Annotated in this window: 55 protein-coding genes and 1 tRNA gene (2 of these 56 only partly in view); 27 read left to right on the forward strand and 29 right to left on the reverse strand. The window is 69.8% G+C overall.

Translation table 11 applies throughout. The features are described from left to right. On the forward strand, window positions 1-238 hold the end of the coding sequence (locus AB5G72_RS03585; protein WP_440221018.1) for an acetyl-CoA C-acetyltransferase. 932 nt of this gene lie to the left of the window's left edge; 238 of the gene's 1,170 nt are visible here — the last part of the coding sequence; its start codon lies off the left edge, out of view; its stop codon occupies window positions 236-238. Window positions 239-329: 91 nt separating this feature from the next. On the opposite strand, the gene AB5G72_RS03590 is transcribed toward AB5G72_RS03585, so the two are convergent. The 5 genes from AB5G72_RS03590 to AB5G72_RS03610 all read right to left on the reverse strand — a co-directional run bounded on the left by AB5G72_RS03590 (window position 330) and on the right by AB5G72_RS03610 (window position 4,731). After that, entirely contained in the window at window positions 330-992 is a 663-nt protein-coding gene (locus tag AB5G72_RS03590; RefSeq protein WP_440221019.1) for a hypothetical protein, read from the reverse strand. A gap of 154 nt (window positions 993-1,146) precedes the next feature. Further along, a complete protein-coding gene (locus AB5G72_RS03595; protein ID WP_440221020.1) occupies window positions 1,147-2,229 on the reverse strand; it encodes an NAD(P)H-dependent flavin oxidoreductase in 1,083 nt (360 codons plus the stop codon). Next, window positions 2,226-3,011 (reverse strand): CoA-transferase subunit beta, encoded by a 786-nt coding sequence (locus tag AB5G72_RS03600; RefSeq protein WP_440221021.1) that lies wholly within the window; start codon window positions 3,009-3,011, stop codon window positions 2,226-2,228. The genes AB5G72_RS03595 and AB5G72_RS03600 overlap by 4 nt, the downstream gene beginning before the upstream one ends. Next, the gene (locus AB5G72_RS03605) at window positions 3,011-3,940 is read right to left on the reverse strand and encodes a CoA transferase subunit A (RefSeq protein ID WP_120284551.1); all 930 of its coding nucleotides are present in this window, start codon (window positions 3,938-3,940) and stop codon (window positions 3,011-3,013) included. The genes AB5G72_RS03600 and AB5G72_RS03605 overlap by 1 nt, the downstream gene beginning before the upstream one ends. Then, the gene (locus AB5G72_RS03610; protein WP_109148489.1) at window positions 3,937-4,731 is read right to left on the reverse strand and encodes an enoyl-CoA hydratase family protein; all 795 of its coding nucleotides are present in this window, start codon (window positions 4,729-4,731) and stop codon (window positions 3,937-3,939) included. The genes AB5G72_RS03605 and AB5G72_RS03610 overlap by 4 nt, the downstream gene beginning before the upstream one ends. Window positions 4,732-4,807: 76 nt before the next feature. Here AB5G72_RS03610 and AB5G72_RS03615 point away from each other — a divergent pair, with 76 nt between their 5' ends. Continuing rightward, complete coding sequence (locus tag AB5G72_RS03615) at window positions 4,808-5,581, forward strand: SDR family oxidoreductase (RefSeq protein WP_440221022.1); 774 nt, start codon at window positions 4,808-4,810, stop codon at window positions 5,579-5,581. A gap of 25 nt (window positions 5,582-5,606) precedes the next feature. Beyond that, a complete protein-coding gene (locus AB5G72_RS03620) occupies window positions 5,607-6,524 on the forward strand; it encodes an SDR family oxidoreductase (protein WP_120284548.1) in 918 nt (305 codons plus the stop codon). Between the two features lie 79 nt (window positions 6,525-6,603). On the opposite strand, the gene AB5G72_RS03625 is transcribed toward AB5G72_RS03620, so the two are convergent. The 4 genes from AB5G72_RS03625 to AB5G72_RS03640 all read right to left on the reverse strand — a co-directional run bounded on the left by AB5G72_RS03625 (window position 6,604) and on the right by AB5G72_RS03640 (window position 10,516). Continuing rightward, a complete protein-coding gene (locus AB5G72_RS03625) occupies window positions 6,604-7,959 on the reverse strand; it encodes a hypothetical protein (protein ID WP_440221023.1) in 1,356 nt (451 codons plus the stop codon). A 304-nt stretch (window positions 7,960-8,263) separates the two neighbouring features. After that, a complete protein-coding gene (locus tag AB5G72_RS03630; protein WP_440221024.1) occupies window positions 8,264-8,767 on the reverse strand; it encodes a nitroreductase family deazaflavin-dependent oxidoreductase in 504 nt (167 codons plus the stop codon). Beyond that, on the reverse strand, window positions 8,764-9,348 hold the full coding sequence (locus tag AB5G72_RS03635) for a GNAT family N-acetyltransferase (protein WP_440221025.1): 585 nt from the start codon (window positions 9,346-9,348) through the stop codon (window positions 8,764-8,766). The genes AB5G72_RS03630 and AB5G72_RS03635 overlap by 4 nt, the downstream gene beginning before the upstream one ends. 1 nt (window position 9,349) lies before the next feature. Beyond that, window positions 9,350-10,516, reverse strand: coding sequence for a steroid 3-ketoacyl-CoA thiolase (locus tag AB5G72_RS03640; protein WP_440221026.1), 1,167 nt, complete (start codon window positions 10,514-10,516; stop codon window positions 9,350-9,352). A gap of 243 nt (window positions 10,517-10,759) precedes the next feature. On the opposite strand from AB5G72_RS03640, the gene AB5G72_RS03645 reads away from it, so the two are divergent. After that, window positions 10,760-12,004 carry a cytochrome P450 gene (locus AB5G72_RS03645; protein WP_096906029.1) on the forward strand — a complete coding sequence of 415 codons (1,245 nt, stop codon included), beginning with the start codon at window positions 10,760-10,762 and terminating at the stop codon, window positions 12,002-12,004. 196 nt (window positions 12,005-12,200) lie between these two features. Continuing rightward, complete coding sequence (locus tag AB5G72_RS03650; RefSeq protein ID WP_440221027.1) at window positions 12,201-13,217, forward strand: alpha/beta fold hydrolase; 1,017 nt, start codon at window positions 12,201-12,203, stop codon at window positions 13,215-13,217. Between the two features lie 31 nt (window positions 13,218-13,248). On the opposite strand, the gene AB5G72_RS03655 is transcribed toward AB5G72_RS03650, so the two are convergent. From AB5G72_RS03655 to AB5G72_RS03675, 5 genes are read right to left on the reverse strand one after another with little or no spacing between them, the layout of a single operon-like run. After that, the gene (locus AB5G72_RS03655) at window positions 13,249-14,154 is read right to left on the reverse strand and encodes a TIGR03619 family F420-dependent LLM class oxidoreductase (protein ID WP_163375492.1); all 906 of its coding nucleotides are present in this window, start codon (window positions 14,152-14,154) and stop codon (window positions 13,249-13,251) included. 1 nt (window position 14,155) lies between these two features. Further along, entirely contained in the window at window positions 14,156-14,674 is a 519-nt protein-coding gene (locus tag AB5G72_RS03660; protein WP_440221028.1) for a nuclear transport factor 2 family protein, read from the reverse strand. After that, window positions 14,671-15,879, reverse strand: a complete 1,209-nt coding sequence (locus AB5G72_RS03665) for a thiolase domain-containing protein (RefSeq protein ID WP_440221029.1) — start codon at window positions 15,877-15,879, stop codon at window positions 14,671-14,673. The genes AB5G72_RS03660 and AB5G72_RS03665 overlap by 4 nt, the downstream gene beginning before the upstream one ends. Next, window positions 15,876-16,937, reverse strand: coding sequence for a thiolase domain-containing protein (locus AB5G72_RS03670; protein WP_440221030.1), 1,062 nt, complete (start codon window positions 16,935-16,937; stop codon window positions 15,876-15,878). The genes AB5G72_RS03665 and AB5G72_RS03670 overlap by 4 nt, the downstream gene beginning before the upstream one ends. 12 nt (window positions 16,938-16,949) lie before the next feature. After that, window positions 16,950-17,969, reverse strand: a complete 1,020-nt coding sequence (locus tag AB5G72_RS03675) for a Zn-ribbon domain-containing OB-fold protein (protein ID WP_440221031.1) — start codon at window positions 17,967-17,969, stop codon at window positions 16,950-16,952. A gap of 105 nt (window positions 17,970-18,074) precedes the next feature. On the opposite strand from AB5G72_RS03675, the gene AB5G72_RS03680 reads away from it, so the two are divergent. Next, the gene (locus AB5G72_RS03680) at window positions 18,075-19,109 is read left to right on the forward strand and encodes an LLM class F420-dependent oxidoreductase (RefSeq protein ID WP_067712126.1); all 1,035 of its coding nucleotides are present in this window, start codon (window positions 18,075-18,077) and stop codon (window positions 19,107-19,109) included. Window positions 19,110-19,128: 19 nt separating this feature from the next. On the opposite strand, the gene AB5G72_RS03685 is transcribed toward AB5G72_RS03680, so the two are convergent. After that, window positions 19,129-20,064 (reverse strand): DUF1707 SHOCT-like domain-containing protein, encoded by a 936-nt coding sequence (locus AB5G72_RS03685; RefSeq protein ID WP_440221032.1) that lies wholly within the window; start codon window positions 20,062-20,064, stop codon window positions 19,129-19,131. After that, on the reverse strand, window positions 20,061-20,864 hold the full coding sequence (locus AB5G72_RS03690) for a hypothetical protein (RefSeq protein WP_440221033.1): 804 nt from the start codon (window positions 20,862-20,864) through the stop codon (window positions 20,061-20,063). The genes AB5G72_RS03685 and AB5G72_RS03690 overlap by 4 nt, the downstream gene beginning before the upstream one ends. 94 nt (window positions 20,865-20,958) lie before the next feature. Between AB5G72_RS03690 and AB5G72_RS03695 the strand changes: the two genes are divergently transcribed. Both AB5G72_RS03695 and AB5G72_RS03700 read left to right on the forward strand, forming a co-directional pair. After that, the gene (locus tag AB5G72_RS03695) at window positions 20,959-22,563 is read left to right on the forward strand and encodes an acyl-CoA synthetase (protein WP_440221034.1); all 1,605 of its coding nucleotides are present in this window, start codon (window positions 20,959-20,961) and stop codon (window positions 22,561-22,563) included. Between the two features lie 73 nt (window positions 22,564-22,636). After that, window positions 22,637-24,097 (forward strand): aldehyde dehydrogenase family protein, encoded by a 1,461-nt coding sequence (locus tag AB5G72_RS03700; RefSeq protein ID WP_440221035.1) that lies wholly within the window; start codon window positions 22,637-22,639, stop codon window positions 24,095-24,097. Here AB5G72_RS03700 and AB5G72_RS03705 read toward each other — a convergent pair. The 5 genes from AB5G72_RS03705 to AB5G72_RS03725 all read right to left on the reverse strand — a co-directional run bounded on the left by AB5G72_RS03705 (window position 24,087) and on the right by AB5G72_RS03725 (window position 29,622). Then, complete coding sequence (locus AB5G72_RS03705; RefSeq protein WP_440221036.1) at window positions 24,087-25,661, reverse strand: sensor histidine kinase; 1,575 nt, start codon at window positions 25,659-25,661, stop codon at window positions 24,087-24,089. The genes AB5G72_RS03700 and AB5G72_RS03705 overlap by 11 nt on opposite strands. Then, complete coding sequence (locus AB5G72_RS03710; RefSeq protein ID WP_185951231.1) at window positions 25,658-27,100, reverse strand: glycosyltransferase; 1,443 nt, start codon at window positions 27,098-27,100, stop codon at window positions 25,658-25,660. Before AB5G72_RS03710 ends, AB5G72_RS03705 begins: the two co-directional genes overlap by 4 nt. Continuing rightward, window positions 27,097-28,353 carry a HEAT repeat domain-containing protein gene (locus AB5G72_RS03715; RefSeq protein WP_407335678.1) on the reverse strand — a complete coding sequence of 419 codons (1,257 nt, stop codon included), beginning with the start codon at window positions 28,351-28,353 and terminating at the stop codon, window positions 27,097-27,099. The genes AB5G72_RS03710 and AB5G72_RS03715 overlap by 4 nt, the downstream gene beginning before the upstream one ends. 16 nt (window positions 28,354-28,369) lie before the next feature. Next, window positions 28,370-28,723, reverse strand: coding sequence for a response regulator transcription factor (locus tag AB5G72_RS03720; RefSeq protein ID WP_440221037.1), 354 nt, complete (start codon window positions 28,721-28,723; stop codon window positions 28,370-28,372). A 92-nt stretch (window positions 28,724-28,815) separates the two neighbouring features. Further along, a complete protein-coding gene (locus AB5G72_RS03725) occupies window positions 28,816-29,622 on the reverse strand; it encodes a crotonase/enoyl-CoA hydratase family protein (protein WP_185951234.1) in 807 nt (268 codons plus the stop codon). A gap of 82 nt (window positions 29,623-29,704) precedes the next feature. Here AB5G72_RS03725 and AB5G72_RS03730 point away from each other — a divergent pair, with 82 nt between their 5' ends. Next, window positions 29,705-31,342, forward strand: a complete 1,638-nt coding sequence (locus AB5G72_RS03730) for an acyl-CoA synthetase (RefSeq protein ID WP_440221038.1) — start codon at window positions 29,705-29,707, stop codon at window positions 31,340-31,342. A 2-nt stretch (window positions 31,343-31,344) separates the two neighbouring features. After that, window positions 31,345-32,451 carry an NAD(P)H-dependent flavin oxidoreductase gene (locus AB5G72_RS03735; RefSeq protein ID WP_173674834.1) on the forward strand — a complete coding sequence of 369 codons (1,107 nt, stop codon included), beginning with the start codon at window positions 31,345-31,347 and terminating at the stop codon, window positions 32,449-32,451. A gap of 156 nt (window positions 32,452-32,607) precedes the next feature. Here AB5G72_RS03735 and trhA read toward each other — a convergent pair whose 3' ends face one another. From trhA to AB5G72_RS03755, 4 genes are read right to left on the reverse strand one after another with little or no spacing between them, the layout of a single operon-like run. Continuing rightward, complete coding sequence (gene trhA / locus AB5G72_RS03740) at window positions 32,608-33,339, reverse strand: PAQR family membrane homeostasis protein TrhA (RefSeq protein WP_440221039.1); 732 nt, start codon at window positions 33,337-33,339, stop codon at window positions 32,608-32,610. A gap of 21 nt (window positions 33,340-33,360) precedes the next feature. Continuing rightward, window positions 33,361-35,049 (reverse strand): AMP-binding protein, encoded by a 1,689-nt coding sequence (locus tag AB5G72_RS03745; protein WP_440221040.1) that lies wholly within the window; start codon window positions 35,047-35,049, stop codon window positions 33,361-33,363. After that, complete coding sequence (locus AB5G72_RS03750) at window positions 35,046-36,116, reverse strand: acyl-CoA dehydrogenase family protein (RefSeq protein ID WP_440221041.1); 1,071 nt, start codon at window positions 36,114-36,116, stop codon at window positions 35,046-35,048. Before AB5G72_RS03750 ends, AB5G72_RS03745 begins: the two co-directional genes overlap by 4 nt. A 1-nt stretch (window position 36,117) precedes the next feature. Further along, a complete protein-coding gene (locus AB5G72_RS03755; RefSeq protein ID WP_096906017.1) occupies window positions 36,118-37,380 on the reverse strand; it encodes an acyl-CoA dehydrogenase family protein in 1,263 nt (420 codons plus the stop codon). A gap of 107 nt (window positions 37,381-37,487) precedes the next feature. Here AB5G72_RS03755 and AB5G72_RS03760 point away from each other — a divergent pair, with 107 nt between their 5' ends. The 12 genes from AB5G72_RS03760 (at window position 37,488) to AB5G72_RS03815 (ending at window position 49,166) form a co-directional block, all read left to right on the forward strand. Then, window positions 37,488-37,682 carry a ferredoxin gene (locus AB5G72_RS03760; RefSeq protein ID WP_067712138.1) on the forward strand — a complete coding sequence of 65 codons (195 nt, stop codon included), beginning with the start codon at window positions 37,488-37,490 and terminating at the stop codon, window positions 37,680-37,682. An 8-nt stretch (window positions 37,683-37,690) separates the two neighbouring features. After that, a complete protein-coding gene (locus AB5G72_RS03765) occupies window positions 37,691-38,608 on the forward strand; it encodes a 3-oxoacyl-ACP reductase (protein ID WP_419763336.1) in 918 nt (305 codons plus the stop codon). A 260-nt stretch (window positions 38,609-38,868) separates the two neighbouring features. Continuing rightward, window positions 38,869-39,633, forward strand: a complete 765-nt coding sequence (locus tag AB5G72_RS03770) for an MlaE family ABC transporter permease (RefSeq protein WP_096906016.1) — start codon at window positions 38,869-38,871, stop codon at window positions 39,631-39,633. A gap of 10 nt (window positions 39,634-39,643) precedes the next feature. After that, the gene (locus AB5G72_RS03775; protein WP_371607075.1) at window positions 39,644-40,486 is read left to right on the forward strand and encodes an MlaE family ABC transporter permease; all 843 of its coding nucleotides are present in this window, start codon (window positions 39,644-39,646) and stop codon (window positions 40,484-40,486) included. A 9-nt stretch (window positions 40,487-40,495) separates the two neighbouring features. Next, a complete protein-coding gene (locus tag AB5G72_RS03780) occupies window positions 40,496-41,734 on the forward strand; it encodes an MCE family protein (RefSeq protein ID WP_120284520.1) in 1,239 nt (412 codons plus the stop codon). Then, the gene (locus tag AB5G72_RS03785) at window positions 41,731-42,786 is read left to right on the forward strand and encodes an MCE family protein (RefSeq protein WP_185951238.1); all 1,056 of its coding nucleotides are present in this window, start codon (window positions 41,731-41,733) and stop codon (window positions 42,784-42,786) included. The genes AB5G72_RS03780 and AB5G72_RS03785 overlap by 4 nt, the downstream gene beginning before the upstream one ends. Continuing rightward, the gene (locus AB5G72_RS03790) at window positions 42,779-43,927 is read left to right on the forward strand and encodes an MCE family protein (RefSeq protein ID WP_120284516.1); all 1,149 of its coding nucleotides are present in this window, start codon (window positions 42,779-42,781) and stop codon (window positions 43,925-43,927) included. Before AB5G72_RS03785 ends, AB5G72_RS03790 begins: the two co-directional genes overlap by 8 nt. Further along, window positions 43,924-45,189 carry an MCE family protein gene (locus AB5G72_RS03795; RefSeq protein WP_120284514.1) on the forward strand — a complete coding sequence of 422 codons (1,266 nt, stop codon included), beginning with the start codon at window positions 43,924-43,926 and terminating at the stop codon, window positions 45,187-45,189. Before AB5G72_RS03790 ends, AB5G72_RS03795 begins: the two co-directional genes overlap by 4 nt. After that, window positions 45,189-46,439, forward strand: coding sequence for an MCE family protein (locus AB5G72_RS03800; protein WP_120284512.1), 1,251 nt, complete (start codon window positions 45,189-45,191; stop codon window positions 46,437-46,439). Before AB5G72_RS03795 ends, AB5G72_RS03800 begins: the two co-directional genes overlap by 1 nt. Next, complete coding sequence (locus tag AB5G72_RS03805; protein WP_440221042.1) at window positions 46,436-47,854, forward strand: MCE family protein; 1,419 nt, start codon at window positions 46,436-46,438, stop codon at window positions 47,852-47,854. The genes AB5G72_RS03800 and AB5G72_RS03805 overlap by 4 nt, the downstream gene beginning before the upstream one ends. After that, entirely contained in the window at window positions 47,854-48,396 is a 543-nt protein-coding gene (locus AB5G72_RS03810; RefSeq protein ID WP_096906008.1) for a hypothetical protein, read from the forward strand. The genes AB5G72_RS03805 and AB5G72_RS03810 overlap by 1 nt, the downstream gene beginning before the upstream one ends. After that, a complete protein-coding gene (locus tag AB5G72_RS03815) occupies window positions 48,393-49,166 on the forward strand; it encodes a hypothetical protein (RefSeq protein ID WP_440221043.1) in 774 nt (257 codons plus the stop codon). Before AB5G72_RS03810 ends, AB5G72_RS03815 begins: the two co-directional genes overlap by 4 nt. An 81-nt stretch (window positions 49,167-49,247) precedes the next feature. On the opposite strand, the gene AB5G72_RS03820 is transcribed toward AB5G72_RS03815, so the two are convergent. The 3 genes from AB5G72_RS03820 to AB5G72_RS03830 all read right to left on the reverse strand — a co-directional run bounded on the left by AB5G72_RS03820 (window position 49,248) and on the right by AB5G72_RS03830 (window position 52,367). After that, on the reverse strand, window positions 49,248-50,696 hold the full coding sequence (locus tag AB5G72_RS03820; protein ID WP_440221044.1) for an alpha,alpha-trehalose-phosphate synthase (UDP-forming): 1,449 nt from the start codon (window positions 50,694-50,696) through the stop codon (window positions 49,248-49,250). A 34-nt stretch (window positions 50,697-50,730) separates the two neighbouring features. After that, window positions 50,731-50,913, reverse strand: a complete 183-nt coding sequence (locus tag AB5G72_RS03825) for a hypothetical protein (protein ID WP_067711921.1) — start codon at window positions 50,911-50,913, stop codon at window positions 50,731-50,733. Window positions 50,914-50,984: 71 nt separating this feature from the next. Beyond that, complete coding sequence (locus AB5G72_RS03830) at window positions 50,985-52,367, reverse strand: threonine/serine ThrE exporter family protein (RefSeq protein WP_241504344.1); 1,383 nt, start codon at window positions 52,365-52,367, stop codon at window positions 50,985-50,987. 77 nt (window positions 52,368-52,444) lie between these two features. Between AB5G72_RS03830 and AB5G72_RS03835 the strand changes: the two genes are divergently transcribed. From AB5G72_RS03835 to AB5G72_RS03845, 3 genes are all read left to right on the forward strand, one after another. Next, window positions 52,445-52,517 (forward strand) — tRNA-Thr (locus tag AB5G72_RS03835). 178 nt (window positions 52,518-52,695) lie between these two features. Further along, window positions 52,696-53,070, forward strand: a complete 375-nt coding sequence (locus tag AB5G72_RS03840) for a nuclear transport factor 2 family protein (RefSeq protein WP_440221045.1) — start codon at window positions 52,696-52,698, stop codon at window positions 53,068-53,070. A 16-nt stretch (window positions 53,071-53,086) separates the two neighbouring features. Then, complete coding sequence (locus AB5G72_RS03845) at window positions 53,087-53,479, forward strand: nuclear transport factor 2 family protein (RefSeq protein WP_227022412.1); 393 nt, start codon at window positions 53,087-53,089, stop codon at window positions 53,477-53,479. 60 nt (window positions 53,480-53,539) lie between these two features. Here AB5G72_RS03845 and AB5G72_RS03850 read toward each other — a convergent pair whose 3' ends face one another. Next, window positions 53,540-53,968 carry an HIT family protein gene (locus AB5G72_RS03850; RefSeq protein ID WP_067711927.1) on the reverse strand — a complete coding sequence of 143 codons (429 nt, stop codon included), beginning with the start codon at window positions 53,966-53,968 and terminating at the stop codon, window positions 53,540-53,542. Between the two features lie 126 nt (window positions 53,969-54,094). Between AB5G72_RS03850 and AB5G72_RS03855 the strand changes: the two genes are divergently transcribed. Both AB5G72_RS03855 and purD read left to right on the forward strand, forming a co-directional pair. Continuing rightward, the gene (locus tag AB5G72_RS03855; protein ID WP_440221046.1) at window positions 54,095-54,799 is read left to right on the forward strand and encodes a TetR/AcrR family transcriptional regulator; all 705 of its coding nucleotides are present in this window, start codon (window positions 54,095-54,097) and stop codon (window positions 54,797-54,799) included. A 58-nt stretch (window positions 54,800-54,857) separates the two neighbouring features. Then, a protein-coding gene (purD, locus tag AB5G72_RS03860) for a phosphoribosylamine--glycine ligase (RefSeq protein ID WP_069390242.1) crosses the window boundary here: on the forward strand, window positions 54,858-55,481 show its beginning. It continues 633 nt past the right edge of the window; 624 of the gene's 1,257 nt are visible here — the first part of the coding sequence; its start codon is at window positions 54,858-54,860; its stop codon lies beyond the right edge, outside the window.

A 55,481-nucleotide genomic window follows, 5' to 3' on the forward strand; every position in this document is an offset into this window, starting at 1 on the left:
CGAGGCCTTCGCCCCCGTCGTACTGGCGTGGATCAAGGAGACCGGCGCGGACCCGGCGCGCGTCAACCCCAACGGCGGCGGCATCGCGCTGGGCCACCCGCTCGGCGCCACGGGGGCCAAGCTGTTCGCGACCCTGCTGAACGAGCTCGAGCGGACCGGCGGCCGCTACGGCCTGCAGACCATGTGTGAGGGTGGCGGCACCGCCAACGTCACGATCATCGAGCGCCTGGACGCCTGACGGCGACGACCCCCGAACGACAGGACGGGCCCCGCACCAGCCGGTGCGGAGCCCGTCTCTTGGCGCCGGTAGGCCCGGGCGCGGTGAGGGGTCAGTTCTCGGTATCGGTCTCGCCGAGCGCGGAGGACAGGACGGCCAGGTCGAGCTCGCCCTCGGCCTCACCGCCGAGCGCGGACGAGAGGGTGTCGAGGCCGAGGCCGAGGCCGCCGCCGGCCTCGCCGCCGCCGAGGACCGAGGAGAGCACGGCGAGGCCGTCGCCCTCGGTCAGCCCTGCCAGCGAGCCGGTGATGGCATCGACGGGGTTGCCGACGACGAGCGGCGCCTCGATGGAAGGCTCCTCGTCCGTGGCGCAGTAGGTGACGAGCGCGTAGACATCCGGCTCGACGGTGGCCGACGCGGTGTCGGAGCTGACGCCGACCCCGGCGACCTCACCAAGGACGACGGACGGGAGCCCGGTGGTGTCGCTCTTGAGTACGGTGACGCTGGGATCGCCGGTCAGCGTACCCAGGATCGTCTCGAGGTCGCCGTTGGCGAGCTTGCCCGCCAAGGTGGCCGCCGAGGAGGTCGGCGTCAGCACCGCCCCGCACGCGTCGCCGTCAGCGAGCCCACCGTTGTCGAGCGCGAACGTCACGGACACGGTGTTGCCGTCGACGGACGAGTCGGCCGTGGTCGCGGCCGCGACGCCGGCGCCGGCGACGGTCAGTGCGGTGGCCGCGCCGAGGGCGGCGGCGGTACGGAGAGCAGTACGGGACATGAGGGGTTCCTCCGGAGGGGATGGGACGGGCCGAGCCCGCCTGATATGTGAACTGTCTAAGGATAAGCCAAGAGTTCGCCATACGTGGGGATTATCGAAGACGAACGCCCCCACCTGTTGTGAACACAGGTGGGGGCGTCCGTCCGGTGGTGTCTCAGCCGAGTTCGCGGAGCGCGTCCAGCCGTTCGTGAGCTTGGGTCATGATCCGTTGGATCAGTTCGTCACAGCTCGGCAGGTCGTCGATCATGCCCACGACCTGTCCGGAGGCCAGGACGCCGGCCTCGGTGTTGCCCTCGACCAGCCCGGCCTTGAGCAGCATCGGGGTGTTGGCGGCCATGACGATCTGCTGCCACGTCCGGTCGGACGCCTTCCTCATGTTGAGGCCGTCCTTGGCGAGCTGCTGCCACTTCATGCCCGTCATGGACTTGAACTTATTCGCGTTCTGCACGGCGGCGGCCATGCCCTTGAGTGGGCTGCCCGATTCGAGGGCGTTGACCAGGCCCGTGCGCAGGACGCGGTGCGGCATGCCGTCGACGCGGGTGGAGACGACGGTGTCCTGCAGGCCCTTCTCCAGGTACTGCGTCTTCACCGCATCGGGCACCCGGGAGTCGCTGGTGAGCAGGAAGCGGGTGCCCATGGCGACGCCCGCGGCGCCGTAGGACAGCGCCGCGACCAGTCCGCGGCCGTCGAAGAAGCCGCCGCCGGCGACCACGGGGATCGAGGTGTTGCCCGCGCCGCCGAGCGCGTCGATGACGCTGGGGAGGAGCAGGGTGGTGGCGACCTGGCCGGTGTGGCCACCGCCCTCACCGCCCTGGACGATCACCGCGTCGGCGCCCCAGGAGGCGACCTTGACGGCGTGCTTGGCGGCGCCGATGGAGGGGACGACGACGAGGCCGTTCTCCTTCAGCCGGGCGATCAACTCCGGCTTGGGCGCGAGAGCGAACGACGCGACCTTCACCCCGTGGCGGATCATCAGCTCGCACCGCTCGGCGGCGTCCTCGGCGTCGGCCCGGAGGTTGACGCCGAAGGGCTTGGAAGTGAGCGTCTTGGTCCGCACGATGGCGTCCTCGAGCTCGGCGTAGGTCATGGTGGCCGAGGCGATGATCCCCAGTCCGCCGGCGTTGGCCGTGGCCGCGGTCAGCTCGGGTCCGGAGACCCAGCCCATGCCTGTCTGGACGATCGGGTACTCGACACCGACGAGCTCGGTGAAGGCCGTGGACAGTGTCGGCGCGTTCATGCGGCCGGCACCTCGCGGTCGCGGAACCCGCGCGGGTCCAGCACCTCGCGGATGATGCGCAGCTCCTCGTCCGAGGGGGCGCGGGTGACCGCGGCGTCGGCCAGGCCCTCGATCTCGAAGCCCGTGTTCTCCGCGACCTCATCAGCGGTGACGCCGGGGTGCAGGCTGACCGCACGCATGCTGCGGTCGGCGCCGCCGAAGTCGAATACGCCCAGGTTGGAGACCACCCGGTGGATGTGGTGGTACCGGAAGGCGGGGTCACCCTCGGTGTAGCGGTCGTAACCGACGCCGCAGACGACGTCGACCTTCGCCGTGAAGACCCGGGAGGAGTGCTTGCCCACCCAGTAGCTGGTGGCGTGGTTGATCGAGTTGCCGGGCGCCCCGCGCAGGCCGAACATCTGGCGGGTGGGCTTCTGCACGTCGTCACCGAACGCGGAGAGGTTCTGGTTGCCGAAGCGGTCGATCTGGTTGGCGCCCATCACCACGTGGCGGGTGCCGGCCTGCAGGACGTCGAACACGCGGGGGAACGGGATGTACCCCTCGAAGTCGATGGTCTTGCCCAGCGGCGGGGTCTGGCCGAGGAATCGGTACTCGCCGTCGGTGATGAGCAGGTCCGGCTCGGTGGTGAGCCGGGCCAGACGCGCGCCGATGGTGGCCATCGGGGTCATGGGGGACGCGAAGATCTCACCGGCGCCGGCGAAAATATCCGCGCAGGCGACAGCGCAGTACTCGGCCCTGCTGATGGACTGAGTGGTGGCGGACTCGGTGGTGACGTCGGACATCACTTGGCTCCCTTCTGGGCGGCCTTCTCGGCAGCGACCTTCTCCGCGAACGCGGTGACGGCCTTCTGGTAGTCCTCCTCGGACCCGGACAGGAACTCGTCGACGAACGCCTTCCACGACGTCTCATCCTTCGCGGACGTGGCGTAGTGCTTCTGGAACGCCTCGTCGCGGCCGTAGCCACCCGCGAACGTGAAGTGGGCGCCGTTCGGGGCCTCGGAGACGGTGTCGACGAACATGCGGCTGAGCAGCATGCGCTGCGGGCCGACCTCGTTCATCAGGGCGTCCGCGGAATCGACGATCTCGTCGGTCTCGAGCAGGACGGTGTCCGCGGCCATGGCGTAGAGATCGTCGAAGTACCCGTCGGCGCCGGTGAACGCGGCGTTGCCGTGTTTGTCCGCCTTGTCCAGGTGGATCAGCGCGGCATCCATGCGCAGGGCGGGCATCGCGACCAGGGTCTCGGTCTTGCCGTCGACCTGGTACGGCGAGTCGACGGTCTTGAGTTCGTCGCCCCAGAACCGGAAGACGTCCGAACCGAGGCCTGCGCGGGTCGGCAGGAACGGCAGGCGCTGCGCGGCGGCGGTGAGGCCCGCGCGAACCATGCCCTCGTCCATCTCGCGGGAGATGATCGAACCCTCGGTGCGGCGCGCTGCGAACCAGGGGTCGTAGAACGGGGCCGAGTCCAGGGTGACGAAGCCGTAGTAGGCCTTGGAGACCTTGCCGGCCGAGCACAGCAGGCCGAGGTCCGGGCCGCCGTAGGTGATGACGGTGAGGTCGGTGAGGTCCTCGCGGCGCAGGATCGCGCGGACCAGCGCCATCGGCTTGCGTCGGGAACCCCAGCCGCCGATGCCGATCGTCATGCCGCTGGAGAGGCGCGAGACGGCCTCGTCCAGGCTCGTGCGCTTGTCGCGCGGGGTGGGGGTGCTGCTCACTTGTTCTCGCCCGTCCTCTCGGATCGCTTGTCTCGTTTGTCCAAGTTCTGGCCCGTCTTGACGAACTCGTCGCGGTGCTCGTCGGCAACGCCGGCGAGGTTGAGTTCGAACGTGAAACCCTGCTCCATGCGATACGAGGACTTCACGTCGACCGGGTCGATGTGGTTGATGGCTTCCTTGGCCGCCCGGATGACCCGCGTGTCCTTGGCCGCGATGGTCTCCGCGAGGTCGCGTGCCGCGGCGTCCAGCTGGTCGCGGGGGACCACGTTGTAGACGGTGCCCCACGAGTGGAGCTGCTGCGCCGTGACGTTGCGCGACGTGAAATACAGGGTGCGCATCATGTGCGGGGGGACCATCCGGGCCAGATGCGTGGCGGCGCCGAGCGCCCCCCTGTCCACCTCGGGCAGGCCGAACACCGCATCGTCGGAGGCGACGATGCAGTCGGCGTTGCCCACCAGGCCGATCCCGCCGCCCACGCAGAACCCGTTCACCGCGGCGATCACGGGGACCGCGCACTCGTAGACGGCGTTGAACGCGACGTAGCAACCGCGGTTGGCGGCCAGCAGGTGGTCGAACCCCTCGAAGTCCTGCATCTCCTTGATGTCGACGCCCGCGTTGAATCCCCGGCCCTCGGCCCGGAGGATCACGACGTGGACGTCGGGGTCGCGGCCCGCGGCGAGGATCTGCTCGCCGAGTTCGAACCATCCCGCGGACGGGATGGCGTTGACAGGTGGGTAGTCGACCGTGACGGTGGCTATCCCGTCTGCGCCCTTGTCGACGTTGATGCCCATGGAGCTCCTTCCCGCGCCACCGCCGTCCGGGACGGCACAGTGACTAACCAAACGCTTGCTTGGTAGGCTAGCACGCATGACGAACATCGATCTGGGTCTGGCGGGGAAGGTCGTCCTCGTCACGGGGGGCGTACGCGGCGTGGGCGCCGGCATCAGCACGGTCTTCCGGGAGGCCGGCGCGGTGGTCGTCACCTGCGCGCGCCGGCCCGCCGATGAAGGCTCCGACGTGGCCGATCTGGAGTTCCACTCCGTCGATCTCCGCGACGCCGAGGCGGTGCGCGCGATGATCGACGGCATCGTCGCCGACCACGGGCGGCTCGACGTGGTGGTGAACAACGCCGGGGGCGCACCGTTCGCCCTGGCGGCGGAGGCCAGCGCCAACTTCCACGCCAAGATCGTCGCCCTCAACCTGCTGTCGGCGTTGACCGTGGCGCAGGAGGCCAACCGGGTCATGCAGCCGACCGTTGGGGCGATCATCAACATCTCGTCCGTCTCCGGGCACCGGCCCTCGCCCGGCACCGCGTCGTACGGCGCCGCAAAGGCGGGCGTCGACTCGCTCACGCAGTCACTCGCGGTGGAGTGGGCGCCCGCGGTCCGGATCAACTCCGTGGTGGTGGGCCCGGTCAAAACCGAGCTGGCCGAGATGCACTACGGGGACTCCGACGGCGTGGCGGCCGTCGACGCGACGATCCCGATGGGCCGGATGGCGGACCCGCGGGACGTCGGCCAGGCCGCAGCATTCCTGGCCTCGCCCCTGGCCGCGTACATCACCGGGGCCGAGTTGCTGGTCCACGGCGGCGGCGAGAAGCCCGCGTTCCTCTCGGCGTCGACCGCCGACAACAAGCACTGACCACCCACGAACAAGGAGAACAACCATGGGAATCTGCGACGGACGCGTCGTCATCGTCACCGGCGCCGGCCGCGGGATCGGCCGCGAACACGCGCTGGCCTTCGCCGCCGAGGGCGCCAAGGTCGTGGTCAACGACCTCGGGGCGGGCCTGGACGGATCGAACGTCGGGGAGTCCCCGGCCGAGCAGGTCGTCGCGGAGATCAAGGCCGCCGGCGGCGACGCCGTGGTCAACGGGAACGACATCTCCTCGTGGGAGGGGGCCCGCGAGCTCGTCCAGCAGGCCATCGACACCTTCGGTGGACTCGACGTCCTGGTGAACAATGCCGGCTTCCTGCGCGACAAGATGCTCGTCGGTATGGGGGAGCAGGACTGGGACAACGTGATCAACGTCCACCTCAAGGGCCACTTCGCCCCGCTGCGGCACGCCGCCGAGTACTGGCGCGCCGAGTCCAAGGCCGGTCGCCCGCGCCAGGCCCGGGTCATCAACACCTCGTCCGGCGCCGGACTGTTCGGATCGGTAGGACAGGGCAACTACGCCACGGCCAAGGCCGGCATCGCGCTGCTGACCATCCAGACCGCCGCCGAGATGAAGGGCTACGGGGTCACCGCCAACGCAATCGCTCCGGCCGCGCGGACCCGCATGACCACCTCCGCGGGGGAGGGAATGGCCTCGCAGATGGCCGCGCCCGAGGACGGGTCCTTCGATGCCATGGACCCGGCCAACATCTCGCCGCTGGTCGTGTGGCTGGGCTCCGAGGAGTCGGCGCAGGTGACCGGCCGCGTGTTCGAGGTCGAGGGCGGCAAGGTCACCGTCTGCGACGGGTGGCAGCGTGCCGCGTCCGAGGACAAGGGTGCCAAGTGGGATCCCGCCGAGCTGGGGTCGGTCGTGCCCCGTCTGCTCGACGAGTCGCCCACCCCGGTGCCGGTCTACGGCGCTCGCTGACTCCGCCACGACAACGAGGAACCCCGCACCGTGATGGTGCGGGGTTCCTCGTTTCGCGAGCCGGTTGGGGCAGGCGAGGTCAGGCGCCGGGCTCCGGGCACTGCTGCGCGCCGACGGAACCGAGGCCGGCCAACTGGTCGACCTGGGGCTGCGGGAGGTCGCAGACGGTCGGCAGCGGCGGTAGGCCGGGCAGCGGCGGGAGAGCGAAAGTCCCGTTCGCGGCGGCCGTCGCGACCATGGCGCCACCTCCGGCGGACGCGCCCAGGGCGAGGACCGGGAGCAGGCTCCCCGTGCCGCTCTCGCCGAGGCTGGCGAAGCTCTCGAGGGAGGCGAGTGCGCCCATCTCCGAACCCAGGTTGGTCGAGAAGGTGCCCTGCATGGAGCCGTTCTCGAGAGACCCGGTGAGCGCGGTGAGCGAGCCGTTGACCTCGGTGAGTTCACCGAACGAACCGGTGATGACCTCGGCGCTGCCACCGGTCGATCCCGTCATCAGATCGGAGCTCTGACCCGTCGATCCGCCGTTGCCCGAGAGGGATCCGGAGGTCTCCGAGATGGAACCGGACAGCGCCGGGAGGATGCCGCCCTCGGCGATCGAGCCGATGATCGGGTCGGCGGAGTTGCTCTCCACCGACCCGGCGAGCTGGTTGGCGGAACCGTTGGTCAGCGACCCGGCGATGCCCTCACCGACGAGCTCCGCAGAGCCGCCGATGCCCTCGGTCGAACCGTCCGGGAAGTTGGCGGACAGCGGGGGCAGTTCCGCGGAGCCTCCGAGAAGGTTGAGTTCGGTGGACAGCGGCGACATGCCGGTGGAACCCATGCCGTCGGAACCGGTCAGGGGCGCGAGGTCGGACGAACCGAACTCGGCGGAGCCGCCGAGCAGGTTGGTGGACAGCGGGGCCATCTCGGTGGAGCCGGCCTCGGTGGACTGGAAGTCCGCGGAGCCGCCGAGGAGGTTGGTGGACAGCGGCGGGAGTTCGGACGACGCGGGCAGCGCCGCGGAACCGCCGAGGAGCTCGGAGGACAGCGGAACGGTCCCGAGCGACCCGGTCAGGGTCTCGGGGAGGGCCGCGGAGCCGCCGAGGGGATCGGTGCTGAGGGCGGGCAGTTCGGACGAGTCGAAGGTCGCCGAGCCTCCGAGCGGCTCCGAGCTGAGAGCGGGCAGTTCGGACGAGTCGAAGGTCGACGATCCACCGAGTGGCTCGGAGCTGAGAACGGGGAAGTCGCCCGAGCCAGGCAGGGCCGAGGAGCCTTCGAGCGGGTTCAGGCCGGACGAACCGCCGGCGAGGTCACCGGCGGAGCCGGTGAACGGGTCGAGCAGATCGCCGATGATCCCCAGGTCGGGGAAGGCGCTCTGGGCATTGGCGATACCGGTCGCGCCGGAGATGGCGAGCGCCGCGGTGGCAGCGACGGCTGCGGCCCTGGTTGATTTGTTCACGGAAGGTCCTCTCGGGTCATTGCGGTTTCCTGGGAACCGTGTCGACCACGAGGTCGCCGGCCACACCATTTCACTTCGATGAGAATCCTCTAAGAAAGCGCTGGTGTCAACGCCCTTCTCAGAAGATGTTAATGAAGTGACCAGAGTGGCGAAAATGTTATTCTCCCACGTGAGAACGCCGCAGTGTGAAGCCGCAGCAGCGGGTCACCGGCGCCGTGCGAACCAGAGAAGAGACACTCCATCGAAGAATCAGCTGAGGCCGGGACTCCCGGTCGGGAGCCCCGGCCTCGGCCGGTCGCGGTGGTCAGTTCCGCGGTTCGCAGATGATGACCGGGATGACCCTGCTGGTGTTGGCCTGGTAGTCGGCGAAGTCCGCGTAGCGCTCGACGAGCCTGGGCCACAACTCGGCGCGCTCGGACGGGGTCGCCTCCCTCGCCGTCATCGCGCGACGACGGCGACCCACCTGGACGGTGACGTTCGGGTCGGCCAGCACGTTGTAGTACCACTGGGGATGCTTGGGGAGGCCGCCCTGTGAAGCGACGAGCAGGACCCGGTCCCCGTCCGGGAGGTGGAGCAGCGGCACTGTCCGCGGCTCGCCGGACTTGCGGCCGGTCGTCGTCACGAGGCACACGGGGACCGGGGCCCGCAGCGCGGAACCCACCCGCCAGGAGCCGCCGACCCGCCCGCCGGACACCCGGTACGCCCACGTGTTGACCCGCGACATCACCTTGATGACGCCCACGACCCACGGCGCGCCGCGCCGCGGGTCGTCGACGCCGGTCTCGGGGGTGGGACCGGCTCCGCTCACCGTTTACCGGCCATCGGTGCGCGGACGATCAGGTGCTTGCCGGGGAAGAACGCGGCGAGTTCGCGGCGGCTCTCCTTGAGCGACCGGAGCCCGAAGCCCTTCTTGCGCTCCTCGGGGCGGATCCAGATGGCCACATCGACGTCGCCGTTGTCGATCTGCTCACCGAAGACGAGCCCGATGGGCGCGTCACGGTCGGTGTCGACCGCCACGAACCACATCGCCGACTCGGCCTCGATACGGTCCAGACCGTTCCGCAACTCCTGCTCGGTCTTCTCCCGGTCCCAGGTCCCGCCGGTCGCGGACGTCTCATCGGACGAGCGTGCGTGATAGAGGGTCGTGTGCTCCTCGGACTCCGTGAAGGGACGGAGGGTGAAGCCCTGTCCGGCCCCTCCGGCCGGCCCTCCGGAGGGGGAGCCGGCGAACGCCTCGAGTGGGGCCCGCAGGACCTCGCCCGCCTCGTCGGGGGACACCGATAGCAGGCTCGCGATGGCGCGGACCGCGTCCTCGGGGCCGTCGGCCGACGACACGGCGGCGAAGACCTCCCGCCGGCGGTTCGCGGCCGTCTCGATGGCGTTGCTCATGTCAGATCCTCTCGATGATGCTCGCCGAGGCCTGGGCGCCTCCCGCGCACATCGTGATGAGGGCGCGTTGGCCGTCCGTGCGCTCGAGCTCGTGCAGGGCGGTGGTGATGAGCCGCGACCCGGTGCTGCCGACGGGGTGGCCGATCGCGATGGCCCCTCCGTTGACGTTGACCTTGTCCATGTCGGGCCCGTGCACCTGCGCCCAGCTTAGGAGCACGGAGGCGAACGCCTCGTTGCATTCGAAGAGATCGAAGTCCGAGATCGACATGCCGGAGCGGTCGAGTACCCGCTGGGTGGCCTGGACCGGGCCGTCGAGGTGGTACTCGGGCTCGCCGCCCACGAGGGCCTGGTGGAGGATCCGTGCCCGCGGCTTCAGCCCGTGCGCCCTGGCCACGTCCTCGTCCATGAGCAGGACGGCGGCCGAACCGTCGGACATCTGACTGGAGGTCCCGGCGGTGTGCAGTCCGCCCTCCATGACGGGCTTGAGGGACGCCAGTGCCTCGGCGGTGGTGTCGCGCAGCCCCTGGTCGCGGGTGACCGTCACCGTCTCACCGGTGTAGGTGCCGTCCTTGAGGCGCTCGGGGGCGTCGACGGCGAAGGTCTCGCGATCGAAGCGGCCCTCCTCCCACGCGCGCTTCGCGTTGGCCTGGGACCGGACACCCAGTTCCTCGAGGTCGGAGCGGCTCAACCCGCGGCGCTTCGCGATCCGGTCGGCCGCGGTGAACTGGTCGGGCAGGTCGACGTCCCAGTCGTCCGGGCGCGGCATCCCGTTGGAGCCGTCGCCGACGGCGGCGCGCAGCGCGATCCAGCTCATCGACTCGACGCCGCACGCGATCCCGACGTCCATCGCCCCCGCGTGGATGAGGTTGGCGATGAAGTGATTGGCCTGCTGCGCGGACGAGCACTGGCAGTCGATGGTCGTGCACGCCGTCTGCCACGGCAGTCCCGACGCGAGCCAGGCGCCGCGGGTGACGTTGTTCCCCTGGGCGCCGGCCTGGGTGACGCACCCTCCGACGACCTGCTCGACGAGCGCGGCGTCGATCCCGGCGCGCCGGATGACCTCCTTCTGCGAGGCCCCCAGCAGGTGCGCGGGGTGCAGGCCCGACAGCGCGCCGCGAGCCTTTCCGATCGGGGTCCGGACGGCCTCGACGATGACGGGATTTCCCATGGATGCGCTCCTTTGGAAGCAAGGTTAGAACGAGTTCTAGTTTACGTCACCCGGCGGGGGATTCCGAGTTCGCGGTGCGGGGGGCGACCGGGCGCTCCGGGCGATCAGGAACGACGACCCAGAAGTGAACGTGTTCCAGTATGGTGCCTATAACGTGTTCTAGATTACATTGCGGGGTGAGGGCAGAGATGTCCCGGCGCCGTTCGAGCACGAGACGCAATCAGACGTGGTCAAGGAGTGCCAGTGCAGCCAGTCACCATTCCCGAGGGGTTCGATTTCACGGATCCGGAGCTCTACGAGAAGCGCCTACCGCATCCCGAGTGGGCCCACCTCCGCCGGACCGAGCCGATCTGGTGGTGCGCCAAGGACCCCGGGGTCGACGGTTTCGACGACGACGGCTACTGGGTCGTCACCAAGCACGAGGACGTCAAGGAGATCTCGCGCCGGACCAACGAGGTCTTCTCCACCTTCGAGAACACCGCCATCCCGCGCTTCGCCCCCGGCACCGAGCGGGAGATCGTCGAGCTCACCCGCCTGCTGTTCATCAACCAGGACGGCGAGGAGCACAAGAAGTACCGGCGGATCATCTCGAAGGGGTTCACCCCGCGCAACATCGAGAAGATGCGCGAGCACCTCGCCGAGAAGGCCAAGAACATCGTCGAGACCGCGGCGGCGAAGGGCAGCGGCGACTTCATCGTCGACGTCGCCTCCGAGCTCCCGCTCCAGGCGATCGCCGAGCTCATCGGCATCCCGCTGGAGGACCGTCACCAGATCTTCGAGTGGTCCAACCAGATGACCAGCTACGACGTCCCCGGCAAGGTCGAGGAGTCGCAGATGGCCAACGCCATGGTGCTCTCCTACGCCCAGGAGCTGGCCACCAAGCGCGAGACCGACCCCCGTGACGACCTGGTCACCAAGCTCATCCAGGCCGACGTCGACGGCGAGAAGCTCACCTCCGACGAGTTCGGCTGGTTCGTGGTCCTGCTCGCGGTGGCGGGCAACGAGACCACCCGCAACGCCACGACCCACGGGATGATCGCGTTCCTCGAGAACCCCGACCAGTGGGAGCTGTTCAAGCGCGAGCGCCCGGCGACCGCCTACGACGAGATCCTGCGGTGGGCCTCCCCGATCACCTCGTTCCAGCGCACCGCCACCGAGGACGTGGAGATCGGCGGGGTGACCATGAAGAAGGGTGACCGTGCCGCGATCATGTACGGCTCGGCGAACTTCGACGAGGACGTCTTCTCCGATCCGTTCACGTTCGACATCACCCGCGACCCGAACCCGCACCTGACGTTCGGCGGCAACGGCCCGCACTACTGCATCGGCGCCAACCTGGCCAAGCTGCAGATCGAGCTGATCTTCAACGCGATCGCGGACCACATGCCGGACATCACCTCGCTGGGGGACTCGACGCGTCTGCGTTCGGGCTGGCTCAACGCGATCCAGGACTGGAAGGTCGACTTCAAATGCCCGGTCATGCACTGACCTGACACAGCGAGTCTGATACCGCGAGCAGCCACACCCGGCCCCCGGCCGGTCAGCCCCGGTCCCGCCTGTTCCGCAGGCCGGGCCGGGGTTCTCGTCTCCGGGGAGAGGGCGGCCTCGTCGTCGTCATCGTCGTCCGACCCCAGAAGCCCCGAACCGATCCCGTCGGCCCCATCGAACAGGCAAGGTGATCACCATGATCGACCACCGCACCGTCGACCGTGACGGCGTCCGACTGCACTACGTGGTCGCCGACCCCGACCCCCGGTCCGCCACGGCGCCGACCGGCGACGGCCCCGAGACCGTGGTCCTCCTGCACGGTTTCCCCCACTTCTGGTTCACGTGGCACCGCCTGATCCCCGACCTGACCGCGGCCGGATGGCGGGTCATCGCCCCCGACCTGCGCGGGATGGGCGGTTCGGACGCGCCCTCGGACGTCGCGGCGTACGCCCCGCGTGAGGTCGTCGACGACGTGGTGGCCGTCTGCGATGCCGAGGACGCGGGCCGGGTGGTACTGGTGGGCTTCGACTTCGGCGCCGGCGTCGCCTACGACACGTGCCACCTCGAACCCGGGCGGGTCCGCGCGGTGATCGGGATGGAGAACCCGTTCATGAGCACCGCCGGGTCGGTCCCGCCCCTGGAGGGGTCGGCGATGATGGCGCGGAAGCACTTCCTCCACCTGCACTACTTCGCGCAGCCCGGTGTGGCCGAGGCCGACCTGGCGGGGCGCGAGCGTGAGTTCCTCACCCGCGTCTTCTGGGCATTGTCGGCGGATTATCACTACCTCGACGTGTGGCAACATCCGCCCGGCTCCACCTATCTCGACGCGCTGCCCGAGGCGCCACCGCTGCCGTGGCCGTGGCTGTCGGTCGAGGAGATGGACACCTACGAGGAGGAGTACGCGCGCACCGGGTTCGCGGGGCCACTGCAGTGGTACCGGGCGATGGACGTCAGCTGGCACGCGCGACAGGAGTTCGAGCGGCAGACCAACCCCGTGCCCTTCTACTTTCTCTACTCCGAGCACGACCCGGACCTCGAGGGCTTCCACGGCCGTGACCCGTTGACCAAGCTCGACCGCTACCACGACGACGTGCGGATGGTCCGCGCGATCACGGCGCCGGCCGGACACCTCATGCACCTCGAGGCCACGCAGGACACGCACCGGGAGATCCTCGCCTGCCTGGACGACGTCGCTGCGCACCTGCCCGCCTGAGGGGCATCACGCGCCGAAGCGCCCCGTGCAACTAGGGCGTGAGGCCGTACTTCTCGCCGAAGCGGGCGATCGACTCGATCTTCTGCTCGGCCGTGCAGTCGTACCCGTGGCCCTCGATCAGCCAGGGCATCACGATGATGTCGGTGACGCCGGCCTCCGCCAGCTCGGCGAAGCCCTTCGAGCCGTAGCGGTCCAGGCACACCACCTGGATGGCGAATCGCTTGCCGTCGCCGCGGTCGGCCAGCGAGCGCCCCTGCTCCTCGAGCAGTTCGCCCAGGCGGGTGACGGTGGCGCCGATGTCGTCGAACCCCATCATCGCGCTGGTCCAGCCCTGGCCGACGCGGGCGGCGCGCTTGAGCGCGATCTCGGTGTGGCCACCCACGTAGAAGGGGACCTGCTCGGACGGCGCCGGGGTGAAGATGAGCTCGTCGAAGTCGAAGTGGTCGCCGTGGAACTCCATCCACTGGCCGCGCAGACCCTCGCGCAGGATGGCCAGCGACTCGTCGGTGCGTTTGCCGCGGCCCTTGAACGGCGCGCCGCACCATTCGAACTCGTTGGGGTCCCAGCCGATGCCCACGCCGAGGTCCAGCCGGTTTCCGGTGAGCAACGCCACCGACCCCACCTGCCGGGTGAGCAGCAGGGGGTTGCGCGGGCCCACCTTGAGCACCTGAGGGCAGAAGCGGATCCGGGAGGTCGCTCCACCCATGGCGGCGCAGGCGATGAGCGGCTCCACCCACTCGGTGTTCTCGTCCCACATCCGGGAGCCGTCCGGGGTGTACGGGTAGTCCTTGTCCTGACGCCGCGGGTGGAACAGCGAGTCGGGCAGGACGATCCGGTCGATGCCCGCGGCCTCGGCGCCGCGTGCGATGTCGAGGTACTGGTCGACGGGGGAGAAGGAGACGGGGACGGAGAACTCGACGTCCGCTACGCGTGCCATGTCAGGCGTCCTTCGTGACGGCACCGGTGATGGCCGCCCGGTCGTCGTCGGTCAGCGGACGCAGTCCTGAGGCCATGGCCACGTCCTGTTCCCAGAAGGCACGAAGGTTCACGAGCCGGCCTTGGGCGTCGACGCGGTAGTCCACGGCGATGTCGATCTCCATGATGCTGGTGCCCATGTGGGTGCGCATGGTGCCGACGCAGAGGAGTTCGTCGCCCGCGGCGATCCCGCGGTCGAACCGGAACTCGATGTGATCCGGGGTGGCCACGGCCTTCTCCCAGAATTCCAGGAGCCTCTCCGTGCCGGTGTGGCCGATGCCCTCGGTGTCGAACATCGACGGTCCCACGGGATCCTCGATGGTGCCCTCGGGATTCCAGCCGGCGATCCACGCGTCGCGATCGCCGGCGTTGGTCGCGGCCCACGAGCGGCGCGCGGCGGTGTAGGCGGGACTCGCCAGCGCTGCGTCGCTCATCTCGAGCGGGCGGTACTGCCCGTTGGCGTCCAGATAGGGGTTGCTCATGAGTGACGCTCCGGACGGTCGGTCCCCACGACCCACATGGAGAAGTACTGGGACCCGCCGCCGTAGGCGTGGCCGAGGGCCTTGCGCGCGCCGGGGATCTGGTGCTCGTCCGCCCGGTTCATCACCTGGCGGGCGGCCTCGGCGAAGCGGAGCATGCCGGACGCGCCGATGGGATTCGAGCACAGCACGCCGCCGGACGGGTTGACCGGCAGGGAGCCGTCGCGCGCGGTGGCGCCGGACTCGGTCATGCGCCACCCCTCGCCCTCCGCGCAGAAACCGAGGCTCTCCAACCACATGGGCTCGAACCAGGAGAACGGCACGTAGATCTCGGCCGCGTCGATCTCCTCGGCCGGGTTGGTTATCCCGGCCTCGGCCCACAGGGCGGCGGCGGCGTCGCGGCTGGCTTGGGGGTTGGCGTAGTCGCGACCGGCGAAGGTTCCCGGCTCAGTACGCAGCGCGGTGGCGTGGACCCACGCGACCTGTCGGCCGGCGGACTCCACCGCCTCGGCCGCCTCGGCGTCGCCGATGACGATCGCGCACGCGCCGTCGGAGGAGGGGCAGGTCTCGTCGAACCGGATGGGGTCCCAGAGCATCTGTCCCTGGAGCACCTTGTCCACGGAGATGTCGGGCTGCTTGAGGTGGGCGTGCGGGTTGACCGAGCCGTTGAGGCGGTCCTTCACCGCGACCATCGCGCCCACGTGCTCGGGGGCTCCGGTCTTGCGGATGTAGGAGCGCACGTGGGGGGCGAAGTAGCCGCCCGCGCCGGCCCCGACGGGTGCGGTGAACGGGACCGGCAGGCTGAGCGCCCACATGGCGTTGGACTCGGACTGCTTTTCCCACGCCACGGCGAGGACCCGGCGGTAGCGGCCGGACTGGACGTGGGACGCGGCGACGACAGCGGTCGAGCCGCCGACGGACCCGGCCGTGTGGACGCGCAGCAGCGGTTTGCCGACGGCGCCGAGAGCGTCGGCCATCATCAGTTCGGGCATCATGACGCCCTCGAACAGGTCGGGGGCCTTGCCGACGATCACGGCGTCGATGTCGTCCCAGCCGACCCCGGCGTCGATCATGGCGGCATCGATGGCCTCGCGGCAGAGCCCGGCCATGGAGATGTCGGTGCGGCGGGCGACGTGGTGGGTCTGGCCGGTCCCGAGGACGGCGGCGGGCAGACCGGAGCCGTGGGTTCCGGATGAGGGGGCGCTCATGCGGTGCGTCCTTCCAGGAGGCAGATGAGGTTCTGCTGCAGCAGGTGGCCACTGGTGGCGTGGGCGAGGGCGCGCTCGGAGCGGCCCTCCCAGATGCTGTGGGCGGCGTAGCCGATGCGCTCGAGGCCCGCGGAGAACAGCGGGTCGGCGAGCAGCGAGCCGCCGGACGGGGTGACGGCGACGTCGTCGGAGATGCCCAGCGCGCCGCGCAGGAGCAGCTCCTGGTGGGTGTACTGGGTGTGCAGTTCGGCCACCGAGACACCGCCGAGGTCGGGGCGGTTCCCGGACGAACCGGTCGCGCGGACGGCGGCGGCGCGTGCGGACGGGGAGTCTGTCAGGTCGCGGGCGCCGAACTCGGCGGAGTCGGCGATGTGCTCCATCCCGGTGATGTACGCCGGGGTGTCGACCAGCTCACGGGCCCGTTCGGCGGAGGCGAGGATGATGGCGCCGGCGCCGTCGGTGACGGGAGGGCAGTCGTGCTGACGCAGCGGGTCGGCCACGTACGGCTCGGCGAGAAGGTCCGTCTCGTCGCGGCCGGTGGCGCGGGCGGCGACGGCGGCCATCTCGGCCTCGGACCACCGGCCGGCGTCGATGCCGGCGCGGGCCTGCAGTGCGGCGACGTGGTGCCGGCCGGGCCACAGCGGGGCGACGGTGTAGGGGTCGAGTTGCAGCGCCAGGGCGGTGTCGAGGTCGGTGCTGGCCGAGGCCTTGCCGAACCCGTAGACGAGGGCCGTGTCGGCCTGGCCGGAGGCGATCTTGAGGTAGGCCTCGAAGAACGCCCATGCGGCGTCCATCTCGACGTGCGACTCGGAGATCGGGGGGACCGCGCCGATGGAGTCGACGGCGGAGATGAACGAGAAGGCGCGGCCGGCCAGGTAGTCGGACGAGCCGGAGCACCAGAAGTCGATGTCGGTGCGGTCCAGTCCGGTCTGCCGGTAGCACTCGGCGAAGACGGGGGCGAGCATCTCGACACCGTTGGTGGTGCCGAAGGTGGACTCGGTGTGGCGGGCGTGGGCGAATCCGACGACGGCCACGTCCCGGGGAGCGTTGGGGGTCACGGGTGGTGTCCTCTACAGGTGATCGGCATAGGTGTCGGGATCGGCGTCGGGATCGCCGGTGGGCTCGAAGTGGGCGATGGCCTTCATCGAGGCGGGCCGTTCGGACTCGGGCGTCCACACGGCGCGCACGCGCATCCCCATCCGCACCTCGGACGCCTCGCAGCCCAGCACCAGGTGCTGGATGGGGACGTCGGAGCCGTCGAGCAGGATGTAGGCGGTGACGTACGGGGGCTTGATCTCCTGGCCGGCGAACGGCACGTTGACGATGCCGAACGTGGTCACCGTGCCGATGTCGGAGACCTCCACGTACTCGCCCATGGCCACGCCGTCGGACGGGCAGTAGTCACGCGGGGGCACGTAGACCTCGGGGCCGTTGGAGCGGCGCCGCCCCAGCACCTTGCCCTGCACGATCGCGCGCAGGTACTCGCTCTCGGCGGGTCCGGCCGTGTGGGTGACCGACAGTCCGATCGGCGTCACCACGATGGTGACGGGCTCGGACTCGGACCGCGGGACCTCGTCGTCGTCGCCTCCGGTGTCACCCGGCGCGTCGGCGGGGACCACGCACGCGATGTCGTGGATGGTGCCGGTGCGCTCGGCGGCCCACCGCAGGCGCACGCGCATGCCGGTGCTCACCGCCTCGGGGCCGTCGGCGACCAGGGGCAGGAGCATGGCGGTGTCCGCGCCGTCGAACCGCACGAGCGCCCACGCGAACGGGGTGTCGAGCGGGTTGACCTCGGTGGGAGCGGGAACCCAGGTCCATGCGACGACGAGGCCCTCGATCGCGGAACCGGAACCCACCTCCACGGACTCCGTGAGGGCCCGGCGTGTGTGGGGGTCGAACTCGACCGGCGGCAGGTGCACGGTGCCGGCCGAATCGCGGTTACCGACCAGGCGTCGCTCGCGTAGGCCGGTGAAGAACGCTCCCAGCACGGGGCCGGTCGACCGTGTGTAGTCGAACGACGGTGACAGGGACGCCGAGAGCACGGGCTCGTCCGGTGGGGTGATATCGACAACGATCTCTCTGGATGTCACGCGCACAAGTAGAACACGTTCCACCGGCCGGTGTGTGAGTTTCCCCGACACGCTGATCCGGGTCGCCGCCCCCGCCGCGGAGAGGTGTGGGTCACACTGGTGTCCATGAAATTCGCGTTGCAGCTCGGATACTGGGGCGCCCAGCCGCCCACCAACCATGCCGACCTCGTGGTGGCGGCGGACAGGGCGGGCTTCGACACCGTCTTCACCGCCGAGGCCTGGGGTTCGGACGCCTTCACGCCGCTGGCCTGGTACGGCTCGCTCACCGAGCGCATCCGGCTGTCGACGGCCGTCGTGCAGCTCTCCGCGCGGACGCCCACGGCCACCGCCATGAGCACCATGACCCTCGATCACCTGTCGAACGGCCGGTTCTGCCTGGGGCTGGGCGTCTCGGGGCCGCAGGTCGTGGAGGGGTGGTACGGGCAGGCCTTCGCCAAGCCGCTGGCGCGGACGCGGGAGTACATCGACATCATCCGGAAGGTGCTGCGGCGCGAGGAGCCCGTGACCTCCGACGGTCCCGCGTACGCCCTGCCCTACCGGGGCGCGGACGCCTCCGGGCTGGGCAAGCCGCTCAAGCCGATCCTGCATCCGCTGCGCGAGGACGTGCCGATCTGGCTGGGCGCCGAGGGGCCCAAGAACGTGGCCCTGGCCGCAGAGATCGCCGACGGCTGGCTGGGCTTCCTGGCCTCGCCGCGCACCGCCCACGAGTTCAACGCGTGGCTCGACGAGGGGTTCGCCCGACCCGGGGCGCGCCGCACCCGCGAGGACTTCGAGGTGGCTTTCCTGTGCCAGCTCCACGTGACGGACGACCGCCGCGGCGTCCTCGACGCGTACAAGCCGTTCACCGCCCTGTACGCGGGCGGCATGGGCGCCGAGGAGAAGAACTTCCACGCCGAGGCGTTCCGTCGCATGGGCTTCGGCGACGACGTGGACCGCATCACCGAACTGTTCCGCTCCGGCCGCAAGGACGAGGCCACCGCCGCGGTCCCGGACGAGATGGTCGAGGCCACCGCGATCATCGGTGATGCCGACTCGGTGCGGTCGCAGATCGCCGAGTGGGAGGCCGCGGGCATCACCATGCTCGTGGTGACCGCCCGGTCGGTCGAGGAGATCGAGACGATCGCGCAGTTCATCGACTGACGTGGGCCGGTCCCGGGGGTCAACCGCCGTCGCCGACCTCCAGGATCTCGCGACCGGGGCCGACCGTGACCCAGCCGGGTCGGTCCGTGAGTGAGACTCTGACCGCGTAGACGGGCGGGGGCCCGGAGCCGGAGGGGGGTGGACCCGGGGAGATCACCACCCTGTCCGGAACCGCCCCGGGCGCTCCCAACAGGGCGGGCGTCGCCTCGATCGCGAACAGCACGGTCTCCGCGTCCACCGCGGCCACAGGGAAACCGGGCGACGCGGGCAGCCGGCTGGTGATCCCGTCCCGCCATCGACCGTGGAAGGTGTGGTGCAGCGTCGCCTCCGCATCGTCCGGATCGGGGCGGCTCAGGTGCGCGGTGTCGCCTTCGATGACGAGCCGCTCCACGGTGGGGTCGTCGAGCTGGTCGCGTGCGGCATCGATGACGCGGGTCATCCCTTCGGCGGTGAGCAGTGGTCCCGGTGCCGTGCGGATCACCTCGACGGAGGCCGGGCGGTCCACCGTGTCGCCGGCCGGGGAGGGTGTGTTCCCGGCGAGGTGGTCCAGGCCGGCGATGAGGCCGACGGCCAATGCGCTGGCCAGGACCGCGCGCAGCAGTCCGCTCGCCAGGCGCCTGCGCCCCGCCGGCCCCCGCGTCGAAGGCCCGGGCGGTCGCTTCGCGACGATCCGCTCGCGCGCGTTGGTCCGCCGTACCGAGAGCGGGGTGTCGGCTGACAGGCCCCGGCTGCGTACCTCCAGTTCGAACAAGCGCCTGTTGAGGTCGGCCACCAGTGAGTCGAGGTCGTCGCGGGTGGTCGACAGGGCGGCGTCGCGGCTGCGCTCGCCATGTTCGAGGGGGCCGATCCGGCCGTCCGTGTAGGCGTTGTCCAGGATCTGCCACACGGCTCGCCTGCGGTCCTCGGTGGCCGGCTCCGGGGCGGGCCCACCGGGGGGCGGGGGCGATGCGCTCATCGGGGGACGCCGACTTCTCTCACGATCCTGTCGTGCCCCACCACTATGTGCCCGCGGTCACCCTCACGACTCACGGTGATCTCGTATGTGGGCTGGGCGAGCGCGTCCGGGCCCACGTCGATCCCCACGAGATCTGCGTCCGAGAGCCCGTTCTCCGCCGCGGAGGCCCGAGCCGCCTCCAGGGCGGCCGGTACATCGATGGACTCCATTGCAACGGAGAGGTCGTCAACGGGGCGGAAAGCCTCCCCTTCGGCGGCCCACTCGCCCAGGTCGTCGCGTCGCCACGAGTCGACCGCCCCGGGGTCTGTCGGATCCTCGATGAGGAGGAGGGCGTAGTCGCCCCTGATGTCGAGCGAGGCCACACGAGCGTCGCCGAACCTCGCACGCGCAGACGAGATGACCTCATCGACGCTGCTCGAGGTGATCGTGTCCTCGGTGCCGCCGACGAGGCCGGCGAACGCACCGTCTCGCAGCGCGAGGACCCCGCCGGCGACAAGGGCGAGCCCCGCCACGGTCGAGGCGCCGACCAACTTGGCGGTGTCGAGCGGGTCGCGTGGCGCGCGGCGGGACCGGGCGACCGGAGTGGAGCGGGTGCCCGCCACCTCGGAAGGCGACCGGGCCGGGGCCGGCAGGTCCGCGAGGATCGCCCGGAGTTCATCGACGTATCCGCTCGACCGCACCTGCCACCCGAGGTGAAGCTGATCCAGGGGGGCGAGGCGCCCATCTGCAGCGGCGGCGTCGAGCTGCTCCCACGCCGCGACGCGCTGGGGGTCGCTCGCGCGGATCCGATGCTGCGCCATGGGCAGGAGGGTAACCACCGGCGGCTCGCCGTGGTCTGGTCACGGTCGCCGGGAAAGCCCGCCATCGCGATAGAACACGTTCTACTATGGGGTCATGAGTGCACCCACGCCTTCCGTCCCCGCCGACGCCGGAATCCTGGATCCGCGGACCGGCGAGCACGTGACCAGCGTCTACCGGATCGCCGAGGCGAATCCGGACCGCATCGCCGTAATCGAGGCGGGCGGTCGGCAGGTCACCTTCGGCCAGCTCGCCGACGCCGCCCACGGCTACGCCCGGGGTCTGCGCGAGCTCGGACTGGAGACCGGTGACTGCATCGTCCTGCTGGCGCCGAACAGCATTGAATTCCTCGAGGTCTACTACGCGGCCATGGAGATCGGGCTCTACGTGGCCCCGGCGAACTGGCACCTGACCGGCCCCGAGGTGGCGTACATCCTCGAGAATTCGGGATCGACGGTGTTCATCGCGGACACCCGGTTCGCCGACGTCGCGACCGCAGCCGCCGGGGAGGCCGGGCTCGACCCCGCCCGCTGCTACGCCATCGGTGAGGTTCCCGGATTCCGTCCGCTGCCCGAGCTCACGGTCCCAGCCGCGGGGGAGGACCCCTTGCCGTCGTCGCGGACCCTCGGCGGCCCCATGCTGTACACCTCCGGCACCACCGGCCGCCCCAAGGGCGTGCGGCGCCCCCTCACCGGCGCCTCGCCGGATCAAGTGACGGTCCCCAACTACTACTTCTTCGCCGGCTTCGACATCCAGGCGCCGGACAACGTCCACATCTGTGGCTCGCCGCTCTACCACACGGCCGTGCTCAACTTCGTCACCATCTCGCTCAATCTGGGCCAGGCCGTGGTGCTCATGGACAAGTGGACGCCCGAGGAGATGCTGCGACTCATCGACGCCCACGGCGTCACCCAGTCGCACATGGTGCCGACGCAGTTCTCGCGGCTGCTGGAGCTGCCGGAGGATGTGCGCGCGAAGTACGACGTGTCCAGCCTGCGCACGATCGTCCACGGCGCCGCGCCGTGCCCCAAGCACGTCAAGCAGGCCATGCTCGGCTGGTGGGGCCCGGTCCTGACCGAGTACTACGCCGGGACCGAGGGCGGTGGGTGCACCATCACCGGCGAGGAATGGCTGCGCAAGCCCGGCAGCGTGGGGCGGCCGTGGAAGACCACCACCCTGAAGATCCTCGACGACGACGGCAACGAGCTGCCCACCGGCGAGATCGGCAATGTGTACCTGCAGATGCACGGGTCGAAGTTCGAGTACCACCAGGACAAGGAGAAGACCGCGAAGACCTACGTCGGCGAGCTCTTCACCATGGGCGACATCGGCTACGTGGACGAAGACGGCTACCTGTTCCTGTGCGACCGCAAGAACGACATGATCATCTCCGGCGGCGTGAACATCTACCCGGCAGAGATCGAGTCGGAGATGACCCGCCACGAGGCGGTCCGCGACGCCGCCGTGTTCGGTATCCCGCACAAGGACTGGGGTGAGGAGGTCAAGGCCGTCATCGAACTGGCCGAGGGCTACCCCGAGTCCGACGAGCTCAAGGCGCACATCCTCGAGGACCTGTCCGGTCGGCTGGCGAAGTTCAAGATGCCGCGGTCGATCGATGTGGTGGACGAGCTGCCCCGCCAGGCCAACGGGAAACTGATGAAGCGCACGCTGAAGGATCCGTACTGGGCGGACGCGAAGTAGGTCTGGGCAGGGGCGGGCCCTCGTCGTCGTCGGATCCCCGACGCGCGTCGAGAACGCGTTCTACCCTGGACGCATGACCAGAACCCCCACCGCGCGCGATCTCACGCTCGCGCAGATCCTCGAGCGGCAACAACAGGCGTTCCTCGCCGATCCCCAGCCGGGCGTGAAGATCCGCCGGGACCGGATCCTGCGCCTCAAAAGCCTCGTCCTGGACAACGCCGCCGACCTCACCGAGGCGATGCGCGAGGACTACGGCTCCCGGCCGGAGACCTTCTCCACCCTCACCGACATCGCCTCCTCCATCCCCGACCTGGACCACCAGCGCGGCAACATCAAGAAGTGGATGCGCCCCACGCGCGTGTCCCGAGCCCTGGAGGCGGTGGGCTTCACCCAACAGGTCCGACACGACCCCAAGGGGGTCGTCGGCATCATCGGACCGTGGAACTTCCCGCTGTACCTCACGATCGTGCCCGCCGGTTCCGCCCTCGGCGCCGGCAACCGGGTGATGATCCGGCCGTCCTCGGTCACCGCGCACACCACCGAGGCCCTGTGCCGGCTGGCACCGGAGTATTTCGCCGTCGACGAACTCGCGATCGCCGGACCCGAACACGGCCGTGGTTCGGACTTCTCGGTCCTGCCCTTCGACCACCTGTTCTTCACCGGCTCGCCCGGGGTCGGCAAGTCCGTCGCCAAGGACGCCGCGGAGAACCTCACCCCCGTCACCCTCGAACTGGGCGGCAAGAACCCGGTCCTCGTCGACAGCAGTGCCGATATCGACCGGGCTGCGCGCAGCATCGCGTCCTCCCGCCTCGTCAACGGCGGTCAGGTGTGCATGTGCCCCGACTACGTGTTCGTCCCCGAGGACCGACTGGACGCGTTCTGCGACACCGTGCTCGACCAGTGGCGCACCACCCTCCCGGCCATCGTCGGCAACCCCGAGTACACGGCGACCGTCAACACCTCGAACTACGAGCGGATCGTCGGGCTGATCGACGACGCGGTGGGGAAGGGCGCCGGCAAACGCGACGCCGCGCCGGCCGGCGAACGGCTGCCCGACCCGGTCGGCCGCAAGATCGCGCCCACCCTGCTCACCGGCGTGACCCCGGACATGGAGATCGACTCCGACGAGGTCTTCGGGCCCGTCCTCACCGTCTTCGGTTACAGGGGCCTCGACGAGGCGATCCGCTACGTCAACGACCGGCCCAGCCCCCTGGTCCTGTACTGGTACGGCGACAAGAACGAGCGCTTCGAGACCGTCGCCGACCGCACCCGCTCCGGCAACATCTACGGCAACGACTTCGGGATCGGCATGGCCTCGTCCGCCATCCCGTTCGGCGGCGTCGGCAACTCGGGGATGGGCGGGTACCACGGCCACTACGGCTTCCGGACGTTCACCCACGAGCGGGCGGTGGCGCACCACTCGTTCGCCTACAACGTCTCGGAGATGATGGTGCCGCCGTTCACCAAGGACAAGCAGCGGATGGCCTCGGGATACCTGGGGGCGATGCAGGTCCGGACACGGCTCAAGCTGTAGTCGGGCCGCGGCCCCCGGGGTCTCCGGCGTGACACAGCGGCAGGGTGAGCCGGAAGGTGGCGCCCTCGCCCTCCGCCGAGTCGAAGTCCAGGCCGCCGTCGTGACCCTCGGCGATCGCCTGGACGATGCTCAGCCCCAGCCCGGTTCCGGGGATGGACTCACGCTGGGCGGTGCTCGACCGGAAGAACCGCGTACCCAGGTGCTCGTGCTCGGCCTCGGGGATACCGATGCCGGTGTCGGCCACGGTGACGGTCGCTGCGTCGTCGTCCGCGGTGAGGGTCACGGTGACCGATCCGCCCTCCGGGGTGAACTTGATGGCGTTGCTCACCAGGTTGGTCACCGCCCGCTCGAGCTGCAATGAGTCGCCCGTGACCTCGGCCTGCTCGACCCGCTCCGCGAGAGAGAGCCCGGCGCGGGCGGCCACGGGTCCGAGCGACTCGAGGACGTGGCCCACCACGGCGTCGAGGCGGAGCCGGTCGTGGTCGATGTCGAGACCCCTGGCCTCGATCCGGCTGAGCGTGAGCAGGTCCTCGATCAGTCCCTTGAGCCGGTCCGCGTTGCGCTGGACCACCGAGACCAGGCGGTGCTGGGCGGGGGTGAGGTCGCCGCCGTCGCCGTCGCAGAGCATCTCGGTGTAGCCGATGATCGAGGCCAGCGGCGTCCGGAGTTCATGGCTCACCGTCGAGACGAAGTCGTCCTTCTGCCGGTCCAGTTCCTCGAGCCTGCGGACGTGCTCCTCCTGGCCCGCCTCGTAGTCATCTCTGGCGTCCAACAGCACGTTGAACGCCGCGGCGAGCGCGCGGACCTCCGTCGGGCCCTCGTCGGTGCGGGCGCGGGCCCCTCGTCCGCCCTCGGTGTCGTTCCGGGCCACGTCGGCGAGTTTCTCGATGGGGTCGACGATCGTCCGGGCGGTCCGGCGGGTGTCACGGATGATCGCGGTGGAGGCCAGGAAGATGATCACGAAGGTCAGCGCGTACCCGCTCCACAGCGTGACCGTCCGCCAGGTGCGCATCTCCGCCCGCTTGTCCATGGCCGCGGAGAGCAGGGTGTCGGCGGCGGTGACCATCGCCGTGAAGTCCATGACGGCGTCGATGTTCTCCTGCTGGCTGATCGGGGTCGACCCGGGCGGCAGGTCGGGTGTCGTCCCGACGACCGCCTCGGCGTAGCGCCACCACGATTCGGACGCCGCGGTGAGCTTGCCGAGGGCGGGGGAGAAGGCGTCGTCGTCCCCGACCAGACCCTGCAGCTCGGTCAGGGCCTCCCGCGAGTCGGTCTCGCGCACCCGCAACCTGTCCTCCGCGCCGGGCAGGCCGTACGCGCGATCCATCCGCAGATCCGACTGGGCCCAACGCATCGCGATCACCAACCGGCTGGTGGTGTCGACGACGGGGGTGTAGATGGTGCTGGTGCGCTGGGAGAAGTAGAACTGGATCAGTAGCAGCGCGGGGCCTAGCAGGGCGATCACCACCACGAGGATCAGCATGCTGCGGCTCTTGCGGCGGAGGACCTCGGAGACCTTCTGGGCGGGCGGGCCGGAGTCCGCGGGGATCCCGTCCTCCCTCACGACGCCCCCTCCGTGGTGAAGCCGCGGCGCGTCATGACGCCCCACTGCTGTTCGCTCCCGCGCAGTGCCTGCCACCAGCCCCGGAGGCGCCAGATGACGTGGAGCTGGCGGTAGCCGATGTTCTCGAGGACCGACGAGGCGATGAGGGAGAGCATGCTCCCGAACCGGTGGTAACGAGAGAAGTACACCTCGTCTACCGCGGCGGCGGTGAGCGCGACGACGATCGCATAACCGTAGGCCACCGCGAGGAACAGCCAGAAGGTGGTGGGATTGACCAGGCCCAGGACGAACCCCAGGACCATGAGCACCAGGCCGATCGCCTCGATGAGGGGGGCGAACAGTTCGAAAGCCCAGTAGTAGGGGACGGCGAGCGTGCCGGCCCGTCCGTATCGCGGATTGCCGAACATCACGCGGTGTTTGACCAGCGTCTCCCAGAGCCCGCGGTGCCATCGCGCGCGTTGCTTGCCGAGAACCTTGAGGGTCTCCGGCACCTCGGTCCAGCACACCGGTTCGGGGACGAACGTCACCTGGTAGTCCTGGTCGCGCTCGCGGAGTAGACGGTGGAGGCGCATGACGAGTTCGAAGTCCTCGCCGATGGAGTCGGGGTCGAGTCCGCCGACCTCCACGAGCAGGTCGCGTCGGAAGCAGCCGAAGGCGCCGGAGATGAGGATCAGCGCCCGCAGCTTGGACCACCCGGAGCGGCCCAGGAAGAACGACCGTAGATATTCGAGCGCCTGGATCTGGGCGAGGAGGTTGCGTGGCATCCGGACGTCGACGATCTGCCCGGACCGGATGGTGCACCCGTTGGCGACTCGCACGACACCGCCGGTGGCAGCGGTGCGAAGCGGGTCGTCCGCGAACGGCTCGGTGACGATGAGCAGCGCGTCGGGGTCCAACAGTGAATCGCCGTCGACGCAGATGATGAGGTCCTCCACCGCGGTGTTGATGCCGACGTTGACGGAGTCCGAGCGTCCCGAGTTGGCTTTGTCGATGACGGTGAGCCGGGTGTATCCGTCGCGCGGGACGTAGAGACCGCGGGGCACCTGCCGGGTCGGGATGTCGTGGGGCACCTCGCGGTCTGCCCGGACCAGGTCGAACGCCTCGACGAGGACGCGGAGGGTCTCGTCGGAGGACCCGTCGTTGACGACGATCACCTCGTGGCGGTGGTAGCGCAGTCCGAGGAGTGACCGGGCGGCCTCGACGACGCCGGCTGCCTCGTTGTAGGCGGGGACGACCACCGAGACCCCCGGCGCCGTGTGGCTGCCGAGACGTTCGACGCGACCGGAATGACGACGACGACGACGCGTGCTCCGGAAGTCCACGGCCGCGGCGATCACGAGCACCAGGTACGAGGAGTTGATGAGCACGAAGTAGAGCAGGATGGGCCAGGCGATCAGGTCCAGCAGCGTCGCGATCACCACGCGGAGTGTCTCGATCACGGGGCCGGCTCCTCGTCCCGGTGGGCATCCTGATGGGTGGGCTCGCCGGCCCGCCGGGCGCTCGTGGCGAGATCGTACAGGTCGGGCTTGCGTTCGCGGATGCCGATGGCCGTCACGGCGCCCAGCGAGGCGAGGGCCGCCAGGTCGTCGTCCGAGACGGTCGAGGTGTCCCGGACGGAGATCTCCGGCGGGATGGTGCCGCGTTCCAGGGCGTCGACGAGGACGGCCTCACCCCTCCGGCCGAGGGAGGCGAGCGCACCGGCGGCCACCTCGGCCAGTCGCCGGTCGGCGTCGGTCAGGACCGAGCGCAGGGGCGGGATCGCGGCCGGGGCGCCCAGTTCCCCGAGGGCGGTGGCGGCGGCCAGCCGCACGGTCGCCGGTTCGTGTGCCCCGAGGGCTCGCCCGAGGTCGTCGATGACCCGGCCGTCGCCGATCATCCCCAGCGTGCGCGCGGCGGCCGCGCGGACCCGCTCGTCGCGGTCGGTGCGGAACAGTTGCAGGAGCCGGGGCAGCAGGGAGGCCATGCCACCGCGCGCCGCGACCGTGGCGGCGACGTACCGTACGCCGGGATCCGGGTCGTCGAGGCCCCGTCGCACCGCCTCGCGGACGTCGTCGCCCATGGCCAAGAGGGCATCCGCGGCGACGTAGGCGGGCACCCCGGAGATGCCGTCGACCTCGCGGACAGCGCGTAGCACCGAGTCGGAGAACGTGGCGTCGCCGATGACCCCCAGGGCGCGCACGGCGGTCGCGCGGACCGCGCGGTCCCGGTCGGAGAGCAGGCCCGCCAGTGTGGACGCGTGCTCACGGCGCCGTGTCGCCCCGAGTACCTGGGCTGACCGGGCCCGGGTGGTGGACGACCACGAGCTGGTGCCTCGGACCGCGCCGTCGACGGTGCCGTGACGATCGAGGATGTCGACCAGCGCAGTGACGGCTCCGCCGCGGACCTTGCCGAGCAGGTCGAGAACGGCCCTGTCGACCACGCGCGCCCGGTACCCGCCCAGCCTGCCGGTGGGCTCGTCGGTCGGCTCCTCGTCCGCGGCGAGCGCGAGCAGTCGCGGCCGGATCGGCCGCAGGATTCGCTCGACGCGACGACCGCGGCTGATCCGCGCCGCGTGAGCCCACACCATCACGAGGATCAGCACGGCGATGGAGGCGACCAGGATCCACAGCGATGTGGTGAGGACGCCGGACGCGACCTCGGGCGCGACGTCGTCGAGCAGGGAGGGCGAGGGGTCGTCGTACGAGAGGATCACCGGGCGGTCCGCAGTTCTACCGGCCGAGCAACGCGTCGACCCGGCGGAGTAGCTCCCGGGGACTGAAGGGTTTGATGACGTAGTCGTCGGCACCCGCCGCGAACCCCGCGTCGACCTCGGAATCCCGGGCGCGGGCGGTGAGGAGCAGGACGCGGCAGTCCTCCGGCCCCTCACCGTCCCGCAGGCGCCGGAGGACGTCGAGCCCGGACAGACCGGGCATCATGATGTCGAGGATGGCCAGTGACGGGGCGAAGCTCGTGATCGCCTCGAGGGCCTCCACCCCGTCGCGGGCGGTGCGGATCTCGTATCCGGCGTTGTCGAGCTTGAAGGCGACGAGCTCACGGATGTCCTCGTCGTCGTCGGCGATCACGACCCTCGGCCCTGTTCCAGTCATTGGCTCGGCTCACCCTCCGTGTCAACATCTCTCAGCTAAAGCTTATAGTGGCACGGACCGAGGCGAGGTCATTCCCCCCGGAACTCGGGCTTGCGCTTCTCGGCGAACGCCCGCGGGCCCTCCTTCGCGTCGGCGGAGGCGAAGACCCGCCCGCCCACCTCGGCGTCGACGCGGAAGGCCTCCTCCTCGTGCATGCCCTCGGTGCGACGGATGGTCTCGATCATCCCCCGGACCGCCAGCGGACCGTTCGCGGCGATGAGGTCGGCGATCTCCAGGGCCTTGTCGAGGGCCGATCCGTCGTCGACGACGTGGCCGATGAGCCCGAACCGCTCGGCCTCCTCGGCGGTGAGGTGGCGGCCCGTCATGAGGACCTCCATCGCGACGGTGTACGGGATCTGGCGCACGAGCCGGACCGCCGAACCGCCGAGCGGGTACAGGCCCCACCGCGCCTCGGAGACACCGAACTTCGCGGACCGTCCGGCGACGCGGATGTCGGTGCCCTGCAGGATCTCGGTCCCGCCCGCGATGGCCGGCCCCTCGACCGCGGCGATGAGCGGCTTGCTCAGTCGACGGCCCTTGAGCAGGGCCGGGAGCGTCGTGAGATCCCAGCCGCCGCCGGCGAACTTGTCCCCCGGGGCGTCGGAGTTCATGGCCTTGAGGTCGGCGCCCGCGCAGAAGAACCCGCCCGCGCCGGTGAGGATGCACGCCCGGATGTCGGGGTCGGAGTCCACCAGGTCCCAGGCGGCCTCCATGCCCCGCATCATCGGCCCGGACAGGGCGTTCCGGGCTTCGGGGCGGTTCATGGTGACGATCAGGACGTGCCCCCGCCGCTCGGTGAGCAGGTGCTGGTCCTCGGGGGTTGCGGCGCTGGTCATCTTCGGCCTCCTGGAGGATTTCTTTATGCCGGGTTCGATGTAACCCACACCACGGGAAGGTAACACGTTCTAGTTTGGGGGCATGGCGTACACCATCGGAGATCTCGTAGAACACAGCGTGGACCGTGTCCCCGACCGGCTCGTGCTCGTCCAGGGTGATCGCGAGCTCAGCTTCCGGGAGCTCGAGGACCGTGCCAACCGACTCGCCCACCACCTGCAGTCGGTGGGGGTGGGGCCCGACGACAAGGTCGCGGTGTACAGCCGCAACACCATCGAGGCCGTCGAGGCCATGGTGGCGATCTTCAAGATCCGCGCGGTCATGGTCAACGTGAATTTCCGCTACGTCCCGGCCGAGCTCGAGTACCTGCTGGACAACTCCGACGCCGTCGCGGTGATCCACGAGCGGCGGTACTCGCAGACCCTGGCCGAGGCCCTGCCCAGGACCCCGGGGGTCCGGCACTGCCTGGTGTTCGAGGACGGGACCGACGGACCGGACCCGGTGGTCCCCGAGAGCGTCTCCGTGGCGCACTACGAGGACGCCCTGGCGGCGCAGTCCCCGGAGCGGGACTTCGGCGAGCGCTCGAACGACGACATCTACATGCTGTACACGGGTGGCACCACGGGCTCGCCCAAGGGCGTCATGTGGCGCCAAGAGGACGTGTTCATGGTCCTGGGCGGTGGCATCGACTTCCTCACGGGGGAGCGGGTCGCCGACGAGTGGGAGTTGGCGAACAAGGCTGTCGACAGCGGGGTGCTGGTCCGGGCCGCGCTACCGCCGCTCATCCACGGCGGAGCCCAGTGGGCGATCCTCATGGCCCTGTTCGCCGGTCACACGAGTGTGCTCATCCCGGAATTCGACGCGGAGACGGTCTGGCAGACGGTCACCGACCGCAAGATCAACCTGATGTTCATCACCGGTGACGCGATGGCGCGACCGATGATCGAGGCCTGGGACGCGGAGAAGTACGACCCCTCGTCGCTCTTCTACATCGGGTCCTCGGCTGCCCTCTTCTCGCCCTCGGTCAAGGACCAGTTCATCGAGGCCTTCCCCAACGCGATGATCTCGGACTCCATCGGGTCGTCGGAGACGGGCTTCTCGGGCATCGCACTGGCGGAGAAGGGGAAGACCCACACCGGCGGTCCGCGCGTGAAGATCGACGGCGAGACCACGGTCCTCGACGACGACGGCAACGAGATCCAGCCCGGGTCGGATGTCATCGGCAAGGTGGCCCGGACCGGTCACATCCCGCTGGGGTACTACAAGGACGAGGCCAAGACCGCGGCGACGTTCAAGACGTACAACGGCAAGCGCTACTCCATCCCCGGCGACGACGCCCGGGTCGAGTCCGACGGCACCGTCACGATGCTCGGCCGCGGCTCGGTGTCCATCAACACCGGCGGCGAGAAGGTGCACCCGGAGGAGGTCGAGGCGGCCCTCAAGACGCACCCCGACGTGTTCGACGCGCTGGTGATCGGCGTCCCCGACGAGCGGATGGGGCAGAAGGTCGCCGCCGTGCTGCACACCCGGGACGGCAAGTGCCCGCCCATCGAGGAGATCAACGAGCACGCGCGCACGGAGATCGCCCGCTACAAGTGCCCGCGCGCGGTCTGGGTCGAGAACTCGGTCAAGCGCAATCCCGCGGGCAAGCCCGACTACCGGTGGGCCGCGGACATCGCCGCGTCCCGCCCCGCAGACGACAGCCAGGAGATCAGCAAGTGAGCATTCGCACTTCCCTCACGGAGGAGTTCGGGATCGAGTACCCGGTCTTCGCGTTCACCCCGTCCAAGGCCGTCGCGGCCGCCGTGACCCGTGCCGGCGGCATGGGCGTGCTCGGGTGCGTCCGGTACAACGACGCCGCGGAGCTCGACGAGGTGCTCACCTGGATGGACGAGAACACCGACGGCAAGCCGTACGGGGTGGACATCGTCATGCCCAACAAGGTCCCCACCGAGGGGAGCCCGGAGGACATCGCCGCGATGATCCCCGAGGAGCACAAGTCGTTCGTCTCCCGGGTCCTCGACGACCTCGGCGTCCCGCCGCTCGGCGATGACGCCGAGCACAACGCAGGCGTCATCGGGTGGCTGCACTCGGTCGCCCAGTCGCACGTGGAGATGTCTCTCAAGCACCGGCCGGTGCTCATCGCCAACGCGTTGGGCTCACCGCCGAAGCACATCATCGACCTCGCCCACGAGAACGGGATGAAGGTCGCCGCCCTCGCCGGCGCCACCAAGCACGCCCTGGCCCACGTCGACAACGGCGTGGACATCGTGATCGCCCAGGGCGGCGAGGCGGGAGGTCACACCGGCGATGTCGCGACGATGGTGCTGGTCCCCGAGATCGTCAAGGCCCTCGACGGCCGGGCCCCGGTGCTGGCCGCCGGTGGTATCGGCGACGGGACCCAGGTCGCGTCCGTGATCGGGATGGGCGCGCAGGGCGCCTGGATGGGATCGCGCTGGCTCACGGCCGCCGAGTACGCCGAGGACGGCGGGTCGCAGGCCATGCAGAAGGCACTCGTGGCCGCGACCAGCCGCGACACCGTCCGCACGCGCATCTATTCGGGCAAGCCCGCGCGGTTGCTCAAGAGCAAGTGGACCGAGGCGTGGGCCGCCGCCGACGCGCCGGACCCGCTGCCCATGCCGCTGCAGAACATCCTCGTCGCGGAGGCCCACCAGCGGATCTCCGAGGCGCAGGATCCCGAGGTCGTCGCCATGCCCGCCGGCCAGATCATCGGCTCCCTCGAGGGCGTGGTGCCCGTGGCCGAGACGATGGCGCAGATCGTCGCCGAGTACGAGGCCGCCGTCGAGCGGCTGCGCGCGACCCTGGCCTGACCGGACGGGCCCGTCTCGCCGTCATCGGCCAGATCCGCTACTCCGATTCCGGATCCGCCAGCCCAATTCGGGTAGCAGATCCGGAATCGGGATAGCGGATTCTCGTTTCTGTATCGGGCGGCTCGCCGGCCAGCTGGCCATCGGGCCAGCAGGTGATCAGCTGGTCAGGACGAACAGCAGCATCGCGGCCCAGTGGCAGGCGAACGCGATCACGGTGCATGTGTGGAACACCTCGTGGAAACCGAAGACGCCGGGGGCCGGGTCGGGTCGCTTGAGGCCGTAGACGACCGCGCCGCCGGTGTAGGCGACGCCACCGACCATCACCAGGATGACGGCGGCGAGGTTGGCGGTGATGAGGTCGCCTGCGAACCACACCGCGGTCCAGCCGAGGCCGATGTACAGGACGACGTACAGCCAGCGCGGCGCGGACAACCAGAACAGGCGGAACAGGATCCCCAGCAGAGCCCCCGACCACACGAGCGTCAACAGGATCTGGGTGGTCGGGGGCTCCAGTGCCGCCACCGTCATGGGGGTGTACGTCCCGGCGATGAGCAGGAAGATGTTGGAGTGGTCGAGCCGGCGCATCAGGGCTGCGGAGCGTGGCCCCCAGTTCACCCGGTGATACAGGGCCGAGATCCCGAACAGCAGGGTCGAGGTCGCCAGGAACACGGCGCAGGCCCAGGTCAGCGCGGTCCCCTCGGCGAGCACGGTGAGCACGACGCCCAGCGCGATCGCGACGGGTAGAGTGCCGGCGTGAATCCACCCCCGCAGCAGCGGTTTGGGCGGGACGGGCGCGGAGATGCCGAAGTCGTCGTCGGCGGCGACGGCATCGTCATTGATGCCGTCGCCGGCGGAATGCTGCAGGTCGGGGTTCACGGCGTGGTCCACACGCCAAACCTACCGACGACCTCACCCGGGGGTGAAGGCCCCCGCACCGTCGGCGCGGACCCAGACCCTGTCCCCGGCCGATTCGGCGCCCAGCGAGCTGAGGTCGCGGGCCCGGAACTTGAAGCTGGCCGTCCGTGGTAGCGCGGCGGTCATCCGGAGCAGCGACGGCCACTGCTTGGGCCCGAGGTCGGGTTGGGCGGCGAGGAAATCGCCGAATCCGTCGGCCAGGGCCGAGGCGTCTGCACCCTCGCGTGGCACCACGGCCGCGGCGACGGCGTCGCCGATCACGGCCGGGCCGCGCACCGTCTCCGCCGGCACGGCGTACACGCCGACCTCGGCCACATCGGGGTGACGGCGCAGTACGCGTTCGATCGGTGCCGCCGCCAGGTTCTCCCCGTCCACGCGCATCCAGCCACCGGACCGGCCCGCGAAGTAGACCCACCCGTCGTCGTCGACGTACGCGAGGTCACCGGAGTGGAACCGGCCGCCGCGCATCCTCTCGGCGTCGGCGGCGGTGTCGCCGTAGTACCCGGCGAACAGGCCCGGCCCGTCGGCGACCATCTCACCCACGGACTCGTCGGCGTTGAGCAGGACACCGGCGTCGTCGAAGCGGGCGCGGGGGCGCTCGTCCCCGGACTCCGGGTCGACGATCCGCACCCCGTCCGGCAGTGGACCGAGCGCGGCGTCGGGGGTCCCGGGCGTACGGGTGACGGAGATGCCGCCCTCGCTGGAACCGAACCCGTCCACCACGGTGACGCCGAAGCGCCGGGCGAACTCGCGGCGCACGTCGGCCGGGGCCTCGTTTCCGTAGACCACGCGCATCGGGTTGTCGGCGTCGTCGGGGCGCTGGGGGGTGGCCAGGATGTAGGACAGTGGTGCGCCGACGTAGTTGGCGAACGTGCATCCGTGTCGCCGGACGTCGTCGAGCCAGTTGGAGGCGGAGAAGCGACGCCGCAGGGCGATCGAGCATCCGGAGTACAGGGCGATCGGCCACGCCACCATCACGGCGTTGGAGTGGAACAGCGGCATCGCGCTGTACACGCAGTCGTCCGCGCCGATCCCGAACCTCTCGGCGAGCATGCGGCCGGGCACGGAGATCTTGCCCTGCGTGATCCGGACGGCCTTGGGGTCGCCGCTGGTGCCGGAGGTGAACACCAGCGCGACGAGGTCGTCCGGGCCGGCTGGCACGTCCGCCACCTCGGGGAGCGCCGCGTCGGCGTGGCGCTCCAATAGCGCGGTCCACTCGGGGGAGTCGACGGAGACCACGGGCACGCCGGGGTCGAGCCCGTCGAGCAGCGCTGCGTTGTCGGTGTCCGTGAGGATGAGCGCGCAGTCGGCGAGGGCCGCGTCGCGGATCAGAGCCTCGCCGCGCCGGGTGGGGTTGAGCCCGGCCACGACGAGCTCCGAGCATGCCGCCGCGCCGAGCAGGTGGAGGTACTCGGGTGTGCCGGCCAGGAGGAGGCCGATGTGCGGGCGTGACGGTGACGACGACGATGGTGACGACGACGAAGGCGGCGACGACGAGGTCATCAGTTCCCGAAGCGCCGCGATCCGCACGGCCACCGCGCCGACGGCGTCCGACCAGGGCGTGAGCCGGCCGTCAGACCAGATTCCGCGGTCGCCGACGGCGCGCAGGGCGTGCACCGCGTCGGCGACGGAGGTGAACGGCTGGGCGGCGACCTCCGCGATCGTCTTCACCGCGCCGCTCACGCCGAGTACTCCCAGGGGTCGCCCGCGGTGGCCAGCAGGTCGCCCAGGTCGAGCAGTTGCCGGGTGGCGCCGCCGAGGCGGAACTCGCCGGCCTTCGCGGCGAGGAAGTAGCGGTGGACGGGCTCGGAGCGGTCCAGCCCGACACCTCCGTGGACGTGCACGGCGGTGTGGGCGAGGCGGTGGCCGGCGTCGCAGGCCCAGAAGTGGGCGGAGGCCACCGCTGCGTGTGCGGTCGGGCCGGGGTCGCCGCTACAAGCGTCGAGTTCGTAGGCGGCGCGCAGGGTGCTCAACCGGACGGCGTCGACGTCGATGGACCCGTCCGCCAGACGGGCGGCGACGGCCTGGAACGTGCCGATGGGGCGACCGAACTGGTGGCGGGTGCTCGCGTACGCGGCGGTGCGCTCGAGAGCGGCCTCGATCACGCCCCACTGGTGGGCGGCAAGGTGGACGCGGCGGCGCAGGGCATCGAACTCGAGCGCCCCGGCGGCCAGCGCGGTGGCGTCACCTGTGTCACCGGTGACGAGCCCGCTGCACGAGTAGTCGACGGGGACCGTGCGTTCCACGGTGACCGCCGCGCCGTCCGACACGTGTACGCCGTCGGCCGACCTCCGGACGATCACATCGGCGATCGGCGCCCAGTCCACCTCCGGTACGGGGCCGGACCAACCGTCAGCGACGGCGGCGATCTCGCGCCCCTCCGCCACGGCGGTGGCGCGGTCGGTCCGCCCGGCCGCCTCGAGCAGGTGGGCCGCGCGTATCGCGGGGGACAGGGGAACCGGGGCGACGACCCGGCCCAACTCGCGTAGGACCAGGGCCTCGCCGATCACCCCCAGCCCGGCGCCGCCGAGCGACTCCGGGGCGAGGGCGGCCGGGACGCCGGCCCGGACCAGTTCCTCCCAGTATCGGGCGTGGAACCGGGCGGTGTCGCGGTCGGTTCCGCCGGACTCGGTGCCGGGGCCGAACCGGGCGTCGAGTTCTCGCAGGGAGTCGTCGGTGACCAGACGCTCGCCCATGTCACGGACGAGGGCGGTCAGCTCCGCGGTGGTGTCGTCGACGGAGAAATCCATGTCAGCGCTCCTTCCGGGCGGTGCTGGCGGACGGCGCGGGGGCGACACGTGGCGCCGGGGGCAGCCCCAATCCGGCGGTGGCGATGATGTCGCGCTGCACCTCGTTGGTGCCGCCCCCGAAGGTGAGGATGAGCGCCGATCGGTGGAGGCGCTCGATGCGCCCGTGCAGGGCGGCGGTCGGGGAGTGGGAGCGCTGGTAGCCGCTCGATCCGAGGACCTCCATGAGCAACCGGTAGGCCTCGCACGCCGTCTCGGTCCCGTACACCTTGGTCGCCGACGCGGCGATGCGGGTGGGCGCGGCGGTGTCCGCGGAGACGATCTCCCAGTTGCGCAGGGCCAGGTACTCGGCCATCGCGTGGACGCGGGCCAGGTGGGTCCGCACCCACTCGTTGTCCATGACGGTGCCGTCCCCGGGCATGCCGACGTCCGCCGAGCGGGTGGTGCGCGCCCACTGCACGACCTGCCGCAGTGAGGCCTGCAGCGGCCCCGCCGAGGTCAGGGCGACGCGCTCGTGGTTGAGCTGGTTGGTCATGAGCGGCCAGCCGCCGTGCTCGGGGCCCACGAGGTTGCTCGCCGGGACCACCACGTCCTGGTAATAGGTGGCACTGGTGTCCGGGCCGGCCATCGTGTGGACCGGGGTCCACGAGAAGCCCTCGGCGTCGGTGGGCACCATGATCATGGAGATGCCCTTGTGGCGCTTGGCGTCCGGATCGGTGCGCGCGGCCAGCCAGATCCAGTCGGCGTACGCCACCAGCGACGTCCACATCTTCTGACCGTTGATCCGGTAGACCTCGCCGCCCTCGTGCTCACCGGTCCCGGGCTCGCGGACCGCCCGCGTGCGGAGCGACGCGAGGTCGGTGCCGGAGTCCGGCTCGGAGTAGCCGATGCCGAAGTGCAGCTCACCGCGGCTGATCCGGGGCAGGAAGTAGTTCTTCTGCTCGTCGGAGCCGAACGCCATGATGGTGGGCGCCACGGAGTTGATGGTGAGGAACGGCACCGGGACGCCGGCGATGGCGGCCTCGTCGGTGAAGATGAGTTGCTCGATCATCGGCCGGTTCTTCCCGCCGAATTCTTCGGGCCACCCCAGTGTCAGCCAGCCGTCTCGGCCCATCTCCGCGACGATCTCGCGGTACGCGTCGCCGTGCCCGTACTCGCCGGTGGTGGAGGTGAAGGCCTCGCGTCGTTCAGGGGTCATCAGTGCCGAGAAATACTCGCGCAACTCCCCGCGCAGACGTTCCTGGTCGGTGGTGTAGGTGATGTCCATATGCCCTAAGCTCATCGGTGAGTGGAACACGTTCTAGTGTCGTGTCTCACATAGTATCCAACCATCTCGCGGCCATGGTGGCCGTGGGTGCGACCGAGGAGGACGGCATGAGGATTGAAGTCGATCCCGACCGCTGCGAGGGGCAGGCCGTGTGCGTCGGCCTGGCGCCGAAGGTCTTCGAGCTGAACGACGACGACGAGGTCGTGCGTGTGATCGTCGACGAGGTCCCCGAGGACCTGCAGAAGCGCGCACTCAAGGCTGTGGAGAAGTGCCCGATGGCCGCGCTGAAGGCCGCGGAGTGACCGCGGGGATGGGTCGGGAGATGCTCGACGCGGACCTCTCGCTCGACGGCCGGGTCGCCGTGGTCACCGGGTCCGGCTCGGGTCTCGGCGCGGCCGAGGCGGTCGAGCTCGCCAGGTCGGGCGCGGCCGCGGTGGTCATCAACGACATCCGCGCCGGTGAAGCCGCGGACGCGGTGATCGCGGACATCGAGGCGGCCGGAGCCAAGGCGGCACTCGTCGTGGGCGACGTCTCCGAGCGGGAGACCGCCGACGCCATGGTGGCCGAGGCCCTCAAGCTCGGTGGGCTGCACGTGGTGGTCAACAATGCCGGGATCACGCGCGACAAGATGCTGTTCAACCTCTCCGACGAGGATTTCGACGCGGTCGTGAAGGTGCATCTGCGCGGTCACTTCCTGCTCACCCGCAATGCGGCCGCCCACTGGCGCGAGGAGAGCAAGAAGTCCGGGGGGCCGGTCTACGGCCGGCTCATCAACACCTCGTCGGAGGCGGGGCTCTTCGGCCCGCCCGGCCAGGCCAACTACGGCGCGGCCAAGGCCGCGATCACCGCGCTGACGCTGTCCGCGTCGCGGGTGCTGGAGCGCATCGGCTGCACCGCCAACGCGATCGCCCCGCGCGGTCGCACCGGGATGACGGAGGCGGTCTTTGAGCCCTGGGACCCCTCCGAAGGGCCGGATCCGCTCTCGCCGGACCGGGTCGCGGACCTCGTGTCCTACCTGGCCTCGCCCGCTGCTGCGGACGTCACGGGTCAGCTGTTCGTGGTATACGGCGGGATGGTGGCGCTCGTGGAGGCGCCCGTCGTGGAGAAGAGGTTCGACGCAGAGGGCGGCGTATGGGACCGTCGCGAGTTCGCGGATGCGATCTCCGGGCACTGGTCAGGCCGCCCGGAGGGCAAGTCCTTCTCCGCTGCGGAGATCATGAAGCTCTGAGTGGCGGGCCCGTCCCCGGCGTGATCGACATCGATCGCGCCGGGGACGACTTATTGGTGTGTCGGGCGTGTTAGATTCCCCCGACACGAGCTGGCAGGGGCACCGGTCGGGGGGATGGGGAAGCCCTTGCCAGATAGAACGCGTTCTAGATACTGTGTAATCGGGATCACACGAAGCGGTCACTTGTTCAGGCCGGGGTAGTCCAGGCCACGGTGGCCGACCGCGCGTGGCCCGGGGGATGAAAGACAGGAGGGGGCGCCATGGCGAGGGTTATCGATGCGCCGCTCAGAGGGATCGGCGACTTCGTCGCCATGACGCTGGACACCTTCGTCTCCTTCCCGACGATCGTGCGACAGGGCCGGGAGTTCGTCGAGCAGTCCTGGTTCATCGCCCGGGTCTCGATGCTGGCCACCGTTCTGGTGGCGATTCCCTTCACGGTCCTGGTGAGTTTCACGCTCAACATCCTGCTGCGCGAGATCGGCGCGGCCGACCTGTCCGGCGCCGGAGCCGCTCTCGGCGCGGTGACGCAGGTGGGCCCCATGGTCACCGTGCTCATCGTCGCCGGCGCAGGCGCGACCGCCATCTGTGCAGACCTCGGAGCGCGCACCATCCGCGAGGAGATCGACGCGATGGAGGTGCTCGGCATCGATCCGGTCAAGCGCCTGGTGGTGCCCCGGGTCGCGGCGTCGACCTTCGTCGCCCTCCTGCTCAACGGGCTGGTGTGCACCATCGGCATCCTCGGCGGGTTCCTCTTCTCAGTGTTGCTCCAGGGAGTCAACCCGGGGGCCTTCGTCAACGGCATCACGCTGCTCACCGGTCTCGGCGAGTTGATACTCGCGCAGGTCAAGGCCGGGTTGTTCGGGATGCTCGCCGGGCTGGTCGCCTGCTACAAGGGGCTCTATGTCCGCGGTGGTCCGAAGGAGGTCGGCAACGCGGTCAACGAGACCGTCGTCTTCGCGTTCATGGCGCTGTTCGTCGTCAACACCGTGGTGACCGCCGTGGGTGTCAAGGTCCTGGGGGCGTGAGGTGACCGTCATCGAGACCACCCGGTTCCCGCGCCTCGCGCGGGCCCGGCACCACACCGTCGGCAGGATCGACGATTTCGGCGGCATCGCCCTGTTCTTCTGGCGAGCGCTTCTGGCCACGCCGCGGGCGCTCACGCATTACCGCAAGGAGACGCTGCGGCTCATCGCCGAGATCGCCATGGGTACGGGCGCGCTGGCGATGATCGGCGGCACCGTGGTGATCGTCGGGTTCCTCACCCTGGCCACCGGCGGCGTGATCGCCGTCCAGGGGTTCTCGTCGCTCACGGATGTCGGGGTCGAGGCGCTCACCGGTTTCTTCGCGGCGTTCATCAACGTGCGAATCGCCGCCCCGGTGATCGCCGGCATCGGGTTGGCGGCCACCATCGGGGCCGGTGCGACCGCCCAGTTGGGCGCGATGCGCGTGTCGGAGGAGATCGACGCACTCGAGGTGATGGCGATCGACTCGGTCACCTACCTCGTCTCCACGCGGATCGTCGCCGGGATGATCGCCGTGGTGCCGTTGTACTCCCTCGCCGTCATCGCCTCGTTCCTGGCGAGCCGGTTCGCGACCGTGGAGATCTACGGACAGTCCGGGGGCGTCTACGACCACTACTTCTCGACGTTCCTCATCCCCACGGACATCCTGTGGTCCTTCGTGCAGGCCATCGCGATGGCCATCACGATCATGCTCATCCACACCTACTACGGCTACAACGCCGCCGGCGGTCCCGCCGGAGTCGGCACCGCCGTCGGAAACGCCGTCCGCACCTCGCTCATCGCCGTGGTGACCGTAACCCTTCTCGTCTCCCTCGCGATCTACGGCGGAGACGGCAACTTCAACCTGTCGGGATAGGAGACACAGATGGCGAGGACGGTGAGTCAGAGCGACGCGTTGCCCAAGCGCGTCGCGGCCGCGAGCCTGGCGCTGTTCATCGTCGTCGTGGTCGCGCTCTCGCTCCTGATGTTCGTGCGCGCCTTCGACGACCGGGTGCCGCTGACCGTGCGCAGCGATCGCGCGGGTCTGGTCATGGAGGCCGACGCGAAGGTGCGTTCGCGTGGCGTCGAGATCGGCAATGTCACCGACATCCGCCAGGAGTTCGACGGCGCGACCCTCGACATCGAGGTGGATCCCGCCGCTCTCGAGGCGATCCCGTCCAACTCGGTCGTGACGATCGGGTCCAATACGGTCTTCGGAGCCAAGTCGGTCGACTTCGAACCCCCGGCGCGCCCTGCCCCGACGGCCCTCGAGGCCGGGGCCGTCGTCGAGACGTCCAACGTCACCACCGAGGTGAACACCCTCTTCGAGGACCTCACCGTCCTGCTGGAGGCGATCGAGCCGGAGAAGCTCAACGCCACGCTGGGCGCCATCTCGGGCGCTGTCGACGGCCGGGGCGAGCAGGTGGGGAGCACGATCACCGATCTGAACGACTACCTGCAGGAGATCAACCCGCAGATCGAGACCCTCCAGCGCGACCTGGCCAAGGGGTCCCGCGTGGCCAACCTCTACGCCGACGTCACGCCTGACCTGATGCGGTTGCTCGACTCCGGCACGGACGTCGGCGCCAACGTGGTCAACAACCAGGCCCGGTTCGAGCAGTTGCTGGCCTCCAGCATCGGAACCGGGGAGACCGGCAAGCGGCTGCTGTCGGAGAACGGCAACGAGCTCGTCAAGACACTGTCGGACCTGCGGGCGTCCACCAGCCTGCTCGCCGAGTACTCGCCCATGCTGACCTGTCTGATCGTCGGGCTCAACCAGGGTGTCGAGGGCGCGATGTCCGCCTTCGGTGGCAAGGACCAGCCGGGCCTCGTGTTCAAGGCCGGTTTCCAGCAGGGTGCGCGCGCGTACGAGTACCCCAAGGACCTCCCGAAGGTCAACGCCAGCACCGGGCCCAACTGCTACGGACTGCCGTTCCCGGACCCGGACGTCCACGCCCCGTTCGTCGTCACCGACACCGGCTCCAACCCCGTGGAGGGTATGCCCGACGTGTTCACCTCTCGCCCCGCGCCGCTCTTCGGTCCGCTCCGTCCGACCGTCCCCGGGGTACCCGCGCCCCCGACCCTTCTGCAGGTCATGCTCGGGATGGACGGGGGCACCCCGTGAGCGCGGCCCGCGCGGCAGCGCGCGACCTCCGCGCCACCGTGGTGAAGCTGACGCTGTTCACCACGGTGATGGCCCTGGTCCTCATCGGTCTGGTCGTGGTATTCAGCGAGTACCGGTCGGGTGACACCGAGGACTACAACGCCGCCTTCACCGACGTCTCCGGTCTCGAACCGGGGGACAAGGTGCGCATCGCGGGCGTCGAGGTGGGCACGGTCGGCAGCATCGAGCTGGCCGAGGGCAACACCGCCGCGGTGGAGTTCTCGGTGGCAGGGGACCAAGTGGTCCACACCAGTACCGAGGCGATGGTGCGCTACGAGAACCTCACCGGTGACCGGTACCTGGAACTCAAGCGGGGCGAGGGCGACCAGTCCCCGCTCGAGATCGGCGGGACGCTGCCCCTGTCCCAGACGTCGCCGGCCCTGGATCTGGACGCGCTCCTGGGCGGGTTCCGCCCGTTGTTCAAGGCGCTCGATCCCGGCCAGGTGAACCAGCTCTCCGAGTCCATCGTCAAGGTGTTCCAGGGGGAGGCGGGAACCGTCCAGGACCTGCTCGCCGCGACGTCATCCCTGACACAGACGCTGGCGGACCGCGATCAGCTCATCGGCGACGTGATCACCAACCTCAACGGGGTGCTCACCACGGTGGCGGACAACCAGGACAATGTGGATTCGATCGTCGACGACCTCCAGCAGCTCGTCTCCGGACTGTCCGCGAACGCAGGACCGATCGGCGAGTCCGTCGACCGCCTCAACGACGCGAGCGCCAACATGACCACCCTGCTGGCCGACGTCCGTCCCGCCCTGCGTGAGGACGTAGCCCAGATCGACCGGGTGGCGACGCTCATCAACGAGGACGAGCCGTTCGTGGAGAACGTGATGAACCGGCTCCCGTCGGACTTCGAGAAGATGGGACGGCTCGGCATCTACGGCAGCTTCTTCCAGTTCTACCTGTGCGGCAACATCGTGCAGATCACCGACCCCGCCACCGGGCAGGGGCTCTACATGCCGCAGTACGAGCAGACGACGGGACGGTGTGCCTTCCCCGATGAGTGACGATTCAAGCCAGGCGCCCCCCAAGGCGCCCCGCGGTCAACTCCGGTTCCGAGACCGCGATCCCAAGAAGCTCGGCGTGTGGGGAGCAGTGGGCGCCGTGGCGTTGATGGGGATCTCCCTCAACTACGACCGCATCCCCTACGTCAACGGCATGCGCGACGCGACCGTCTACGTCGCCGACGCCGCGGGTCTCGACACCGGGGACCACGTCCAGGTCGCCGGGATGAATGTCGGGACGGTCCGCAAGATCGAGCTGGACGGTGACCGGGTGAGGGTGCGCTTCGCCATCAACCGGGGTGTCGAACTCGGTGCCGACACCTCCGCGCAGATCAAGACGGACTCGATTCTCGGCCGCCGCGCGCTCGGCGTCTTCTCGGACGGCCGGGGAGATCTCGAGGACAACACGATCCCGATCGAGCGGACCTCCGTCCCGTACTCGCTCACGTCGGCGCTCGGCGACCTCAGCGACACCGTCGAGGCCATGGACACCGACAAGGTGGACGAGGCCCTGACCGTTCTCGCCGAGACCATGGAGGGGTCGTCTCCCGAGGTCCGGGGTGCGATCGACGGGATCACCCGTCTGTCCCGCTCCCTCAACGAACGCGACGAGGGGGTCCGACAACTGCTCGAGAAGGCGGCCGGTACCACCGATGTGCTGGGCAGGCGCAGCGACCAGATCAACCAGCTCATGGTCGACGGCAACACCCTGTTCACACAACTCGACCTGCGGCGTCGTGCTCTCAGCGAGCTCATCATGAACATCGACGAACTCGCGCGTCAGCTGTCGGGGCTGGTCCAGGACAACGAGGCCCAACTCGGGCCCGCCCTGGACAAGCTCGAGCAGGTCTCCGATCTACTGATCCGCAACAAGGACGACATCGACCTGGGCCTGCGTCGGATCGTCCCGTTCTCCACGGCGTTGAGTGAGGCCGTCGCCTCCGGACCGTGGTTCAACGCCTACATATCCAACCTGTCCCTCGGCCACTACCAGCAGACGATCGTGAGGGACCTGTTGCCACTGATCGACGACCGCGTCCAGCCTGAACCAGGTCTGGTCCGTGAACCCACCATGCCGGGTACTCCCGAGCTGACGTTCATGGACGAGCACCCCGGCTGGGGCGAGAAGAGGGTGCCGCGATGAGTCGAATCCTGTCTTCCCCGCTGGCCAAGATCGTGGCGCTGCTCGCCGTGATCGCGATCGTCGTGGGCGCGGTGTGGTTCTTCACCGGTCGGACCAAGACGATCACCGCCTACTTCCCGTCCACCCGGGGTGTCTACGAGGACGACACCGTGCGGGTCCTGGGTGTGCGAGTCGGCAGCATCTCCGACATCGCCACCGAGGACGGCAAGTCCAAGGTGACCATGGAGGTCGATCGCGACGTCGCCATCCCGGCGGACGCCAACGCGCTGCTCGTCGCGCAATCCCTGGTCGCCGAGCGCTTCATCCAGCTCACCCCCGCCTTCACCGGTGGGGAGGAGATGCCCGACGGCGGGACGATCCCCGTCGAGCGGACGGCCGTCCCGGTCGAGTGGGACGGGGTCAAGGAGCAGCTCATGAAGCTCTCCTCGGCCCTCGGGCCGACCGGCGACGAGGAGACCGGTCCGCTCGGGGACTTCGTGGAGTCGGCGGATTCGATGCTCGAGGGCAACGGCGGCGAGATCCGCGATGCTCTCAGCGAGGTGTCGCAGACCATGTCGCTGCTGTCCGACGGCCGAGAGAACCTCTTCACCACCCTCAAGAACCTGCAGCTCTTCGTCACGGCCCTGTCCCAGAGCGAGGAGCAGATCGTCTCCTTCGGCGGCAGGCTCGCCAGCGTCTCCCAGGTGCTGGGCGACCAGACCGCGGACATCGATGCGGCCCTGCGCGATCTCGATCTGGCGGTGATGGACATCAACCGGTTCCTGGAGAACCACGGCGACCGTGTCACCACCGGTGTCGACAAGCTGGGCCGGGCGACCGAGGTCGTCCGCGACCGCCGGGCGGAACTGGAGGGCGTGCTGCACGTGGGGCCGACGGCGATGTCGAACTTCTACAACATCTACCGGCCGTACCAGGGTGTGCTCACCGGTGTCCTGGCCATGAACCAGATGGCCAACCCGACCAACTTCATCTGCGGCGCCATCGCCGGCCTGGCCAACAACACCGCCGAGTCCGATGCGCAATTGTGCGCCGAGTACATGGGTCCGCTGTTCAACTCGTTGACCTCCAACTACCCGTACGGCGCGGTCACCCCGCCGATCACCCCGACCGCCGAGCCCCACCAGATCTGGGATCGTCAGAAGCCCGGGACCCGGACCCCGCCCGGTGTGCAGCCGGTGTCGGACCGCCCGGACCCGCTGGTCAACGTCGTCAACCGTGGGGACAACCTCACCGACACCCTGCTCGTGACGGGAGGTGCCTGATGCTCGGCAACGGATCCGGGTCCCGCCTGCGGGCGGTCGGCGCGCTCGGCACGGTGGTCCTGCTCTCGGGGGCCGGGTGTTCGTGGCAGGGTCTCAACTCCCTTCCGCTCCCCGGGGCCCAGGGCAAGGGTGAGGGTGCCTACGAGGTGACGATCGAGATGCCCAACGTCACGACCATCACCCGCAACTCCCCGGTGCGGGTCAACGATGTCAACGTCGGTTCCATCACCGCCATGCGGGTGGAGGACTACACCGCGATCGTCACGATCAGCCTCAACGAGGAGGTCAGGCTCCCGGCCAACGCCCACGCCAAGATCGGGCAGACCAGCCTCCTGGGCTCCCAGCACCTCGAGCTCTTCCCGCCGCCGGAGGGCGACCCGCAGGGCACACTGGCGGACGGTGACGTGATCCCGCTGGCCCGCGCCGGCGTCTACCCAACCACCGAGCAGACGCTGTCGGCGTTGTCGGTCGTCCTCACCGACGGCGGCCTGGCCCAGTTCGAGACCATCGCCACCGAGCTCAACACCGCCCTGGACGGCCGCGAGATCGACGCCAACGAGGTCCTCACGCAGCTGGATACCACCGTCAGCGGACTCGACGACCAGCGTGCCGACATCATCGCCGCGATGGAGGGGCTCGACCGTCTGTCGCGACAGATCAACGAGCAGAACGACACCCTCGCCCGGGCCCTGGCCCAGATGCCGGAGGCGCTGACGTTGATCAATGACCAGAAGCAGCAGCTGACCACGGCCCTGGTCTCGCTCGGCGACTTCGGCAACAAGGCCAACCAGGTCATCGATGCGGGCGGCGGACAGGATCTCGTGGACAACCTCCGCGATCTCACCCCGGTGCTCGAGGGGCTGGCGAACGCCGGACGTGACATGACCCGGGTGCTCAGTTCGCTCATCACGTTCCCGTTCCCGCAGGCGGGTATCGACAACTTCCTGCGCGGGGACTACGCCAACCTGTACATCCACGCCGACGCGACGATGCCGCGCCTGGCGGAGACAATGCTCCTGGGCACCGAGTTCGGTAACCGGATGGCGGGAGTCGAGGGCTACATCGGACTCGCACCGAATCCGCTCGCCGGGGCGGACCCGTACTCCCTCGACGTGCCCCGACCGGAGCCCGCACCCGACGGCGCGCCCGCGCCCGCGGGGGACGCCGCCACGCCGACGCCGGAGCAGCCCGACGGGGACCCCGCACCCGCGGAGCCGCCCGCCGCCACGACCGAGGAGGCACCGCGATGACCCGGCTGGTCAGGATCCAGTTGACGATCTTCGCCGTGGTCACCGTTCTGGCCCTCACGGTCATGTCGGTGTCTTACCTCAAGCTGCCCACGGCCTTCGGATGGCAGCGCACGGACGTCGCCCTGGAGATGCCCGACACCGGCGGCCTCTACCAGAACGCCAACGTCTCGTACCTCGGCAACGTCATCGGTCGTGTCGACTCCGTCACCCTCACACCCGGGCACGTCGTGGCGAACCTGCACTTCGACGCGCGGGCCGATGTCCCGGAGAACGTCCGGGCCCAGATCCGCAGCGTCTCGGCGGTCGGTGAGCAATACGTGGAGTTCGTCCCGGAGGGCGAACCGAGCGGCGAGCTGGCGGACGGGTCCGTGCTCGGGCGGGACCGGGTCGACATGCCCCAGGGGATCGGACCGGTACTGGACCAGGCCACCGTGCTCATGGCGTCGATCGACGATGCCAAGATGCGACGCGTGATCTCCGAGTCGTTCGACGCGTTCAACGGCTCGGAGCGCGACCTCCAGCGCTTCCTCGACTCGGCCCAGTTGTTGCTCGAGGAGGCCCGTTCCAACACGGACGTCACCCGTCAGCTCATCGCCGACGCCGAGCCGGTCCTGGACTCCCAGCTCCGCTCGTCGGACTCGATCCGGGCCTGGACCCGGAACCTCGCGGACCTGACCGATCAGCTCCGGACCAACGAGCCCCAGCTGACCTCGATCATCCAACGCGGCCCGGACTCTCTGGCGCGGGCGACCAAGGTCCTCAACGATCTGCAGCCGACCATGCCGGTGCTGGTCGCCAATCTGGTGAGCGTCGGCGAGGTGGGCGTCGTGTACAACCGCTCCATCGAGCAGCTCCTCGTGATCTACCCCGCCCTGGTGTCCTCGCTCATCACCGCCATCAACGGCGCCAAGGACACCGGTGAGATCAAGGTGGACTTCAACCTCCAGATCAACGAGACCCCGCCGTGCACCACCGGCTTCCTCCCGGCCGATCAACGCCGCTCGCCGGCGGACCTCTCGGTGCCGCCGCTGATCAACGGCATCTACTGCAAGGTGCCCCAGGACTCGCAGCAGGTCGCGCGAGGCGCCCGCAACCTGCCGTGCATGGAGTACCCCGGCCGGCGGGCGGCGTCGCCCGCCGAGTGTGCGGCGGACGACTACCAACCCGAGGGGATCAACCCCCCGGACACGAGCGAGGTCGGTCCGCCCGGGAACAACCCCAACGGGTGGAACGTTGTGCCGTCGTCGGACACCGGAGAACAGGAGATCCGCACGTCGGCCGCGATGTACGACCCGTCGACGGGCGAATACCTGGGCGCCGACGGCAAGACGTATCGTCAGCTCAATCTCGGTGATGCCGGACGACTCTCGGCGGACGCCGACCTGGCCGACATCCTCACGAACGGAGTGACCTAGTGCCACAGCCGGACGACAACCCCGCCGACCGTGGGCGCCTGTGGCTCACCGTGACCGCGGTGGTCGCGGCGGTCTGCCTCGTGGCAGCCGTCGTCGCGACGTCGCTGTGGCTGGGTGAGCGGAACGCGGCGGCCTCCGTGCGCGCCGACCGGGCCTCCGCCGCCGAACTCGACGCCTCGTACCGTGACTTCGCGACGACCGTGATGACCAAGCTCATGACCATCAGGCAGGAGACGCTGTCGGAGGACGTCGACGAGATCGTCGGCCTGATCGACGGCGATTTCTCGGAGCAGTTCGCGCCTCGCCGCGATTCGTACGAGGACGTCGTCAAGACCACTAATGTCGTCGCCGACGGTGTGGTGTCCGCCGCCGCCGTCGAGCACTCCTACCCCGACCGGGCCGAGGTGATCATGGCGATCGACCAGACCATCGGCAACCCGAAGTCCGATGAGGACCAGGACCGCCAGTACCGTGTGCGCGTGACCGTGAACCGACACGACGACGGCGAGATGAAGGTCACGGGGGTGAACTTCATCCCATGACCACTCCCGACTCCGACATCCGCGCCACCCGTCGGGCCCAGCGCGAGGCCGAGCGCGCGGCCCGCGCCCAGCGCAAGGCCGACGCCGCCCGCGAGCGTGCCCTCGAGGCCGCACGGGCCGGTGGGCTGTTCGAGGGCATGGAGGCCATGCCCCGCACCGAGACCGCCGACGCACGATCGGACGAGGACACCGCCGGCGGCGCGACCGCTCGGCCGGCCACCTCGACCCCCTCGTCGTCGCCGGCGTCCCGGGAACCGATCGACCCGGCCCGTCGGCGCACCCTGATCACCGCCCTGGCGCTGGTGTCGGCGGTCCTCGTCGTCGTCACCGGCCTGGCCACGTGGCAGTACGTCGAGGCCCGCGAGGCGACGGCGATCGAGGAACAGATTGCGGCCGCGCCCCGGGCGGCCACCGACGCGGCGCGCGAGATCACCACCCAGATGTTCACCTACGACCACCGGACGGTGGACGCGGACCTCGGAGCGGTACGGGAACGGCTCGCCGACCCGGCGCTGTCGGAGTTCGTCGAGCAGTCCATGCCGACCGTCGCCTCCGCCGCCAAGGAGCAGGAGGCCACCGTCTACGCGACCGTCGCCGCCGCCGCGCCGCAGGAGGTGACGGACGCCGGGCGCGTGACCGTGCTGGTCATGCTCAACCGGATGGTCTCCACCAAGGACGCACCCGAGGCGGCCAGCTCGGCCTCACGGCTGAGCGTGGACATGGTCCGCCAGGATGGGACGTGGAAGCTCGCCGAGCTCAACGCGCTCTGACCCGGAAGCGCTCTGACCCGGACGCGCTCTGACCGCCAACCGACGCCCGGGTATGGGGCGCCGCCCGGGGCGGACGGGGTCCTAGTCGTCCGAGGTGGCGTCGAGGGTGTTGAAGAACCGGCGGGCCCACGCGTGGACGTCATTGCTCAACACCTGCCGACGCAGTGACCGCATACGGCGACGTCGGTCATCGGGGGAGTCGTGGACCGCGGCCATGATGGCGTCCTTGACCCCGTCGAGATCGTGCGGGTTGCACAGGTACGCCTGGCGTAGCTCCGCGGCGGCGCCGGCGAACTCGCTGAGCACCAGGGCGCCCTCGCCGTCGGTGCACGAGGCCACGTACTCCTTGGCCACCAGGTTCATGCCGTCCCGCACGGGCGTCACCAGCATGACGTCGGCGGCCGCGTAGAACGCCGCCAGTTCCGTCTTGGGGACGGGCCGGTGGATGTAGGTCACCACGGGGTGCCCGATCTCGCCGAACGTGCCGTTGATGCGGCCCACCGACTCCTCGATCCGCGACCGCATGATCTGGTACTGCTCGACCCGTTCGCGGCTCGGCGTGGCCAGCTGGAGGAGGGTCACGTCGGCGGGCTCCAGGCGCCCCTCCTCGAACAGCTCCTCCAGCGCGCGCAGGCGGACGTCGATGCCCTTGGTGTAGTCCAGACGGTCCACGCCCAGCAGGAGGACCCGCGGTGACCCCAACTCGTCGCGCAGGCGGGCCGCGCGGGCCTGGGTCTCGCGCGTGCGGGCCGTGGCGTCCACGGCCGCGGAGTCGATGGAGATGGGGAACGCGCCGACCCGCACCATGCGGTCGTCCACCCGGATCTCGGAGGCGCGGCCCCGCGTCGACCGCAGTCGGACGGACGGGTAGCCGCGCAGGCGGTTGGCGAGGATCCGGAAGTTGTCCGCTCCGCCGGGCAGGTGGAAACCCACCAGGTCCGCGCCGAGCATTCCCTCGACCAGCTCGGTGCGCCACGGCAGCTGCATGAACAGTTCGACGGGCGGGAACGGGATGTGGAGGAAGAACCCGATGGTCAGGTCGGGCCGCAGCTCGCGCAGCAGACAGGGCACCAGCAACAGCTGGTAGTCCTGCACCCAGACGGTGGCGCCCTCGGCGGCGGCCTCCGCGGTGGCCTCGGCGAAACGGGTGTTGATCTCGCGGTACGCGTTCCACCATTCGCGGTGGTACTCGGCCGGCACCACCACGTCGTGGAACAACGGCCAGAGGGTGGCGTTGGAGAAACCCTCGTAGTAGAGCTCGACGTCCTGGGCGGACAGGGTGACCGAGTGGAGGCGGATGCCGTCCGTGTCGAACGGTTCGGGGGCGGCGTCGGGGACGCCGGGCCAGCCCACCCAGGCGCCGTCGTTGGCCTTGAGGATGGACTCCAGCGCCGTCACGAGACCGCCGGGGCTGGCCTTCCAGTGTTCGGTGCCGTCTCGGTCGATGACGAGGTCCACGGGGAGACGATTGGCGACGACGACGAAGTCGGCACCTGCTCCGGTGGACGTCTGCCCGGCACCGCTCGTCATCGGTTGTCCCCTCGCGTGGATCGCTGTGGTCTGGTTACTCGGCGTCCGCCGTCACCTGCGGCTCCGGACCGATCCCCAGCATGTCGAGGAGCATCCGGCACTCGTCGGCGTCGGCCGAGTACGAGGCCACGACCTTGCGGGCCATGTCGGCGGTCTCGTCCGCGACCGGCTCCAGGTCGTCGAGCTCGGGTTCTTTGCTGGCGGCGGCGGATGCCATCGGTGTCCTCCTGTGATCGGTGGGGGGGCGCGCGCCCTGTTCGGGCGACATCGTCCGCTGCCGATCCTACGTCACCCGTCCGCGGCCGCCGACCGGCGCAGATTGCGGGTCACCCACTCACCGAACACGATCCCGGCGGCCAGTGCCACAGCGATCGCCAACGCCTGGAACATCAGGCCCAGACCGATACCCGTCTGGTCGCTCGTCAGCGCCGACAGGCCGCGGTACACGGACAGGCCCGGCAGGAACGGCGTGATGCCGGCGATGGTCACCACCAGCGGCGGGACGGTCGCGATACGGGCGAGGATGCCGCCGATCAGGCCCATCGTGCAGGCCGCGAGCGCGGACCCCACCACCACGCCCAGGCCGGTGGCCATGACCGCCTGGAAGATGAGCATCCCTATCGCGCCGACGGCAGCGGCGAGCCAGGTCGCGCGCACCGTCGCATAACTAGCCACGGCGAACCCGGCGGCGCCCACGCCCGCGGCGAAGACCGCGATGTGCACCGCGGCGTTGCCGGCGATGGCCGGGTCGATCGGGGGCGGGGACATGCCGAGGCGTTCGAACGCGGCGAGTGCGATCGTGATCCCGCCCAGCACACCGCCGGTCATGACCATCGTCTCGACCCCTCGCCCGGCAGAGGTCACGGGGAACCCGGTGATGGCGTCCTCGATGGCGCCGACGAGGGTGAGCCCGGCGAGCAGCACGATGATCCCGGCCGCGACCAGCTGGGACGGTTGGACCTCGATGAAGTTGTTGCTCACGGCCACGTACGCGGCGAGGGCCCACGCGGCCGCGATGAACCCGCCCACGACCTGCTGAAAGAAGCTCGGGAGTCGGTGGCTGTCCAGGTAGCGGTTGGCGTACATCAGGGCGAACGTCGAGACCATGGAGATGAGGCCGGCCAGCGGGCTGCCCCCGAGCTGGATGACGACCGCGCACCCCAGCATCGCCCACCCCAGGACCGCGACGCGGAAGGAGTGCGGGTGCGGGGAGGCCACGATCCTCTCGACCTCGGCCGTGGCCTGGTCGACGGTGAGCTGACGGCGCACGATGAGGTCGATGAGACGGGACACGCGGGTCACGCGCGTCATGTCGACGGTGCGGTAGTTGACCACCCGGATGACCGAGATCGGCGGTCGGCCGCGACGTCGGTTGACCCCGATGGTCAGCGACGTGAAGGTGACCTCCACGGTCGCGCCCGGCAGGCCGAACGCCGCCGCCACGGACTCGGCCTGGGCGACGGTGTCCGCCGCGCCCTCGCCGGAGGACAGCAGGATCCCGCCGATCTCGAGGGCGAGGTTGAGGACATCGGTGACGGCGCCGTCGTCGTCGAGGTCGACCGGCGCCATGGGGGACAGCGGGGGCTCGACCGCCAGGTCCATGGCGGACTTGCGCAGTCCCATCCACGCCAGGGGTCGGGTGAGCGGTGCCGGTGCGTCGCGGGTCTCCACGGTGCACACCGTAGTCAAGAGCCCCGACGGTGGCCGGGTTAGGATGACTGGCGGGCCGCGGCGGTGTCGCCGCCCGTGCTGGAGTGGCGCAATTGGTAGCGCACCCGACTTGTAATCGGGCGGTTGCGAGTTCAAGTCTCGTCTCCAGCTCTCGAGTGGCGTCGGCGTTCGAGCCGGAAGCTGAGGGCACGCCAAGTGTCGGGCCGTCGGTGGTGGCCGCGGGATGCGGCCCTGAGCGGGACCCCCAGTTCAGTGATCATTGTTAGCCTCCGTCTACTGGTGAGTAGAATGTTCTCAACATTCCCGTCGCCAGAAGGACGCCGCCGAGATGACGCAGTCCGCAACAGAGATCGCCACTGCGTGGATGGCCGCCCTCGCCTCGGGCGACGCCGAGCGGACCATCGCACTGTCTTCTCCGTCGATCGTCTATACGACAGGCCAGGTCAGGCGCTACGAGGGGCACGATGGTGTCCGCGACATCGTGTCCGACCTCTCCCGACTGGCCGGTTTCCTCACCGTCGGGGTGGAGGGGGAGGTCCTGGAGTCCGAGGGGGTCGTCGCGCTGCGCCGGATCGAGCGGTACACGCTGCCCAGTGGGGGGGTCGAGATCCGGGGCTGTTCGTTCGTGGAAGTGGAGGACGGGGTGGTCACGCGATGGGCAGACTACAAGAGCATGCACGCGATCGACGAGATCGTCGGCTAACGGGGAGGCGGATGCCGTGAGCGAACGCGGAGCCGGGGAGGTGGATCCCCGGGAAGTGGTCAGGGCGCTGGTCGAGGCGGCGTTCGCGGGGGACGTCGAGACTGCGCAGTCATGGTGCACGCCGGACGTCGTTCTCACGATCGAGGGCACGCAGACCGTCCGGGGACACGAGGGCCTGCGCCATGTGATCGAGTTCAACCAGGATGTCTCGACCGACGTCAGCGTGGACATCCACCACGTACTGGGCTCGGGCGATGTGGCGGCGCTCAACCGGACCACACACCTCACCATCGGTGGGGTCGCCCTGAAGGTGGAGGTCGGCTCGTTCTTCGCGCTCCGCGACGGTCTCGTCGCGGCGTGGACCGACTATCAGGACATGCAGGACGTCACCCGGGCGCTCGGACACTGACGATCGGGCAGGGCCCGGCGCCGGCGGCCGACCGCCGACCCCGGGCGGACGGCCCCGGGTTCAGGCCTCCGGGACGAACTCCCCGTAGCCCAGTTCGCGCAGCGACCGCCGGATGGTCTCGGCCGCCGCGTCGGATTCCTCGGCGGGCGCGTCGGGGTCCGCCAGCGACAGGTCGAATCCGGACATGTCGTCGGCGGGGAAGATGTGGATGTGGGTGTGCGGCACCTCGAAGCCGGCGATGAGATACCCGGCGCGCGCCGCACCGAGGCCTCCCACGACCGCCTTGCCGACGGCCTGTGCGACCTCGTTGAGCCGGGTCAGCAGCGCGGGCTCGAGATCGGTCCACCGATCGACCTCCGCGCGCGGGACGACCAGCGTGTGGCCGGGCGCGACCGGTGCGATGGTGAGGAAGGCGACCACCTCGGGGTCCTTCCAGACGAACCGGCCCGGCAGTTCACCGGCGATGATCTTGCTGAAAACGGTCGACATGGACCCCAGCCTACGTATCGGGGGCGATGGCCTCAGGTGGCAGACTGGCGAAAAGTGGTCTAATGGATGTATCCGCCACCCGCCGGGTGGCCCCCGTCCTCTCTACACACGCGAAGGAGCATCGACATGGTCGAGGCAGGTATTGCGACGGCAGAGGGCGCGGTGAAGAAGAAGGCCTACCACCACGGCGATCTGCGCAACGCCATCATCCAGGAGGCCACCGCTCGCGCGAGGGTCTCGGGGGAGAAGGCGATCATCCTCCGCGAGATCGCCCCGCACATCGGGGTGTCCGCCACCGCGGCGTACCGCCATTTCGCGAATCGGCAGCAGCTCGTCGAGGAGGTCGCGGCCCGCGGGTTCGTCGAGCTGGTCGGTCGCGTGGCGGCCGCGGCCGTCGGCGGTGCGGTGTGCGATCCGGTCTTCGCCGCCTACCGCGAGCTGCGCGAAGCGGCTCTCGCCGTGGTGGAGTTCTCGATCGACGAGCCTGCGTGGGCCCGCACGATGATGGAGAACCTGGGCCCGTCGGAGACCGTCGCCGCGCACGCCGATGCCATCAATGTGGAATTGCAGGCGATCGTCGAGCGCGGGATCGAGGCGGGGGCGTTCCGGCCCGGGGTCGTCATGAACGACGAGCTGCCGCTGTGGGCGGCGATCGACGGCCTCAGCGCCCAGGCGATGTTCGGGATCCGCCCGATGCGGACCCCGGACGCCGCACGGTCGACCGCACGGACCATTGATCTGTGTCTGACGGACCTGCTCACCGACGAGGCGCTGCGGGCCCGCGACGCGGCGTTCCCCGCCGCCGACATCACCGCCGACGCAGGGGTCTAGGGCCCGTTCGTTCCGGGCCGGGCCAGCCCGGCGCAGTGGCCGGGCTACTGTGGTCGTCGTGCGCATTCTCGTGATCGGTTCCGGTGCCCGTGAGCACGCCCTCCTCGTCGCCCTCGCCGCGGATCCCGCGGTGACGGAGTTGCACGCCGCGCCGGGCAACCCCGGCATGGTGCAGGCGCAGTGTCACGAACTCACGGTGACCGATCCGGCGGCCGTGACGGCCCTGGCCCGCAAGCTCGACGCCGGACTGGTCGTCATCGGTCCCGAGGTGCCCCTGGTCGCGGGCGTCGCCGACGCCCTGCGCGAGGCCGGGATCCCGGTGTTCGGCCCGTCCGCCGAGGCCGCGCGCATCGAGGGGTCCAAGGCGTTCGCCAAGGACGTCATGGCGGCTGCGGGTGTGAAGACCGCGCGCGCCGAGATCGTGGACTCGCCCGCCGACCTCGACGACGCACTCGACCGCTTCGGACCGACCTGGGTGGTCAAGGACGACGGGTTGGCCGCCGGCAAGGGGGTCGTCGTGACACCCGATCGCAACGCGGCCCGCGCTCACGCTCTCGCCTGTCTCGACGACGGGCACCCGGTGCTGTTGGAGTCGTTCCTCGACGGGCCGGAGGTCTCCCTGTTCTGCCTGGTCGACGGCGAGACCGTCGTGCCGTTGTTGCCCGCCCAGGACCACAAGCGG

It is taken from the genome of Dietzia sp. MNB45, assembly GCF_051994785.1.
In the GTDB taxonomy this organism is placed as follows: Bacteria; Actinomycetota; Actinomycetes; order Mycobacteriales; family Mycobacteriaceae; genus Dietzia; species Dietzia kunjamensis.

What these genes read in the sequence shown, in the direction of transcription:
- AB5G72_RS03590 (WP_440221019.1), bottom strand. Translation starts at nt 992, where the DNA reads ATGTCCCGTACTGCTCTCCGTACCGCCGCCGCCCTCGGCGCGGCCACC.
- AB5G72_RS03595 (WP_440221020.1), bottom strand. Translation starts at nt 2,229, where the DNA reads ATGAACGCGCCGACACTGTCCACGGCCTTCACCGAGCTCGTCGGTGTC.
- AB5G72_RS03600 (WP_440221021.1), bottom strand. Translation starts at nt 3,011, where the DNA reads ATGTCCGACGTCACCACCGAGTCCGCCACCACTCAGTCCATCAGCAGG.
- AB5G72_RS03610 (WP_109148489.1), bottom strand. Translation starts at nt 4,731, where the DNA reads ATGGGCATCAACGTCGACAAGGGCGCAGACGGGATAGCCACCGTCACG.
- AB5G72_RS03615 (WP_440221022.1), top strand. Translation starts at nt 4,808, where the DNA reads ATGACGAACATCGATCTGGGTCTGGCGGGGAAGGTCGTCCTCGTCACG.
- AB5G72_RS03620 (WP_120284548.1), top strand. Translation starts at nt 5,607, where the DNA reads ATGGGAATCTGCGACGGACGCGTCGTCATCGTCACCGGCGCCGGCCGC.
- AB5G72_RS03635 (WP_440221025.1), bottom strand. Translation starts at nt 9,348, where the DNA reads ATGAGCAACGCCATCGAGACGGCCGCGAACCGCCGGCGGGAGGTCTTC.
- AB5G72_RS03640 (WP_440221026.1), bottom strand. Translation starts at nt 10,516, where the DNA reads ATGGGAAATCCCGTCATCGTCGAGGCCGTCCGGACCCCGATCGGAAAG.
- AB5G72_RS03650 (WP_440221027.1), top strand. Translation starts at nt 12,201, where the DNA reads ATGATCGACCACCGCACCGTCGACCGTGACGGCGTCCGACTGCACTAC.
- AB5G72_RS03655 (WP_163375492.1), bottom strand. Translation starts at nt 14,154, where the DNA reads ATGGCACGCGTAGCGGACGTCGAGTTCTCCGTCCCCGTCTCCTTCTCC.
- AB5G72_RS03660 (WP_440221028.1), bottom strand. Translation starts at nt 14,674, where the DNA reads ATGAGCAACCCCTATCTGGACGCCAACGGGCAGTACCGCCCGCTCGAG.
- AB5G72_RS03665 (WP_440221029.1), bottom strand. Translation starts at nt 15,879, where the DNA reads ATGAGCGCCCCCTCATCCGGAACCCACGGCTCCGGTCTGCCCGCCGCC.
- AB5G72_RS03680 (WP_067712126.1), top strand. Translation starts at nt 18,075, where the DNA reads ATGAAATTCGCGTTGCAGCTCGGATACTGGGGCGCCCAGCCGCCCACC.
- AB5G72_RS03685 (WP_440221032.1), bottom strand. Translation starts at nt 20,064, where the DNA reads ATGAGCGCATCGCCCCCGCCCCCCGGTGGGCCCGCCCCGGAGCCGGCC.
- AB5G72_RS03690 (WP_440221033.1), bottom strand. Translation starts at nt 20,864, where the DNA reads ATGGCGCAGCATCGGATCCGCGCGAGCGACCCCCAGCGCGTCGCGGCG.
- AB5G72_RS03695 (WP_440221034.1), top strand. Translation starts at nt 20,959, where the DNA reads ATGAGTGCACCCACGCCTTCCGTCCCCGCCGACGCCGGAATCCTGGAT.
- AB5G72_RS03700 (WP_440221035.1), top strand. Translation starts at nt 22,637, where the DNA reads ATGACCAGAACCCCCACCGCGCGCGATCTCACGCTCGCGCAGATCCTC.
- AB5G72_RS03725 (WP_185951234.1), bottom strand. Translation starts at nt 29,622, where the DNA reads ATGACCAGCGCCGCAACCCCCGAGGACCAGCACCTGCTCACCGAGCGG.
- AB5G72_RS03730 (WP_440221038.1), top strand. Translation starts at nt 29,705, where the DNA reads ATGGCGTACACCATCGGAGATCTCGTAGAACACAGCGTGGACCGTGTC.
- AB5G72_RS03750 (WP_440221041.1), bottom strand. Translation starts at nt 36,116, where the DNA reads ATGGATTTCTCCGTCGACGACACCACCGCGGAGCTGACCGCCCTCGTC.
- AB5G72_RS03755 (WP_096906017.1), bottom strand. Translation starts at nt 37,380, where the DNA reads ATGGACATCACCTACACCACCGACCAGGAACGTCTGCGCGGGGAGTTG.
- AB5G72_RS03760 (WP_067712138.1), top strand. Translation starts at nt 37,488, where the DNA reads ATGAGGATTGAAGTCGATCCCGACCGCTGCGAGGGGCAGGCCGTGTGC.
- AB5G72_RS03765 (WP_419763336.1), top strand. Translation starts at nt 37,691, where the DNA reads ATGGGTCGGGAGATGCTCGACGCGGACCTCTCGCTCGACGGCCGGGTC.
- AB5G72_RS03770 (WP_096906016.1), top strand. Translation starts at nt 38,869, where the DNA reads ATGGCGAGGGTTATCGATGCGCCGCTCAGAGGGATCGGCGACTTCGTC.
- AB5G72_RS03780 (WP_120284520.1), top strand. Translation starts at nt 40,496, where the DNA reads ATGGCGAGGACGGTGAGTCAGAGCGACGCGTTGCCCAAGCGCGTCGCG.
- AB5G72_RS03790 (WP_120284516.1), top strand. Translation starts at nt 42,779, where the DNA reads ATGAGTGACGATTCAAGCCAGGCGCCCCCCAAGGCGCCCCGCGGTCAA.
- AB5G72_RS03795 (WP_120284514.1), top strand. Translation starts at nt 43,924, where the DNA reads ATGAGTCGAATCCTGTCTTCCCCGCTGGCCAAGATCGTGGCGCTGCTC.
- AB5G72_RS03800 (WP_120284512.1), top strand. Translation starts at nt 45,189, where the DNA reads ATGCTCGGCAACGGATCCGGGTCCCGCCTGCGGGCGGTCGGCGCGCTC.
- AB5G72_RS03805 (WP_440221042.1), top strand. Translation starts at nt 46,436, where the DNA reads ATGACCCGGCTGGTCAGGATCCAGTTGACGATCTTCGCCGTGGTCACC.
- AB5G72_RS03815 (WP_440221043.1), top strand. Translation starts at nt 48,393, where the DNA reads ATGACCACTCCCGACTCCGACATCCGCGCCACCCGTCGGGCCCAGCGC.
- AB5G72_RS03820 (WP_440221044.1), bottom strand. Translation starts at nt 50,696, where the DNA reads ATGACGAGCGGTGCCGGGCAGACGTCCACCGGAGCAGGTGCCGACTTC.
- AB5G72_RS03825 (WP_067711921.1), bottom strand. Translation starts at nt 50,913, where the DNA reads ATGGCATCCGCCGCCGCCAGCAAAGAACCCGAGCTCGACGACCTGGAG.
- AB5G72_RS03840 (WP_440221045.1), top strand. Translation starts at nt 52,696, where the DNA reads ATGACGCAGTCCGCAACAGAGATCGCCACTGCGTGGATGGCCGCCCTC.
- AB5G72_RS03850 (WP_067711927.1), bottom strand. Translation starts at nt 53,968, where the DNA reads ATGTCGACCGTTTTCAGCAAGATCATCGCCGGTGAACTGCCGGGCCGG.
- AB5G72_RS03855 (WP_440221046.1), top strand. Translation starts at nt 54,095, where the DNA reads ATGGTCGAGGCAGGTATTGCGACGGCAGAGGGCGCGGTGAAGAAGAAG.